Raw genomic sequence first — 44311 nt, 5'->3', positions numbered from 1 at the left:
CGAGACCCTGCTCCGGGTCGACAACATCACGCTCTCCTTCGGCGGCGTCAAAGCCCTGACCGACATCTCCTTCGAGATCCGCGAGCACGAGATCCTGGCGATCATCGGGCCGAACGGTGCCGGCAAGACGTCCATGCTGAACGTCATCAACGGCTTCTATCATCCCCAGCAGGGCCGCATCATGTACCAGGGCGCCGAGCGGCGGGCCATGCGCCCGCATCTGGCCGCCCGCCAGGGCATCGCCCGCACCTTCCAGAACGTCGCGCTGTTCAAGGGCATGTCGACCCTGGACAACATCATGACCGGGCGCGTGCTGAAGATGAAATCCAACATCTTCCAGCAGGCGCTCTACTGGGGCGCCAACCAGCGCGAGGAGATCGCCCACCGCGAGGTTGTGGAGAAGATCATCGACTTCCTGGAGATCGAGGCGATCCGCAAGACCCCGGTGGGGCGTCTGCCCTACGGCCTGCAGAAGCGCGTCGAACTGGCGCGGGCGCTGGCCATGGAGCCGACGCTGCTGCTGCTGGACGAACCCATGGCCGGCATGAACGTCGAGGAGAAGGAGGACATGTGCCGCTTCGTCCTGGACGTGAACGACGAGTTCGGCACCACCATCGCCCTCATCGAACACGACATGGGCGTGGTCATGGACATCTCCGACCGCGTCGTGGTTCTGGACTACGGCCGCAAGCTGGCCGACGGCACGCCGGACGAGGTGCGCGCCAACCAGGACGTCATCGATGCCTATCTCGGCGTCAGTCACTAGGAGGCGGCAGGTATGAGGAGGCGTCTGGCATGAGGAAGCGTCTGGCATGAACCCCACGGCTCTCCGCTTTGGCCTCTGGCTGCTGGTCACGCCGCTTCTGATCGCGGCCCTCGGTCTCGGCTTCAAGGGTCTCGCTGCGGTCGACTCTTCGCTGTTCTTCGCCTGGGGTTACTTTATCGAGGTGCTGATCGCCGGGCTGCTGCAGGGGGTGATGTACTCCCTGGTCGCGCTCGGCTTCGTGCTGATCTTCAAGGCTTCGGGCATCTTCAACTTCGCCCAGGGCTCCATGGTGCTCTTCGCGGCGCTGACCATGGTCGGCTTCATCGAGATGGGCCTGCACTGGACTCTGGCCTTCGTCGTGACCGCCGCGGTGATGGTGCTGCTGGCGCTGGCCATCGAGCGCGTCGTTCTGCGGCCGCTGGTGAACCAGCCGCACATCATCCTCTTCATGGCCACCATCGGCATCTTCTACTTCCTCGACGGCTTCGGGCAGACCCTCTGGGGTTCGGACGTGAAGGTGCTGGATATCGGCATCTCGAAAGCGCCGATCATCGTTGCCGAGGGGGTCTTCGAAAACGGCCTGCTGATCAACTCCTTCGATCTGGTGGCCGCCCTGGTGGGCGCGGTGCTGGTGGCGGGCCTCGCCGTCTTTTTCCAGTACACCCGGGTCGGGCGCGCGCTGCGTGCCGTGGCCGACGACCATCAGGCCGCGCTTTCGGTCGGCATCCCCCTGAAGACCATCTGGGCGATCGTCTGGTCGGTGGCCGGCATCGTCGCCCTGGTCGCCGGCATCATGTGGGGCTCCAAGGCCGGGGTGCAGTTCTCCCTCGCGCTGATCGCGCTGAAGGCGCTGCCGGTGCTGATCCTCGGCGGCTTCACCTCGATCCCCGGCGCCATCGTCGGCGGCCTCATCATCGGCGCCGGCGAGCAGCTTGCGGAGGTCTTCCTGGGGCCGATCTTCGGCGGCGCCATCCAGGACTGGTTCGCCTACATGCTGGCCCTGGTCTTCCTGCTGTTCCGGCCCCAGGGGCTGTTCGGCGAGAAGATCATCGAGCGCATATAGGAAGGGGCCGGATCGATGCTTTACCGCGAAGCCGGACAGTTCAAGACCAGCTATGCCGCCGACCAGGCGATCTTCCCGATCCGCCAGGACCAGATCGCCATCGCGCTGATGGCCGCCATTGCCGTGCTCGGCGTGCCGGCGCTGGCCAACGAGTATTTCCTGGAAACCATCTTCGTGCCCTTCCTGGTCTTCGCCATGGCGGCGCTGGGCCTCAACATCCTGACCGGCTACTGCGGGCAGCTCTCGCTCGGCACCGGCGGCTTCATGGCCTGCGGCGCCTTCTTCTCCTACAAGCTGGCCACCGCCTTTCCGGAGCTGCACATCGTCATCGTGTTCCTGCTGGCCGGGCTCGGCACCGCGGGCGTCGGCGTGCTCTTCGGCCTGCCGTCCCTGCGCATCAAGGGATTCTATCTGGCGGTGGCGACCCTGGCGGCGCAGTTCTTCCTGGTCTGGATGTTCAACAAGTTCGACTGGTGGACCAACTACTCCTCCTCCGGCGTCATCTCGGCGCCGCCGCGCGAGCTCTTCCCCGGCCTCTTCATCACCGGGACCCAGGCCGGGCCGGTCACCAAGTATCTCTTCCTGCTGGTCTTCGTCGCGGTGCTGGCGCTGGTCGCCAAGAACCTGGTGCGCAGCCGCATCGGGCGGACCTGGATGGCGATCCGCGACATGGACATCGCCGCGGAGATCATCGGCATCCGCCCGCTCTGGGCGAAGCTTTCGGCTTTCGCCGTCAGCTCCTTCTACATCGGCATCGCCGGCGCGCTCTGGGCCTTCGTCTATACCGGCTCGGTCGAGGCCCTGGCCTTTGAGATCAACCGCTCCTTCCAGGTGCTGTTCATGATCATCATCGGCGGGCTGGGCTCGATCCTCGGCTCTTTCCTGGGCGCCGCCTTCATCGTGCTGCTGCCGATCCTGCTGAACAACGGCATGCTGGCGATCGACCCGACGATCTCCACGGCGCTGGTGTCGCACATCGAGTTCATGATTTTCGGGGCGCTCATCGTCTTCTTCCTGATCGTCGAGCCGCACGGCCTTGCCCGGCTGTGGCAGATCGCCAAGGAGAAGCTGCGCCTCTGGCCATTCCCCTATTAGCAAACAGGGGGCAATCGGGTGATCGTGCCGGGGTCTTGGCGGGGCCGCGGCGGGAGACAAAACAAGATCCGCCGGGGCGGGAGACCATCGCCCGCTGAAAGGATAACCAAGGGAGGTTTAGACGGATGAAACTCAAGGCTCTCGGTCTGGCCGCGCTGGGCGCGGCCGCCATGGTCACGGCAACGGCCTTCACCGCCACTGCCGCCGACAAGCAGTTCGTGCCCGGGCTGATGTACCGCTCGGGTCCCTATGCGCCCAACGGCATTCCCTTTGCCAACGGCTTCAGCGACTACTTCAAGATGCGCAACGCCAAGGGCGGCATCAACGGTGTCGAGATCGAATACGAGGAATGCGACACCGCCTACAACAACGACCGCGGCGTCGAATGCTACGAGCGTCTGAAGCGCCCGGGTGCGGCAGCCATCACGCCGCTGTCGACCGGCATCACCTATGCGCTGATCGACCGCGCCACCGCCGACAAGATCCCGGTGCTCTCCATGGGCTACGGGCGCACCGCGGCCTCCGACGGCACGGTCTTCCCCTACGTCTTCACGCTGCCGGCGACCTACTGGTCGGGTGCCGACATCATCGTGAATTACATCGCGAAGAACGAGGGCGGCTACGAGAACCTCAAGGGCAAGAAGATCGCCCTGGTCTATCACGACTCGGCCTACGGCAAGGAGCCGATCGCGACCCTGGAGGCCCTGGCCGAGAAGCACGGCTTCAGCTTCCATCCCTTCCCCGTCGCCCACCCGGGCCTGGAGCAAAAGGCGACCTGGCTGCAGATCGGCCGCCAGGTGCGTCCGGACTGGACGGCGATGTGGGGCTGGGGCGTGATGAACTCCCCCGCCATCAAGGAAGCCGCGGCCGTGGGCTATCCCATGGACCGTTTCATCGGCATCTGGTGGTCCGGCTCCGAGCAGGACGTGACGCCCGCGGGCGCCCAGGCGGTCGGCTACAAGTCGCTGAACTTCCACGGCACCGGCACGGAATATCCGGCGATCCAGGACATCCTGACGCTGGTTCACGATGCCGGCAACGGCACCGGCCCGCGTGAGGAGGTCGGCACCGTGCTCTACAACCGCGGCGTCATGAACGCGGCGGTGATTGCCGAGGCGATTCACACCGCCCAGGGCATGCACGGCCAGACGCCGCTCACCGGCGAGCAGATCCGCGACGGCTTCGAGGCGCTCAACATCGACGAGGCGCGGCTCGAATCCATGGGCCTGGCCGGCTTCATGGAGTCCATCCAGATCACCTGCGCCGATCACGAGGGCACGGGCCGTGCCTTCGTGCAGCAGTGGGACGGGTCCAACTGGACCCCGGTCTCCGACTGGGTCGAGCCGAACCGCTCCGGCCTGCTGCGGCCGATGATCGAGCAGGCGGCGGCCGACTATGCGGCTGAGAAGGGGATCACCCCCCGTGCCTGCAACTAGGGGCCTGCAACCAAAAGCCGGCGGCCGAGGAGCCGGCACCTGATCCTTGCGCCTGAAGGCGGAGGGCCTGGAAGATGAGCGGGGGCGGCCGTCGTTGGCTGTCCCCCGCCAGCTTCTCCCGGCATGGCGGCGCGAAGGCCCGCGACCGTGATACCAATGGCGTAAAGCAGGAGGTCTCTGACAGCACCATGAGCGAAGCCCTGGACCTGCAGACCGCGGCCGCCCCGGAAACGGCGCAGGCGGTTCTGACGGTGAACAACATCGAGGTCATCTACGACCACGTGATCCTGGTGCTGAAGGGGGTCTCGCTGGAGGTGCCGCGCGGCGGCATCGTCGCCCTGCTCGGCGCCAACGGCGCCGGCAAGACCACCACCCTGAAGGCGATCTCCAACCTGCTGCGCGCCGAGCGCGGCGAGGTCACCAAGGGCTCCATCGAGTTCGAGGGTGCGCGGGTCGACGCGCTGACGCCCAATGACCTGGTGAAGTCCGGCGTCGTCCAGGTGATGGAGGGGCGCCATTGCTTCGAGCACCTGACCATCGAAGAAAATCTCATGACCGGCGCTTACACCCGCAGCGACGGGCGCGCCGCGGTCGCCGAGGACCTGGAGATGGTCTACAGCTATTTTCCGCGCCTGAAGGAGCGGCGCGGCTCCATGGCCGGCTACACCTCCGGCGGCGAGCAGCAGATGTGCGCCATCGGCCGTGCGCTGATGAGCCGGCCCAAGATGATCCTGCTGGACGAACCTTCCATGGGTCTCGCCCCGCAGCTTGTCGAGGGCATCTTCGAAACGGTGAAGCGGCTGAACGAGGAGGAAGGCGTCTCTTTCCTGCTGGCCGAGCAGAACACCAACGTGGCGCTCAAGTACGCACGCTACGGCTACATTCTGGAGAGCGGCCGCGTCGTGCTGGACGGCGATGCCGCAAAGCTGCGCGAGAACGAGGACGTGAAGGAATTCTACCTCGGCCTCTCCGCCTCCGGCCGCAAGTCCTACCGCGACGTCAAGCACTACAAGCGCCGCAAGCGCTGGCTGTAGAATCGTGAGAAGGATAAGCGGCGCGCGCCGAAGTCACCCTTCGAGACGCGGCCCTGCGGACCGCTCCTCAGGGTGAGGCGAGGTTTTCGTGCAATTGACCTCATGCTGAGGAGCACAGCGTCTCGAAGCACGAGGTCAATTGTTGATTCGATGTACCCCATGGTTTGCTAGAGCACGGAAATGGAGCACTTCGACGATCTCGAAACCCGCAGTGCGGAGGGCCGCGAGGCGGCTCTGATGGCGGCGCTGCCCGGCGTGGTGGCGCGGGCCCAGGAGAAGACAAGCGGCTTCGGCGCGATCCTGACCGGGGTGGATGCGGCTGAGATCATCGACCGGGCCGCGCTGGCGGCGCTGCCGGTCACCCGCAAGGCCGACCTGATCGAGCGGCAGAAGGCGGCACCGCCTTTCGGCGGGCTGGCCGCCCTGGCCCCGGGAGAGGCGGCGCACCTCTTCGCCTCGCCCGGACCGATCTACGAGTTCGAAGGGCCGCGTCAGGGTTTCTGGCGCCTGGAGCGGGCGCTCTTCGCCGCCGGCTTCCGCCCCGGGGACATCGTCCACAACTGCTTTTCCTATCACCTGACGCCGGGCGGCTGGATGCTGGACGGGGCCGCCCGCGGTCTTGGCTGTGCGGTCATTCCCGGTGGGGTCGGCAACAGCGAGCACCAGGTCCAGGCCATCGCTCACCTGCGCCCCGGCGGCTACATCGGCACGCCGGACTTCCTGAAGGTGCTGTTGGACAAGGGCCAGGAGATGGGTCTGGACTGCAGCTCCATCACCCGCGCGCTGGTTTCCGGCGGCGCCCTCTTCCCGGAACTGCGCCAGGCCTATGCGGAGCGCGGCGTCGCCGTGCTGCAGTGCTATGCCACGGCGGACCTGGGGCTCATCGCCTACGAGTCCGAAGCGCGGGAGGGCATGATCCTCGACGAGGAAATCATCGTCGAGATCCTGCGCCCCGGCACCGGCGACCCGCTGCCGGAAGGCGAGGTGGGCGAGGTGGTGGTCACCACCCTCAATCCCGACTATCCGCTGGTGCGCTTCGCCACCGGCGATCTCTCGGCGATCCTGCCGGGCCAGAGCCCCTGCGGGCGCACGGCGCCGCGCATCAAGGGCTGGATGGGCCGCGCCGACCAGGCGACCAAGGTGAAGGGCATGTTCGTGCAGCCGGCCCAGGTGGCGGCGGTGCTGAAGCGCCATGGCGAGATCGCCCGCGCCCGCCTGGTGGTGACCCGCGACGGCGATGCCGATGCCATGACCCTGCACTGCGAGGTGCAGACCGGCGCCGATGCTGCCCTGGTGGCCGCCATCACCGAGAGCCTGAAGGCCTGTTGCAAGGTGACCGGCGCGGTGGAGGCGGTGGCCCCCGGCAGTCTGCCCAACGACGGCAAGGTCATCGACGACCAGCGCAGCTACGGCTGAGGCGGGGGCAGGCGGACTCAGGCCGTCCCCCTCACCCAGCTTCACCTAGGCTCGACCTTCGGTCTTGCCAAGGCTGCGCAACCCTCTCCCCGCGGGGGAGAGGGAGGGGCCCGCGTCAGCGGGAGGGTGAGGGGGGTGCGCCGCCGGCCGGTTGATTGCCCGCCGCGGCCCATTCGGGACAGAAATCACAATCTCGCCGCATTTGCGGCCAGATCAAACCGCAATCGCTGCCTAGCTTTCTAGTCACGGAGACTTCCCCTCTCTGTGTCGAGGAGGCCAGCGATCCTCGAGATATTGCCCCAAAACGCTGGTGACTAAGAGGGGCGGCCATGTGCCCCGACCACGCGTGGCCGCCCCGCACTTTTCCGAAAGCTCCACTTACGGGCGGTCTCGTACCCCACGTAGGGGCCCCAAGCCAGCGGGACCGCCCGCTTTTCCAAAGACTTTCTGATTTCCAGGACGTTCTGTCCGCTCTAGCCGGCTGCAGCCTGCTGCAGGGTCTCTGCATCGTCTTCCGGCGATTCTTCGGAAGGCGACGGGTCAACGATGCGGTAGGCGGGCAGGCGCAGCGTGACCGTGGTGCCCCGGCCGAGTTCGCTCTGCAGGTCGAGGGTGCCGCCGTGCAATTCCGCCAGTGCCTTGGCGAGCGGCAGGCCGAGGCCGGTGCCCTGCTGTTCGCAGTCGTTCTCCACCTGACCGAAGACCGAGAGCGCCAGGGGAATGTCTTCCCGCGCGATGCCGATGCCGCTGTCGATGGACTGGAAGACCACGCCGCTGCCCGGGGTGGCCCAACAGCGCAGAGTGACATCGCCGCTGGCCGGGGTGAACTTCACCGCATTGGACAGCAGGTTCACCAGGATCTGGGTCAGGCGGCGCTTGTCGGCGCGCATGGCGGGCAGGTCTTCGGGCACGTCGAAGGTCAGTGTCACGCCGGCGTCCTGGGCGCGGACCGCGAGAAGCGCGCGCACGCCGTCAAACAGTTCTTCCGGCGCGATGGTCTGCTCCTGCAGGGTCTCGCGGCCGGACTCCACCTTGGAGAGGTCGAGGATGTCGTTGATGATCCCCAGCAGGTGCTGGCCGGACTGGCGGATGTCGGTCGCGTAGTCGCGGTACTTGGTGTTGCCCACCGGGCCGATGGCCTGCTGCTCGATCATCTCGGCAAAGCCGATGATGGCGCTCAGCGGCGTGCGCAGCTCGTGGCTCATCATGGCGAGGAAGGCGGACTTGGCCTGGCTGGCCCGGTCCGCCCGGCTGGCCTTGTCGCGCGCCTGGCGCAGGTTTTCCAGCGCCTCATCCAGCCGGCGCTGCTGGGCGGCGACGGAGTCTTGGGTGGCGGCGCCCGGCTCCCGCGCCTCGATCCGGTCCTGACGGGCGGCCAGTGCGCGCAGGGCATCGGTCTGCCTCAGGAAGAGAACGGCCTGCGCGGCGATGAGAAGAAACAGCAGAGCGCCAAGGCCGGCAATCCACGGCCAGGCGGTGTCGAGCGCCATGACGGCGCCGGTCATGAGGAAACAGGCTCCTGGTCCGCTCCTGTACCTGGGCGGGGTGCATCGGGAACGCCGATGGTTACGGCGACGTCCTGGCCATGCTTCCAGCCTTGCTGGAACTGAGCCTGACTGACGATACGCTCGTAGTTGTCCAGCATCGCGTCGATCTCCTTCCGATCGACGAAGCCGGTGCGGTAGACCAGATTGCGCACCACGCGCCCGAAGCGGCGGTCCTGGGCGCTGTTGGTCTTCAGATAGGTGCTGACCAGGCTCACCAGGTAGCCGAAGCGGTAGAAGGTATCGACCTTCTCGTTAAAGGCTTCGTCGGTCTCTTCGATGAAAGCGGCGATCAGCTCGACGGCGGCGCTTTCCTGGGCGATTTCGTCAGCGGCGCCGGCGCTGCCCAAGCCGTCCTGCTCCGTCGCCAGGGATTCCAGCTCCTTGATCGCCTTCTTGCGGCGCTCGGCCCCCTCTTCCGAGGATCCCTTGCGCGCCCAATACTGAACCCGCTCCACCAGTTCGGCCATGGGGGCGGACTTCACGACGTAGTCGTCGCCGCCGGCGTTGAGGCATTCCAGGATCGTCTCGGGGCTGTCCAGGGCGGTCAGGAACAGGATCGGGCAGGGGCGCAGGCCCTGCATCTTGCGGATCCTCGCGCAGGTCTGGATGCCGTCGAGACGCGGCATCATCACGTCCAGGATGATGAGCTGGGGATTGACGATCTTGTGCAGCAGGCTGATGGCCTTTTCGCCATCGCTGGCATGCATCACCTTGAATCCGGCGGCCTCCAGCATCTCTGAATAGAGGCGCCGCAGTTTGTCGTTGTCCTCGGCAATGATGATCGGTCTGACAGACACGGATGAACGGTCCCGGCGATGACGGCGTCTGGCTGGTCTTTGGACCCTTCGAATCTGCATCAGGCATCCTTAATATTCCGTTTCATCTATAAGGTTTGATTAGGAATTCCGCGGTTGTGCGACCCCTTGGTCACCCCCGGCCATGACCCCCTCTGGTGGCGCGCGCGGACAATCTGCTATACCAGCCGCCGCAGCCGGCACCGCTCGCGGCAAGGCTTGCTCTCTGCCGGGGTGTGATTTCCGAGACATGACACTGTTTGAAGGTCGAAACCTCGATTGCCGGCGCGGGGGCCGCGACGTCTTTGCCGGGCTGTCTTTCGAACTGCCTGCCGGCGGTGCGCTGCTGCTGACCGGGGCCAACGGCAGCGGCAAGTCGAGTCTGCTGCGCATGCTGGCGGGGCTGCTGCGCCCGGCCGGCGGTGCAATCCTCTGGGACGGCCAGCCGGTCGGCGAGGACCCGGGCGCCCATGCCGCCAGACTGCACTACCTCGGCCATCTCGACGCGGTGAAACCGGTGCTGAGCGTGCGCGAAAACCTGCGGTTCTGGGCCAGCCTGCGGGAGGGAGCAGAGGGCCAGGGAGCGGAGGGCGACGGGGCCACCGCGGAGGATGCGGGCGGTGGTGAGGCCGTCCCGGACGACTCCGTCTTGGGTGAATCCGGCCGCCTGGAAGCGGCGCTGGATCACTTCGCGCTCGGCGATCTGGCCGATGTGGCCGGGCGGCTGCTGTCCGCCGGCCAGCGCCGCCGCCTGGCCCTGGCGCGCCTGCTGGCGCAGCCGGCGGCACTCTGGCTCCTGGACGAGCCCTCGGTGGGCCTCGATCATGCCTCGGTCGGCCGACTGGCGGCCGCCATCGCCGGCCACCGGGCGCGCGGCGGGTCCGTGATCGTCGCCACCCACACCGCGCTGGACCTGCCGGATGCTCTGCCGCTGTCGCTCGATGCGCTGGCGCCGCCACCCCTGCCGGAGATGATCTGGTGAAGGGCCTGGTCATCGTCATCGGGCGCGACCTGCGCCTCGCCCTGCGCCAGAGCGCCGATGCCTGGCTCGCGGTGTTGTTCTTCGTGCTGACGGCGACGCTTTTTCCCTTTGGCGTCGGGCCGGAGGCGGCCACCCTGCGGCAGATCGCCCCCGGGGTCATCTGGGTGGTCGCTTTGCTGGCTGTCCTGCTCTCGTTGGAACGGCTGTTTCTGGCCGATTTCGAGGACGGCAGCCTGGAGCAGTTGCTGCTTTCGCCGTTGCCGCTGGAGGTGGCGGTGCTCGGCAAGGTCGCCGCGCACTGGCTGACCACCGGCCTGCCGCTGATCGCGGCGGCGCCGCTCCTGGCCCTGCTGTTCCACATGGAACCAGCCGGGCTCCTCACCCTGCTGCTGGCCATGCTGCTGGGCACCCCGGTGCTGAGCCTGATCGGCGCCGTGGGGGCGGCGCTGACCCTGGGCGCGCGGCGCGGCGGCGTGCTGATCCCGCTGCTGGTGCTGCCGCTCTACATCCCGCCCCTGATTTTCGGGGTCGGGGCCACGGAATCCGCCCTCAGCGGCCTCTCGGCGCGCCCCGACCTGCTCTTGCTGGGGGCGCTCTTGCTCGTCATGCTGCTGGTGGCGCCGTTGGCCGCCGCTGCCGCGCTCAGACAGGCGCTGGAATGATCTCAGTCAACGCACTAACTATTGGGAAAGCCTAGGACAGGGAAATGCACCGCTTCGCCAATCCGGCCCGTTTCACGCGCATCGCCGACCGCGTGCTGCCCTTTGTGGCGGTCGCGACGGCGGCGGCGCTCGGCGTCGGCTTCTACATGGCGCTTTTCGTGGCCCCGCCGGACTACCAGCAGGGCGAGAGCGTGCGGATCATGTACGTCCACGTGCCCTCGGCCTGGATGGCCATGTTCATCTATGTCGCCATCGCCGTGGCCAGCGCCGTGGCGCTGATCTGGCGCCATCCCCTGGCGGATCTGGCGGCCAAGGCCTCCTCGCCCATCGGCGCCGGCTTCGCCTTCCTGACCCTGGTGACCGGCTCGCTCTGGGGGCGGCCGATGTGGGGCACCTGGTGGGAGTGGGACGGCCGGCTGACCTCGATGCTGATCCTGTTTTTCCTCTATCTCGGCCATATGGCCCTGATGCACGCCTTCGACGACCAGCAGCGCGGCTACCGCGCCGCAGCGATCCTGGCTCTGGTGGGCGTCATCAACATCCCGATCATCAAGTTTTCGGTGGACTGGTGGGCAACCCTGCATCAACCGGCTTCCGTGTTTCGCCTCGACGGGCCGACCATCCACCCCTCGATGCTTTGGCCGCTTTTGATCACCGCCGTGGGCTTCAAGCTCTACTATGTGACCGTTGTCCTATTGAGGATCAAAAGCGAGCTGATCGCGGCACGGCTGCGGGCGCTGGACCTGGCGCGCCTGAAGGCGAGCTAGGCGGGAGAAGGAAAGGGATGTCGGCTGGTGTGGGCTTCTGCGCCCTTCGGTCGCACTCACGCAAATGTAACTGACGCAAATGGGCGGAGGTCATAGATTTTCCTGACGTCGGGTCGGCTCTGCGGACGGCCCGACGCGAAAAACAAGCCAGAGGAGCGGCGGCCCGCCCCAAAGGACCCAAAGGAAAGGAAGAGAGAGATCGCAGCGTTTTTTCAGATGGGCGGCTATGCGGCCTTCGTTTGGCCCTCGCTCGGCCTGACCCTGGTGGTCATGCTGGGGCTTCTGCTCTCGACCCTGCGGCAGCTCAGGGCCCGACAGCGGCGTCTGGCCGCGCTGGAGGCCGAAGGGGCCACGCGGCGGCCGCGCGGCGGCAGTCTTGCCGCCGCTGCGCCCGGCGACGCCCCCACGGTGACGCGGAGCAGAGAGAACGAGCGATCGGAGGAGGCGGCCTCTTGAGCCCTGGACGTATGACACGCAAGCGCCGGCGTCTGACCATCGTCTTTACGGCGCTGGTGGTTTTCGGCGCGGCGACGGCCCTGGTCCTGGCGGCGCTGGACGAGAACCTGGACCATTTCCGCAGCCCCAGCCAATTGATCGCCGAGCCGCCGGCGCCGGACCGCGGCATCCGCCTCGGCGGACTGGTGGAGGAGGGCTCGGTCGAGCGCGCCGCCGACGGTCTTTCGGTGACCTTCCGCATCACCGATCTTGCCGAATCCGTGCCGGTCTCCTACGTCGGCATCCTGCCGGACCTGTTCCGCGAGGGGCAGGGCGTTGTGACCACCGGCAGCATGCAGGGCGATGGCACCTTCGCGGCCCGCGAGGTGCTGGCCAAGCACGATGAGAACTACATGCCGCGCGAGGTGGTGGATGCGCTGAAGGCCTCCGGGCAGTGGCGCCACGGCGAGGAGATCCCGCAGTGATCGCAGAGCTCGGACACTTCGCACTGATCCTGGCGCTGCTGACCGCGGTGGTGCAGGGCAGCCTGCCCATGGTCGGTGCGGCGCGCGGCTATATGCCCTGGATGTCCCTGGCCGCCCCGGCGGCGCTGATGCAGCTGGTGCTGGTGGCGCTTTCCTTCGCCGCGCTGACCTACGTCTACGTGGTCTCCGACTTCACCGTGGTGAACGTGGCGGAGAACTCCCACTCCGCCAAACCGATGCTCTACAAAGTCACCGGCGTGTGGGGGAATCACGAAGGCTCCATGGTGCTGTGGATCCTGATCCTGGCGCTCTTCGGCTCCATGGTCGCCTTCTTCGGCGGCAACCTGCCGCCCAGCCTCAAGGCACGGGTGCTGGGCGTGCAGGCCTGGATCGGCATCGGCTTTCTGCTGTTCACGCTGCTGACCTCCAATCCTTTCCTGCGAGTCTTCCCGGCACCGGCAGACGGCCGCGACCTCAACCCGTTGCTGCAGGACCCCGGTCTCGCGTTTCATCCGCCGCTGCTTTATGCCGGCTACGTCGGCTTCTCCATGGCCTTTTCCTTCGCCATCGCCGCGCTGATCGAGGGCAAGCTGGACGCTGCCTGGGCGCGCTGGGTGCGGCCCTGGACGCTGCTGGCCTGGGCCTTCCTGACCGCCGGCATCGCGCTCGGGTCCTGGTGGGCCTACTACGAACTGGGCTGGGGCGGCTGGTGGTTCTGGGACCCGGTGGAAAACGTTTCCTTCATGCCCTGGCTGCTCGGCACGGCGCTGCTGCATTCCGCCATCGTGGTGGAGAAGCGCGACGCCCTGAAGATCTGGACCGTCCTGCTGGCGATCCTCACCTTCTCGCTCTCCTTGATGGGCACCTTCATCGTCCGCTCGGGCCTGTTGACCTCGGTCCATGCCTTCGCCACCGATCCGGAGCGCGGTTTCTTCATCCTCGTCCTGCTGCTCATCACTGTCGGCGGTTCGCTGTTGCTCTTTGCGCTGCGTGCGCCGGTGCTGAAGCCCGGCGGCCTCTTCGCGCCGATCAGCCGCGAGGGCGGCATGGTGCTGAACAACCTCTTCCTGGCCGCGGCCTGCGCGACGGTCTTTCTTGGCACGCTCTATCCGCTGTTCCTGGAGGCCATCGACGGCAGCAAGGTCTCCGTCGGCCCGCCCTTCTACAACGTCACATTCGTGCCGCTGATGGTGCCGCTGCTCTTCGTCATGGCCCTAGGGCCGCTGATGCCCTGGAAGCGTGCCGACCTGGCGGGCGTATTCGCGCGCCTGAAGCTGGCCGCCCTGGGTGCCCTGGCGGGGGCCGCCATCACGCTCTACCTGCGCGAAGGCTGGCCCGTCCTGCCGGCGGCCGCCATGGGGCTGGTGGCCTGGCTGTTCGTCGCCAGCCTTGTGGAGTGGTGCGAGCGCATCAAGCTGTTCCGCGCGCCGCTGGGCGACAGCTGGCGCCGGGCGCGCAACCTGCCGCGGGCGGCCCACGGCATGACCCTGGCCCATGCCGGCATGGCCATCGCCGCAGCCGGTATGATCGGCGCCTCGGTCTGGAACCTGGAAGAGGTGCGCAATCTGCGCCCCGGCGAATCCATGCAGGTTGCCGGCTACGACTATCGCTTCGACGGCGTCGAGCAGATCCAGGGCCCGAACTATCTGGCCGACCGGGCCCAGATCACCGTCACCCGCGACGGCAGGCCGGTGGCGGTCCTGACCCCGGAGAAGCGTCTCTATCCCGTGCAGAACATGCCGACCACCGAGGCGGCGATCCATACCACCTGGGTCGTCGATCTCTACGCCGTGATCGGCGATTCCGACGGGCGCGGCGGCTGGGCGGTACGCATCTTCCATGAGCCGCTGGTGCCCTGGATCTGGATCGGCTGCATCGTCATGGTCCTCGGCAGTTTCGTCTCCCTGAGCGACCGGCGCCTGCGTATCGGCGCCCCCAGCCGCAAGGCCAAGGCGGTCCCCGCCGGCGGCCATCCTGCGCCTGCGGAGTAGGAGGCGGTGATGATCCAACGGCTTCTGCTTCTGCTGCCCCTGCTGCTCTTCTTCGTGGTGGCCGGCTATTTCCTCTGGGGGCTGTCGCCCGACCGCGATCCCCAGGCGCTGCCTTCGGCGATGGTCGACAAGCCGACGCCCAGTTTCGACCTGCCGCCGGTGCCGGGGCTTGAGCAGCCGGGCTTTGCCAGCGCCGATCTCGGCAAGGGCGAAGTGGTGATGGTGAACTTTTTCGCCTCCTGGTGCGTGCCCTGCCGGGCCGAACATCCCTATCTCACCGACCTGGCGGCGCGCACCGGCGTGCCGCTCTACGGCATCAATCACCGCGATAAGCCCGAAGCCGCTGTGGCCTGGCTCGAAGAGTTGGGCAACCCCTACAGCCGCATCGGCGCCGACAGTGGCCGCGGCGCGGTAGAGTGGGGTGTTTCCGGGGTGCCGGAGACCTTCATCCTCGATGGCGAGGGGCGCATCCGCTACCACCACCGCGGGCCGATCCTCGGCCAGTTGATCGAGGACGAAGTCGAACCCATGTTGCGCGCGCTCAGACAATGAAACGTCTCATTGCCGCGCTTGCGTTTGTCGTCGCAGCGTCGCTCGGGCTGCCGGCTGCTGCCGTCGAGCCCGACGAGGTGCTTGCCGATGCGGCGCTGGAACAGCGCGCGCGCGACCTCTCCCACGAGATCCGCTGCGTCGTCTGTCAGAACGAGTCCATCGACTCCTCCAACGCCGAGCTCGCAAAGGAAATGCGCATTCTGGTGCGCGAGCGCCTGGTCGCCGGCGACAGCGATCAGCAGGTGCTCGACTATCTGGTGGCGCGCTACGGCGATTTCGTCCTGTTGCGCCCGCCGGTGAAGCCCGGCACCTACGTCCTCTGGTTCGGCCCGGCGGTGATCACGGTGTTGGGCATTCTCGGCGTCTTTTTCTTCCTGCGCCGCCAGCGCCGCCCGGCCTCAGCCGTTCAGCCGCTCAGCGCCGAAGAGGAGGCGCGGCTGGCGCGGCTCCTGGACTCGGCTGATGCATCGGATGCGGGGGCTCCGGCTCACGCTCAGCCGGGCCAGTCTCAGAAGGACACGGCGGAGCGCTCATGATCTTCTGGCTCCTTGCCGCCGCGCTGACCGCGCTGGTCGTCGCGGTGCTCGTCCTTCCGCTGCTGCGGCGGCCCGCAGATCCCGACGCAGAGGGCTATGACGCGCGTTCAGCCTATGACCAGACGGTCTACCGCGATCAGCTCCGCGAGCTTCAGGAAGACCAGCGCCGCGGTCTGCTGCCCGCGGAGGAGGCCGATGCGGCCAAACGCGAAGTCGAACGCCGTCTGCTGCGCAGCGATGCGGAGGCACAGGCCGGCGGCAGCACGGCGTCTTCGGCGCCTTTGTTCCGGCGTCTCGGCGCAGCCTTCATCGTCCTGCTGATGCCGCTGGCCGGGGTTGGGATCTATCTCGGCTACGGTACCCCCGGCCTGCCGGGTCTGCCCTTCGCCGAGCGCCAGGGGGGCAGCAGCCAGGAGGCGGAGATGCTGGTCGCCCAGTTGGAGGCGCGGCTGGCCGGCAATCCCGAGGACGCCGAGGGCTGGCTCGTGCTGGCCCGGGTCTACGAGCGCATGGCCCGCTACGGGCAGGCGGCTGAGGCCTACCGCCGGATCATCGAACTCGGGCGCGGCGGCGCCGAGGTGCATGCCTCCCTGGGCGAGGTCCTGGTGGCCGAGGCCGGCGGCCAGGTCGGCCGCGATGCGCGCCTCGCCTTTGCCCGGGCCATCGAGATGGATCCCGCCAACCCGCGGGCGCGCTACTACGCCGGCATGGCGATGGCCCAGGACGACCGCCTGGCCGACGCGCTGGCGGTGTGGCGCGGGCTGGAGGCCGACTCGCCGCCCGACGCCCCCTGGCGTCCGCTGCTCGAACGCCAGATCGCCAATGCTGCCGCCAGCCTCGGCGAAGCGACCCCCGAGACGATCCCCGAGACAGCCCCTGGGGCCGGCAATGAGGCGCCGCGGGGGCCCAGCGCCGCCGATATCGAGGCGATGCAGGCGCTCTCTCCGGAAGAACGCGACCAGTTTATTCGCTCCATGGTCGAGGGCCTTGCCGCCCGGCTGGAAGAACAGCCTGACAACCCGGAAGGCTGGCTGCAGCTGGCCCGCTCCTACACCGTTCTCGGCGACGTCGAGGCGGCGGGCCGCGCCCTGGAACGCGCGGCACCGCTGGTTGAGGCAATGCCCGCCGATACGCCCGGGCGCGCCGCGCTCCAGCAGCGGCTGGAGGCCCTGCGCGCCACCCTGCCTTAACCATTCCGCACGCAGCGGCGCTGTCCACTGCGCCCCGGAGACCCTGCGCAGGCAAAGGTTTTGCTTGGCACGGACCACCCGCCTGCCTTACCGTCGACACCAAAGCGTCACGCAAGAGGCGCGTCGGGACAGGGAGCTAGAACCAGCGTGGCATTGGCGGATACGGGCCCCGTAGCAGCCGCCGCACCGGCGGCTTTGGAGGCCGAAGACGTCCACAAGTCGTTCGGCAATCTGGAGGTGCTGAAGGGCGTATCGATCACGGCGCGCGAAGGCGACGTGATTGCCATGCTTGGGTCGAGCGGCTCCGGCAAGAGCACTTTCCTGCGCTGCGTGAATCTTCTGGAAAATCCGAATGCCGGCCGCATCACGGTCGGCGGAGAGACGCTGCGCCTGGTTCCCGGCAAGCACGGTGAGGGTCTGGTGGCCGAGGACGCGGAGCAGATCCGGCGCATCCGCGCGCGCCTTGCCATGGTGTTTCAGAGCTTCAACCTGTGGTCTCACATGACGGTGCTGGAGAACGTGATCGAGGCGCCGATCCACGTGCTGAAGCGTCCGAAGGCTGAGGCCGTTTCCTACGGCGAGGAGATCCTGCAGAGGGTCGGACTCTACGACCGCCGCGACTACTACCCCGCCCACCTGTCCGGCGGCCAGCAGCAGCGCGTGGCCATCGCCCGGGCGCTGGCCATGGACCCCTCGGTAATGCTCTTCGACGAGCCGACCTCGGCCCTCGATCCCGAGTTGGTGGGCGAAGTGCTGCGGGTCATCCGCAGCCTGGCCGAGGAGGGGCGCACCATGATCGTGGTCACCCACGAAATGGGTTTCGCCCGCGAGGTCTCGACGGAAACCATCTTCCTGCACCAGGGCCGCATCGAAGAGGCCGGGCCGCCGCAGGAGGTCTTCAACAATCCGCGCTCGGAGCGCTTTCGACAGTTTCTCGAAGGAACCCTGAAGTAACGGGTTTCCGCCGCGAACACATGAAGGTCAAAACCAGAATGCATAATGGAGGCAAGTTGTGAAAAAACTCATCGCTGCGGTCTTTGCGACCGCCGTGGCAGTCGGTGCGGTCGGCGCCGAAGCCAAAGACTGGAAAAAGGTCCGCATCGGCGTTGAAGGCGCCTATCCGCCGTTCAGCCAGGTAACCGCGGACGGCAAGCTGGTCGGCTTCGACATCGACATCGCCAATGCGCTCTGCGATCAGATGAAGGTGGAGTGCGAGTTGGTCACGCAGGACTGGGACGGCATCATTCCGGCGCTGAACGCGCGCAAGTACGATGCCATCATCGCGTCGATGTCGATCACGCCGGAGCGCAAGGAGAAGGTCGACTTCACCAACAAGTACTACCAGACCCCGGCCAAGTTCGTGCGCAAGAAGGGCTCGGGCATCGAGATCACCCAGGACGGCCTGAAGGGCAAGTCCGTCGGCGTGCAGCGCGCCACCATCCACGACAACTTCGTCACCGAGGTCTACGGCGACGAGGTCGAGGTGAAGCGCTACGGCACACAGGACGAAGCTTACCTCGACATGGTCGCCGGGCGCGTCGATCTGCTGCTCGCCGACTCCATTGCGCTGGAAGACGGCTTCCTGAAGACCGACAGCGGCAAGGACTACGAGTTCGTCGGTCCCGACTTCACCGATCCGCAGTACTTCGGTGAGGGCGCGGGAATCGCCATCCGCAAGGGCGAGGACGAGCTTCGGGAGATGCTGAACGCGGCTATCGATGCGATCCGCGCCAACGGCGTCTACAAGTCCATCCAGGACAAGTACTTCGACTTCAACGTCTACGGCAGCTAAGGCGGTCTTAGGCAATGTGAACCGGAAGCGCCACCGTCGGTCTCTCGACGGTGGCGCTCGGTTTTTTGACAGGACGACCCTTGACGCTTCGATGCTCAAGACCCACGGCAGCAGGCTGATCTCGGGCCATGGATGAGCTTTTCCAGAGGCTGCCCTTCATTCTCGAAGGATCGCTGATCACCATCTCGGTGTCGCTGGTCTCGGCGGCCGTGGCGATCGTTCTGGGGCTGATCACGGCCACCGCGAAGCTGTCCCGCTCGCGCCTGGCCAAGGGTATCGCCGGCGTCTACACCACGGTGATCCGCGGCGTGCCCGATCTCGTTCTGATGCTGCTGATTTTTTTCGGCGGCCAGTTGCTGGTGAACTACATCGCGCTGGAGTGGTTCGGCTACGAGGACTACATCGACGTCAACGCCTTCATCGCGGGCACGCTCACCATCGGCTTCATCTTCGGCGCCTACATGGGCGAGACCTTCCGCGGTGCGATTCTGGCCGTGCCGGTCGGCCTGCTGGAGGCCGGCTACGCCTACGGTATGTCCAGGCAGCAGGTCTTCTTCCGCATCCTCATTCCGCAGATGATGCGCCATGCCCTGCCGGGCATCGGCAACAACTGGCTGGTGCTGATGAAGACGACCGCCCTGGTCGCGGTCATCGGGCTCAACGAGATGGTCTTCCGCGCCGGTCAGGCCGGCGGCTCCACCCGCGAGCCTTTCGTGTACTACCTCGTGGTGGCGCTGCTCTTCCTGCTGTTCACCACGGTCTCCATCTGGGGTCTGCGCTGGGCGGAGAAGCGCTACAGCGTCGGCGTGAGGACGGCCTAGGCCATGGATTTCACGCCGGTCATCGACAACTTCGACCTCTATCTCGAGGGACTCTGGACCACCGTCCGCCTGGTGTTCTTCGCACTGGTGTTCGGCTTTGTCCTGGCCGTGCCCTTCGCCATCATGCGCACCTCCAAGAACCCGGCGGTCAACGGACCGGTCTGGGCCTTCACCTATTTCTTCCGCGGCACGCCGCTGCTGGTCCAGATGTTCCTGGTCTACTACGGCCTCGGCCAGATGCAGTTCATGATCGAACTCAGCCAGCAACCGGCCTTCGAGTTTCTGCAGGACGCCTACTGGTACGCGCTCTTCGCTTTCACCCTGAACACCGCCGCCTACACCACCGAGATCTTCCGCGGCGCCATTCTGGGCACGCCCTACGGCGAGGTGGAGGCGGCGCGGGCCTGCGGCATGTCGAAGGTGCAGATCTATCGCCGTGTCATCCTGCCGAGCGCCTTCCGTCGCGCCCTGCCGGCCTACTCCAACGAGGTGATCTTCATGCTGCATGGTTCGGCCATCGCCAGCGTGATCACCATCGTCGATCTGCTGGGCGCAGCGCGCATCATCAACTCGCGCTACTTCACGCCCTATGAGGCCTTCATTTCCGTCGGCGTGCTCTACTTCTGCATCACCTTTGCGCTGATCGGCGGCTTCAAGCTGCTGGAGAACCGCTGGTTCGCCCACCTGCGACCGCGCGAGGAAACCACCGCCAAGCGCAAGACAAAGGTGAGCCAGGCGGCCTGAAGGGATTGGCGGGCCGGCGCCCGCCCGGACCGGCAAGTCTTAGGGATAGGGTGGTGGACCTGAGAAACTTAGGTTTGCACCGGTCCTCCTACGCCAAGGCTACGGAGGACGGTCCTTCGTCTAACGGACTCCGGCGTCTAACGGACTCTGGCGTCTAACGACCTCCGGGTGGCCTGCCACCCGAAGCTCGAAGAGCAAAGGGTGGTGGAGCTGAGGGGAATCGAACCCCTGACCTTCGCATTGCGAACGCGACGCTCTCCCATCTGAGCTACAGCCCCTTGAACCCGGGCGCCGCAGGCCGATTTCCCGGCCCCGGCATGGGAAGCGCCCACAGGCCCGGAAAGGCCCGCAAGCGGCCGGATAATGTGGATAAGGCCGGAAGCTGTCAAGCACCGCCTTGCGATGGCGGGTGCCGCGCCCGGGGATCGCACCCCCCCCTGTCAATCCCTTGTTTACGGTCAGTCCCGGCGATAGGGTAGCGCCGGCTGTTGTCCGAATTCATTCCTTTGTCTTGGAAAAGGATGCAAGTAAGGGTCAATGATCATCCTGAATCCCCTCTTCAATGTCATCCAGATCGCCCTGTGGCTCTATCTTTGGGCGATCATTTTCTCGGCTATTCTCAGCTGGCTCGTCCATTTCGGGGTGATCAACACGCGCAACCAGTTCGTCAGTATGATCGGCGAATTCCTGTGGCGCATTACCGAGCCGGCTCTGCGGCCGATTCGCCGCTTCATGCCGAACCTGGGCGGCATCGATATCTCGCCGATTGTCCTCATCCTCATCATCTATTTCGCGCGCGATCTGCTGGGCAACGTCCAATACAGCCTCAACGCCGGTGGACTCTGACGGCGGCCCCGTCCGTGCGACCGACCGGGGCCTGCTCATCGATGTCCGTCTCCAGCCCGGCGCCCGTCATACGCGGGTCGACGGGCTCGCCGTGGTGGATGACGGCACCGGGGGTCTGGCAAGGGTCCTGAAGGTCCGGGTGTCCGCGCTGCCGGCCGAGGGCCGGGCCAATGCCGCTCTTCTCGCGCTCCTGGCGAAGACCTGGAAGCTTCCGAAATCCTCTCTCAGTCTCGCAGCCGGCCGGCAGGCCCGGCGCAAGACGGTGCTGGTCGCGGAGCCGCCGGCGGCCCTGCGGCAGCGGCTGACCGACTGGCTGGCCGAGCTGCCGTCGGCGTAAGAGGGCGCCGGGATGGGCCCGCATCCTGGCCCCATAGACGTCGGATCTGAGGCCCTGGACGGCGGTTCTGGACGGGTCTAGAAAGCGCGCGTCGGCTGGTATGGCCGGGCCGATCTTAAAGCAGGGCCGATCTCGCAGCAGGGAGTGTCAGCAGTGAGCGATACAGCAGTTTCCGCCGCCGCAACGGTGATCGACGGCAAGGCTTTTGCCCAGGGGCTGCGCGGCCGCGTGGCGGCTGCCGTCGAGACCCTGAAACGCGACCATGGCCTGACCCCGGGTTTGGCCGTCGTGCTGGTGGGCGAGGATCCGGCAAGCCAGGTCTACGTGCGCTCCAAGGGCAAGCAGACGGTCGAGGCGGGCATGAACTCCTACGAGCACCGCCTGCCGGAGACCACGAGCCAGGACGCGCTGCTCGCCAAGGTCGCCGAACTGAATGCCGATCCTGCCGTGCATGGCATCCTGGTTCAACTGCCGCTGCCCGCCCAGATCGACGCCCAGACCGTCATCGCCGCGATCGATCCCAACAAGGACGTCGACGGCTTTCATGTGATCAATGCCGGACGCCTGATGACCGGCGCGACCGGGGCCGCGGCGCCGCTGGTGCCCTGCACGCCGCTGGGCTGCCTCATGCTGTTGAAGCACCATCTGGGCAACCTTTCCGGGCTGGATGCCGTGGTGGTGGGCCGCTCCAACATCGTCGGCAAGCCGATGGGCCAGCTGCTGCTGGCGGAGAGCTGCACGGTGACGACCGCCCACAGCCGGACCCGCGACCTGCCGGCGGTCTGCCGGCGCGCCGACATCCTGGTGGCTGCCGTCGGACGGCCGGAGATGATCCGCGGCGACTGGGTGAAGCCCGGCGCCACGGTCATCGATGTCGGCATCAACCGCATTGACCCAGCCGGTGACGCTTCAGGGGGCGGCAAGAGCCGCCTGGTGGGCGACGTCGCCTACGATGAGGCGGTTGCCGTGGCCGGCGCGATCACCCCGGTGCCGGGCGGCGTCGGGCCTATGACCATCGCCTGCCTGCTGGCCAACACGGTGACCGCCGCCTGCCGCGCGCAGGGGCTGACCCCGCCCGACCTTGGCGCGGGCTGAGCCCTTCTCCCGTGGTCGTGCGGGCCTTCTCTAGGCCAGGGGCGGGAGCGCCAGGCGTACGACCCCTTTGATGGGGGCATTGGGGTCCTGAGGCTGGCCTCGGCGCAGGATGACGATGCGCCCGCTGCGCGCCAGATAGAGCGCCTGCTGGCGCACTGCACTCAGGTAGCGGCGCCAGAGGTCCGGCGGGTCGTTGCGCCGCCGCCGCGGCTCGGCGAAGGCCTTGGCGACCTGGGCCGGCGTCAGGCTGACACCCGGCGCTGCGGCCAGCAGGTCCAGGATCAGCCGTGCAACGGGATCGAGGGCGACGCCCTGGGCAGCTTGCGTGTCTTGATGGTCAGTCATCGGCGCTGTGTAACACGGCTGCCCCTTTGGGTCCCGCCTGAATGCTGCCGGTCCGTGACGTGAGGCCCGAAAAGGCGCGCGCGAGGGCGGATGCACGGGCGGCGCGAATCGCTGGACGCCTTGCGTTTCTCTCCCCATATTGCAGCCATGTTGGGCTCAATGAACGCGCTGATTGCCGCCGCGGCCCTCTTCGTCGGGGGCCATTTCCTGCTATCCAGTGCGCCGCTGCGGGCGGCCCTGATCGCCCGTTTTGGCGAGAGGATGTTTCGCGGGTTCTACTCTCTGGTCATGCTGGCATCCTTGACCTGGATGCTCTTCGCCTATGGTGCCGCCCCCTATGTTGCGCTTTGGGTGACCCCGCTGGGCCTCTATTGGCTGCCCGTGATCGTGATGCCCTTGGCCGCAATCCTGATCGTCGCCGGCCTGACCACGCCCAACCCGACCATGGTCGGGGGCGAGCGCTTGTTGGCGGAGGGCACGGGCTCGCCCGCCGTCGGCATCTTCTCGATCACCCGGCATCCCTTTCTCTGGGGAACCGGCCTCTGGGCGGTCTCCCATCTGCTGGTCAACGGCGATCTGCCCTCGATCATTCTGATGGGGGGGATTGCGGTGCTGAGCTTCGCAGGCATGGCCCATATCGACCGCCGCCGGGAAGCTGCCCTGGGGGCCGCCTGGGGGCCGATGAAGCTGACCACCAGCCTGCTGCCTTTCGGTGCCGTGCTCGCCGGGCGCGGCAAGGTCGATTGGCGCGGCATCGGCTGGTGGCGCCCTTTGCTGGGTGTGACACTCTACCTGGGCCTGATGCACGTCCATCTCATGGCCTTCGGCGTCTCGCCGTTGCCCTAGACGGCGCCGCAGGCGGTTCCGCGGACGGTTCTGCAGAGGGGGCCAACTGGCCCCGTTCCGCCTCGTTTTCCCCCTGGGATACTGCGTCGGAATGACGTTCTTGGACCCGCTCCGGGGCTTCCCACATCTAAAGACAGAAGCCGGGAGGGTATGCCCCCGAACCGCAGGCCCGCAGCGTTCTTTTGGGCGCTTCGATGGGCCGGCCAGAGGAAATCCTGGAAGGCGGCCCTCCCCTGTCAGGAGCCGTTCCATGAGCAGAACCACAGACCTCCAAAGCCACTACCGCCCGCGCGGTCTGTCCGACCGTCTTGCGCTGTTCACCGTGAAGGTGCTCCGCGCCGTTATGGACCTCTTCTTCCGCAAGCGCTACGGGCACCGTGCCGTGATGCTGGAAACCGTGGCCGCCGTGCCCGGCATGGTGGGTGGCGCCCTGCAGCACCTGAAGGCGCTGCGCAAGATCCAGGACGACCGGGGCTGGATCCGGACGCTGCTGGACGAGGCGGAAAACGAGCGCATGCACCTGATGACCTTCGTCCATGTCGCCCGCCCGTCGCGCTTTGAGCGGCTGCTGATCCTGGTGGCGCAGGGGCTGTTCTACAACGCCTACTTCCTGCTCTATCTCTTTGCGCCGAAGACCGCCCACCGCGTCGTCGGCTATCTCGAGGAGGAGGCCGTGGTGTCCTACACCCGCTACCTCGAGGAAATCGATGCCGGGCGCCTGCCGAACGGGCCGGCGCCGCAGATCGCCATCGACTACTGGGGCCTGCCGGCCGACGCCGACCTGCGTGCCGTGGTGGTGGCGGTCCGTGCCGACGAGGCCGGCCACCGCGACGCCAACCACGGTTTCGCAGACGATCTGGCGGGTTTGAAGCCCACCGGGAAGCCGGCTGGAGCGGCTCTCGGCACACCGCCCGACTGGCCGGAGGCCGCCTGACCCTGCCTAAGGGGAGCGGCAGTCCGGATGGACGGAAGAGAGCAATTTCGTACAAGGGTTCCGGGGCCGTCTGCGCTAGACTTCGGCTATGGGGATCGATCAGCAGACGGCCTATGCCCAGTCCCGTGACGGGGCACCCCGAGGCCGGGCTGGCAGGCGGCCGGAGGACAAGGTGCGCTTCTGGCGGGAGCGGCGCTACGACGATCTCGAGTGCCTGAAGGCGCGCTACTACCGGCACAGCTATGCCCCCCACACTCACGATACCTTCGCGGTGGGGGTGATCCTCGCCGGAGCGGATGCGTTCCGCTGCGGCGGCGTACGCCACATTGCCCCTGCGGGCAGCCTGGTGACGGTCAATCCCCATGAACTGCACGACGGTCAGCCGCACGGCGACAGCTTTGCCTACCGCATGTTTTACCCTTCGGTCAGCCTGATTCAGCGCCTGGCCGATGACGTGACCGGCGACCTGAGCGAGGACCGCGGCACGCGGGACGGCGCGCTTCCCATGTTCCGCCAGGCTGTTGTTCACGCGCCGGATCTGGCGGCCCGCTTCATTCACCTGCACAGCCTTCTCGAACACCGTGCTCCGAAGCTGGCGGTCGACGAGGCCTTTACCGGCGCCATGACGGAGATGGTGCGGCGCTATACCGTGCTCGATCCCAAAGGCCGGCGGCTCGGGCGGGAAAGCCGCGCCGTGGGCCGCGTGCGGGCGCTCATAGATGCCGAGTATATGCAAGACCTGACCCTTTCCGAGCTGGCGAATGAGGCTGGCTTCAGCCGGTTCCACCTGCTGCGGGCCTTCCGGCGCGAGGTGGGGATCACGCCCCATGCCTACATGACCGGGCGGCGCATCGCCGCTGCCAAGGGTCTTCTGGCCGGCCCCGACCCGCTCAGCGCCGTTGCCGTTACCTGCGGGTTCTACGACCAGAGCCACTTCAATCGTGCTTTCAAAAGCTGGATCGGTCTGACCCCCGGCCAGTACCGCAGCGGCGTGGTCCGAGACGCCGCCTAAGGGACTGAGGGGCACGGCCTAAGAGGCGGCATCCCGTCGTCCCCGCTCAATCGTGCTCCGCCGGCGGTTTTGCCACCGGGGTCGGGGGTGACGTCACCATAAGGCCGTCACCGCTGCCGTCGTCGTGCATGGGGACGTTGCAGACCAGGAAGCGGCGGACCTCCCCGTCGCGCCCCAAGGGCAGGATCAGCCGGTGCCAGTGGCTGACAGTGATGGAGGGCGGCGCCTGGTGCACGGTGTAGAGGGGTCGCCGCAAGGTGACCGCCGCCTCGTAGCAGGCCACAAAGAACCTCTGGATTGCGCTGGTGGTGGCCACCTCCCAGACGCTCTTTCCCGTCATGTCGAACCCGGATACCTCGGCAATCTTGGTGCCGTAGAGGGCATAGCGGAAGTCGCCGGGATCGGCGAGGACGTCGACAAGCATCAGATAGCCCAATGCCGGGCGCAGGTCTTCCGGGGCCACCTTGATACGGTCCGGGATTCCATTGACCATCGGAAGGGAGCGCCAGTGTCGCAACACCTGGCGGATCATCTCGGTGGGAAGGTCGTCCTCTTCAGGATCCAGCTTCAGCCGCAGGTCCTCGATATCCACGTGCAGGGCAAACGCCGCATCGCCGCCGCTCCACACCGCGGAACGGGGCGCCTTCAAATGGCGGACGATGCGATCGGCCAAGGCCTGAACGGATTCAACACCCATAAGCGATTGAACTATCTCATCTGAAGAGGTTTCAAGCGAAGCCTGCTTCGCCGCCTCCAGGGATGGTCGTTGTCGCGGTTGTATGGTGTGCAGAAATTCTTCCATAAGTCGATGCTCCCGTGCCCGCGCCACGGCAAAATCCTACAAGACCACGGCGGGCAGCCTGGGGCACCTTGGCCGCGCATATGCAATCAAACACCGCCGGATTCTCGAGACATCCAATGAAGACCCAGACAGCAAAGCCTCACCGTCGGCACGTCCGCTGGCTGCGCGGAGCCGATGGCGGCGATTTCATGGCCGGTCTGATTGCCATCGCGCCGCTCCTGATTCCGGCGGCCGTTTTCGGTCTGCTCCTGGGCAGCCTGGGGGCGCAGAAGGGCCTCTCCCCCCTGGAGATGGCAGTGATGAGCGCGACGGTGTTCGCCGGGGCCTCGCAGCTGGTCGCCGTGGAGATCTGGACGTCGCCGCCGGCCATTGCGCTCCTGGGGCTGACGGCGTTGACGGTCAATCTGCGCCATGTGCTCATGGGCGCCACCATCGTTCCCTCTCTGACGGGCTGGTCGCGCGGACAGGTTTACGGCGGCCTGTTTTTTCTGGCGGACGAGATCTGGGCTCTGGCCCTGAAGCGCAGCGGTGAGGCGGCGTTGACGCCGTCCTATTACGCCGGTTTGTTCCTGATCTTCTATCTCTGCTGGGTCGCCAGCACGACTCTGGGCGCGATTTTCGGAGGCCTCCTGGAAGACCCGCAGCGCTACGGCCTCGACTTTGCCTTCACCGCCGTGTTTCTGACGCTCCTGGTGGGCATGTGGAAGGGCAGGCGCAGCCTTCCTCCCTGGCTGGCCGCTGCGCTGGCTGCCGTCGCCGCCTACTTCCTGCTGCCGGGCGTCTGGTACATCGCTCTCGGCGGCATCGCGGGTGCTGTGGCCGGGGCCCTGCAGGGCCCGGCGCAAGGACCCAATCGCGCGCCGGAGCCTGGCGCCTTAAAGCCCGGCCCCTCAATGCCTGGCCCCTCAAAGCCTGGCCCCGGGGAGGCGGACAGTGCAGCTTGATCCCCTCGTGCTTGCGGCCATCGCGGTGATGGCGGTTGCCACCTATGCGACCCGGATCTTCGGTGGCTGGCTGGTGCGCCGCGCGACCATCAGCGGTCGTCTGGCCGGCGCCCTGGAGGCGGTGCCGGGTGCCGTTCTGATCGCCATCATCGCCCCCAAGGTCTTTGCCACCGGGCCGGCGGAAAGCCTCGCGGCTGTCATCACCGTTCTGTTGGCCCTGCGCCTGCCGCTGATCGCCGCCGTGTCCGGCGGCTGCCTGGCGGTGGTGGCTCTGCGGATGGTGCTGGGTTAAAGGCCGGCGACCCGGCGGTAAGGAAGAGGGCGCCGGGAGGAAGAGGGCGACAGCCTCGGCGGGGCCGTGTTAGGCTCCGCTCCTGCCTTTCTCCTTCCTTTCCATTGCAACTGACTTGATTGGGGCAAGCATGGCTACCAATGCAGAAATTGCTGCGCGCCTGTTGCGCGACGCGGCAGGCTTCTTCCGCACCGTGGGGGAGCAGAACGCGCCTCTGAAGGAGCACATGGACAAGAATGCCCAGGCCTTCGAGGTGATGGCCGAGCGGGTCGAAGCCGATCCCCTGGGCGAAGCCTCTTTCGGTCAGCCGCCGGCGGAGGGATCGCCGCCGGAGTGATCTGCCAGCCCTGCGACCAGCCCGTCTTTTAGCGGCGCTGGCGGTTCAGCAGCCTGAGGCGCAGGGCATTCAGCTTGATGAAGCCGGCGGCGTCGCGCTGGTCGTAGACCGAATCCTCTTCGAACGTGACGTGCTCCATGGAGTAGAGCGAGTCGTCAGACTGGCGGCCCTCGACGATGACGTTGCCCTTGTAGAGCTTCAGGCGTACCTGGCCGTTGACCGCATCCTGGCTCTTGTCGATCAGCGCCTGCAGCATCTCGCGCTCCGGCGACCACCAGAACCCGTTGTAGATGAGTTCCGCGTAGCGCGGCATCAGTTCGTCCTTCAGATGGGCGGCGCCGCGGTCGAGGGTGATCGATTCCATGGCCCGGTGCGCGGTCAGCAGAATGGTGCCGCCCGGCGTTTCGTAGACGCCGCGGCTTTTCATACCGACAAAGCGGTTCTCCACCAGATCCAGGCGGCCGATGCCGTTGGCGCCGGCCAGTTCGTTCAGCCGGGTCAGCAGGGCGGCGGGGGAGAGCCGCGCGCCGTCGACCGCCACCGGATCGCCTTTCTCGAAGTCGATGGTGATGACCGTCGCTTTGTCGGGGGCGTCTTCCGGCGAGACGGAGCGGGAGTAGACGTATTCCTCCGGCGCGTCCCAGGGATCCTCCAGCACCTTTCCCTCGGCGGAGATGTGCAGCAGGTTGGCGTCGACCGAAAACGGCGCTTCGCCGCGCTTGTCCTTGGCGATGGGGATCTGGTGCTTCTCGGCGAAGTCGATCAGCTTGGTACGGCTGTTCAGCTCCCACTCGCGCCAGGGGGCGATTACCTTGATGTCCGGGTTGAGGGCATAGTACCCGAGCTCGAAGCGGACCTGGTCGTTGCCTTTGCCGGTGGCGCCGTGACAGACGGCGTCGGCTCCGGTCTCGGCGGCGATTTCGATCTGGCGCTTGGCGATCAGCGGGCGCGCGATGGAGGTGCCCAGCAGGTAGACGCCCTCGTAGAGCGCATTGGCGCGGAACATGGGGAAGACGTAGTCGCGCACGAAGTCTTCGCGCAGGTCCTCGATGAAGATGTTCTCCGGGCGGATGCCCAGCATCTCGGCCTTCTTGCGGGCCGGCTCCAGCTCCTCGCCCTGGCCCAGGTCGGCGGTGAAGGTCACCACTTCGCAGTCGTAGGTGCTCTGCAGCCATTTCAGGATGACGGAGGTGTCGAGGCCGCCGGAATAGGCGAGCACGACTTTCTTGATCTCGGACATGATGGATGAACGCCCCAAACGGAAAAACCGCGCGAGTATAGGCAACCCGGGGCCCCAGGCAAGAGGGGGGCAAGAGGCGGTTGGAGGCGCGGCGGCCGGGTTTCAAGGGTTCCCGTTCGCTGCTTGCCGCGGTCAGCCTATTCGAAGATCTCGGGGATGGCCTTGCTGGTTTTCAGCGCCGGCCAGTCGGTGAAGGCGAAGACCCAGATGAGGACGACGTTCACCCCGGGCAGCAGCATGGCCAGGGACCAGAGACGGGAGTGGCCGGCCCGGCGCAGGATGCGCGCGTGCAGCCAGACATAGATGGCGGCCAAAACGATCAGCACCGGCCAGAAGACAAGCAGGAAAAGCGTCATGGTCGTTCCTCCCGTCTCAGCGCGTCGGTGGCAGGGCGTTGGGTCCCCGTGTATGGGATCCCCGCGCGCTGGGCCACTCCGCGAAAGCCAGGATCATCGGCGCAACGAAGCCACCCAGCGGCAGGAACACCATCAGCGAAAGGGCCGGCGGCAGGCCGGCGCGGGCAAAGATGCGCCAAAGGGGATAGATGCAGAGGATCGCAAAGACGAAACCGCCAAGCAGGATGACCACCATGTCGGCCAGGCTCCCATGGGTTCAGGTTCAGGTCATCGGCGGCTGCGGCAACCCTAAAGCCAAAGCGGCGTTGATCCAAGAGGGGCAGGGGTGCCCGATGACCGGGGAAGCGTATGAGGAGGCGGTCAGAGGTCGGCGCCTGCGCGCTCGCTTTTCTTCCGGCGCTCGGACTCCGACTTGAGTTGGCCGCAGGCGGCCAGGATGTCGTCGCCGCGGGTGGCGCGCACCGGGCTGGAGATGTGGGCGGCCGAGAGGATGTCGGCGAAACGCTTGATGGTCGCCGCATCGGAGCACTCGAAAAAAGACCCCGGCCAGGGATTGAAGGGAATCAGGTTCACCTTGGCCGGGATGCCCTTCAGCAGCGCGATCAGGCGACGCGCGTCTTCCTCGCTGTCATTGACGCCCTTCAGCATGACGTATTCGAAGGTGATGCGCCGGGCGTTGTGGGTGCCCGGATAGCTGCGGCAGGCGTCGAGAAGCATCTTCAGCGGATACTTCTTGTTGATCGGCATGATCCAGTCGCGGGTCTCGTCGGAGGTGGCGTGCAGGGAGACCGCGAGGTTCACGTCCAGCTCGCGCCCGCAGCGTTCCATCTCCGGCACCACGCCCGAGGTCGAGAGGGTGATCTTGCGCTTGGAGATCGACAGCCCCTCCGGGTCCATGGCGATCTTCATCGCCGCGGCGACATTGTCGTAGTTGTAGAGCGGCTCGCCCATGCCCATGAGGACGATGTTGGTGACTTGGCGGCCCTCAGCGGGACCCCCGGAGCCGTCTCCCGGCCATTCGCCCAGGCCGTCCCGCGCCACCATGATCTGGCCGACGATCTCGGCGGGCGCGAGGTTGCGCACGAGGCGCTGGGTGCCGGTGTGGCAGAACTTGCAGGTCAGCGTGCAGCCGACCTGGCTGGAGACGCAGAGCGTGCCGCGGTCCTCTTCGGGGATATAGACCGTCTCAACCTGCTGGCCGTCCGGCAGGTTCAGCAGCCACTTGCGGGTACCGTCGCGCGAGACCAGCGCCTCGGCCACCGCCGGGCGGGCGACCGTAAAGCGTTCGCCAAGCCGGGCGCGGAAATCCTTCGACAGGGTAGTCATGGCGGCGAAATCGGTCTCGCCGCGATGATAGATCCAGTGCCAGAGCTGCTTGGCGCGGAACGGCTTCTCCCCCAGCTCGGCCATAGCCGCCGCCAGCTCGGCGCGCGACAGCCCGACCAGATTGCGGCGCTCGGCGGCGCTCTCCGGCGGCGGGGCAAAGGCTTGGGCGTGGCTTCGGCTCATGGCGCCCTAGATACGATCTCGGCCGGCCCGCGACAAGAGGCCGCGGACAGCCATCGGATACGAGACCGACCGGGGCGGCTTGCCGGGTTCGGTCGCGGCTAAAGGCCGCAGGCTCTCTGGGCCGCCTGATAGGCCTTGGTGAAACCGGAAAGCGAATAGGTGTCGACCGTGTCGGTGCCGCGCTCCGAGGTGCCGCGCACCACCATGGTGTTGCCGCGGATCATGGCTTGCACCAGCTTCTGGTCGGTCGGTTTGTCGACGGCCCAGGCGGACGCGCCCTGGGTAAACAGCTTGACCGTCATGGCGCCGACTTCGATCTCCACGGCGGAGTTTTCCTGGTAGGTATAGCCGGCCTGGATGCTGACCTCATCCACCCGGTCTTCCGCCGGACGGTGCGTAACCATCGCGTGTATGTCGCCGCGAATGCTGTAGTTGCCTTCCGCCTTGGTCGGCTCGCTGGCGATGAAACATGTGGGTGTGTCGTTCTCGGTGAACCTGAACGCACTCCAGTCTGAGAAATCGCCAATCCGTTCAACCCCCTGCGCCTCTGCGGTGCCGGCCGGAAGGTTCGCGCTAAGGGCGAAAATCGATAGGATAAAGATCTTCCTGAGTGACATGAGCGAAGACACGAGCGCCGTTGATGGGATGTTATTCTCCGACATGGCCGCTATTATAGGGCTGGCCAGCAAGCCTGCCACCCCTCTGCGACTGTCGGCAGTCTGGCTTGCCTTATAACAAAAGCACGAGCCTTCCAAAAACAATAGTTTAACGGGCTTCGGACGGGTCTAACGGCAATTGGAGGGTGGGGTTGCGCCCCGGTGCGGGGCAATCCACAGTTTGTCTATGATAATTCGGAATATCGCCGGCGCTTCCACTGATCCAAAGGCGGCTTTGGGCCGTACACACAGATGTAACGGAACAGGTGGCAAGCGTGGCGGTACGGAGAGAAGCGGTCCTGCCTGTCGGATTCACCCTGGGTGGGCCTGCTAGAATGGCGGCTATGCCCAAGGTCTCCAACGGCAAGGCCGACCCGGGATACCTGGCCGATCTGCTCGTCTCCGTCGGGCGGGATCGGGACCGGATCGCCTTTGCCGAACTGTTCAGTTATTTCGGCCCCAGGGTGAAAGCCTATCTGATGCGCCAGGGGGCCGGCGAAGCACAGGCCGAAGAGCTGGTGCAGGAAGCGATGATCATGGTGTGGCGCCGCGCCGAAAGCTTCGATATGTCGAAGTCCGGTGCCAGCACATGGATCTTCACCATCGCCCGTAACAAGCGGATCGATGCCCTGCGCCGCGAAAAGCGGCCCGAGTACGACCCCGACGACCCGGCCCTGGTGCCGGCGGCGGCGGAAGATGCAGACAGTTTGGTGGAGGCCGCCCAGCAGTCGGAGCGGCTTTCGGTGGCAATGAAGTCTTTGTCGAGTGAGCAAGCGGAACTGATCAGAATGGCGTATTTCGAGGACAAGGCGCATGGCGCCATCGCAGAGGAGACGGAGTTGCCGCTCGGCACCGTGAAGTCCCGTCTGCGCCTCGCCCTCGGTCACCTCCGCAAGGCGCTCAAGGAGTACCAGTGATGCCGAAGCATCATCCTTCTGAAGAAATCCTCATGGCCTACGCGGCCGGCAGCCTTCCCGAGGCGTTGTCCCTCGTGGTCGCCAGTCATTTGACGCTGTGCCCGGCCTGCCGCGCCGAGGTGGAGGCCTACGAAGCCCTGGGCGGGTCGCTGATGGACGCGCTCGATCCCGCCAGCCTGGACGAGTCGGCCTTCAGCAGCATCATGGCCGAGATCGACATGCTCGACAGCGAGACCGAAGAAAGCGCGCCCTGGGGCGGTGCCATGCCTTTGCCGCGCAAGCCGGATATGGAGGACCCCTCCCTGCCGCGCCCGCTGCGGGATTATCTGCAGGTCGACCTCACGGCGCTGCAGTGGCGCAAGGTGATGCGCGGGGTGGAGGACACCGAGATCGAACTGGGCCCCGATGGGGCGAAGACACGCCTGATGCGCATCCAGCCGGGCGTGGCCGTGCCAAAGCACACCCATCATGGCCAGGAAGTGACCCTGGTGCTGGAAGGCGGCTACAGCGACGCTGACGGGCATTACGAGCGGGGCGACGTGCAGATCGCCGATCCCTCCGTCGACCATCAGCCGGTCGCCGACGTGGGCGAGCCCTGCATCTGCCTGGTCGTCAGCGACGCGCCGATGAAGATGACCGGAACCTTCGGCCGCCTGCTGAACCCCTTCGTCACTTACTGATCGGCGCCGACAGCGTCGAAAGAGGATCGGACCGGCCTTCCGCCGGTCCGTTTTCTTTTTTGAGGCTGCGATAGCGCCGCGTCATGCTGCGGCGATCACTTCGATCTCGACCAGCCAATCGGGCGTCAGGGTCTCGACGACGATTGCTGTGGTCGGCACCCGCCGCCGGCCCAGGGCGGTCAGGCGGGCCTGCTGGTTCTTCTCCGCATAGCCGGCATCGCGCAGATAGCTGGTGACACGCATGATGTTGTCGGTCGTCATCCCGGCTTCGGCCAGGATGCGGCGGATGTTCGACCAGACCAGGTCGAGCTGCGCCTCCAGGGTCTCCGCGGCCTGGCCGCCGCCGTCGAGGCCCATGGTGCCGCTCACGAACAGCAGCCGCTCGCTGCCGCGCAGTTCCAGCGCGTGCACGTAGTCCGGCGTGGCCGGATAGACCCCGGTCACCGGGTTTACCGTTCTCTCTTCCATGATGAATATCCTTTCTGGCCCAGGCATAATGTCCGAATGGACTGGGCATCAAGGAACGATTGAGTTTATGGAATCAGAAACGAAGGATCTGCCGCAGAAGAGAGGGCCTCAACGCCCTCTCGATACCTTTGACCGAAAGATCTTAGCCGCCATGACCGCCGACGCGCGCCAGACCTATGCCGAGATGGGGCGGGCGGCAGGGCTTTCCGCCCCGGCGGTGCACGAGCGGGTTAAGCGCCTGAAGGCGTCCGGCGCCCTTGCCGGGACGACAGCGCGGATTGACGGCGCCGCCGTCGGCAAGCCCTTTCTGGCGTTCGTCCACGTCGATGCGGAAGGCTGGGGCAAAAGCCAGCGCATGATGCGGCTGAATGCTTTCCCTGAGGTCGAGGAGATGCACTCGGTGGCTGGGGACACCTGCGTCATCGTCAAGGTCCGGACGGCCAGCGCCCAAGCGCTTGAACAGTTCCTGTCCCAGGTCTTTGTGCTGCCCGGCGTCCGCGGGACAAAGAGCTTCGTCGTGCTCTCGACCTACCTTGAGCGGCCGGTCCAGGCAGAGGTGACAGGGGAATGGCCGGCGGTTCCCTTGCCGCCGGAGTGATTGACGCAACCCCACCACCTTCAGAGCCCAGCCCATTCAGAGCCCAGCCCATTCAGAGGACGAAGCCCATGAGCCTGCAGCACCTGATCGCGCCCGACGCCGCCCCGCCACCGCCCACGGCCCGCTACAGCCACGCGGTGAAGGCCGGCCCCTTCCTCTATGTGACCGGCCAGCTGCCGGTCGACCCGGACGATCCGCAGGCGCCCCTGCCCGACGGTATTGCGGCCCAGACCCACATGTCCTTCCGGAACCTCGCGCGCATTGTCGATCATGCCGACTACGTCTTGGCCGACACCGTCTTCGCGCGAATCTATCTGACGCAGTTCGAGCGCGACTACCCGGAGATGAACCGGGTCTACGGCGAGTACTTTCCCGATGCGCAGCGCCTGCCCGGGCGCACCACCGTCGGTGTTTCGGCGCTGGCGCGCGATGCGCTCGTGGAGATCGATCTGGTGCTCTGGAAAGGTTAGCTGCGTGCCGCCTGGCTGCGTTGGTAGTGGCGGCGTGCCTTCGCGCGGTTGCCGCAGGTCTCCATCGAGCACCAGCGCCGGCGGCCGTTGCGGGTCTCGTCGACGAACAGCCATCCGCAGTTGTCCGCCGGGCAGATCTTGATCCGGACGCGCTCGCGCGGGTCGGCCAGCAGGGCGGCGGCGGAGATCGCCAACACTGCCTGAAGGCGTCCGGCGGCGGAGACCGCTGCGGGTCCGCCGGCTTCTGCCAGAGCGTCGTTCCGGATGCCGCGCAGGGCCGTGTTGACGGCCCGGACACCGTCCCGGGCTCCGTCCTTCCCGCCGGCCACCTTCAGCACCGTTGCGCGCAGCGCAGCACGGAAGGCCTTGAGGCGGGCAAGCTCCCGGGCGGTCTTGGGGCCGGCGACGCCGTCCAGGCCGGCCGCCGCCATCCAGCGGTCCACGTCGGCCGGCGTCGCCAGCTTCTCATGCACCACCTCGCCGTCCGCCGCCCAGTCGGCGGTGTTCAGGAAGTCGAGGATCAGCCGCTCTCCGCAGAGCCGGACCGGATGGCTGGCATAGCTCATCCCCATACCTAACCGCTACAACGGTTGACGCGCAAGCCGCCGGCTGCTTTATAACCTCTATGATGGTTAGAAATGGACAAGACCCTCAGGCCCCGCAGGCCCGCCCGGCAACCGTGCTCGATGGGCGCGGTGTCCGTGCGGGCTTCCTGCGTCTGGCGCCCGTCGGTGTCTTCGCCGCCCCTTTCGGCCTCGCCTTCGGCGCGGCGGCGGTCGAGCACGGCCTGCTGCCGCTCGAGACCCTGATCATGAGCGCGACGGTCTTTGCCGGCGCGGCGCAGTTCGCCGTGCTGGATCTCTGGAGCCATCCGCTCCCGCTGCTCTCCATCGCGCTCACCGTTCTGGCGGTCAATGCCCGCCACCTGCTGCTCGGGGCGGCGCTGTCGCCCTGGGTCAACGCGCTGCCCTGGCCGCGACGCCTGCTGGCCCTGCCGCTGCTGAGCGATGCCAACTTCGCCGACAGCTACCGTAGCCTGCGCGAAGGAGGCGGTGACGGTGTGGCCAACCTCGGCGTTCTGGTCGGCGGCGGCCTCGCGCTCTGGCTGGCCTGGACCGCCGGCACGGCGCTGGGGGCTTACGCAGGCTCCGGCCTCGGCGATCTCGGCCGCTTCGGGATCGATCTCGTGATGGCCTGTTTCTTTGCCGCCGTCGCTGCAGGAGATCTGAAAACCCCATCGTCCCTGCTGCCCGCTGCGGTGGCCGCCGCGGTTGCCGTCCTTGCGCTGGAAGCCGTGCCTGCGGGATGGAACATCATTCTCGCCGCCCTGGCCGGCGCCTCCGTGGGCGCCCTTACGGGGAGACTGCGCCCTGGCCGATAGTGTTGCGACAATACTGGCCATTGCGGTGATGGCCCTGACCACCCTGGCGACCCGCGTTCTCGGACCGGCGATCATGAGCCGCTTTTCGGTGACCCCGGTCCTGGAGGGTTTCCTCAACGCGCTCTCCAGTTCGGTCATCGTCGCCATCGTCGCGACCGTGGTCGCCCAGGGTGGCTGGCGGGAGGCTGCGGCGGTCGCGCTGGCGGCGGGCGTGATGCTCGCAGCCCGCAGCGCCGTCTGGGCGATGCTGGCCGGTGCAACCTGCGCGGCGCTGTGGCGCGTTGCCCTGGGCTGAAGGGCGCCGACCTAGGCCCGGCTCGGACGGCGCCTAATTCTGCTGCCCTTGTTTTGGCCGCACCTCCTTGGGCCGCACTTACTTGGGACGCACTTTTTGGGCACCGGAGATGTGCTCGGGCAGGGCCTCCGGTTCGGCCCGGGGGTTCACCGCGCGGCGGGCGAAGCGTCCCTGGGCGATCATGCGGTCGTACATCACCAGCGCCCCGGCCAGCCCGACATTGATGCAGAACCGGGTCGGGATCTTCACCATGTGGTCGCAGCGCGCCTGCAGCGCCGGCGACAGGCTGCCCCGCTCCGGCCCCAGCACATAGGCGGCCGCGCGGGGATGAAAGAACGACGGCAACTCGACCGCATCCTCGGTCAGCTCGATGCCGACCAGGGCACAGCCGCGCGGAAGCTGCAGTTCGTCGACCGAAGGATAGGTGTAGAGCGGCAGGTTCTTCGCCGCATCGGAGGTGTCGGAGAGCTTCACCTCCTTGGGATTGAAGTCCGGTTCGATGGTGAAGAAGAAGCTGGCCCCGAAGGCATGGGCGGAGCGCAGCAGACTGCCCAGGTTCATGGGCTTGCTGATGCGCTCGGCCCCGATGGCAAAGTATCCTCGCATGGCGCGAAAACTTGCATGGCCGGGCCGCGGGAGGCAAGCTGCATGGCCGCCGGGTCAGCCGGGTCAGGCCGTTCCCGTTCCCCTCCGCGATCCAGCCTCATGCCGTCCAAAGTCCAAGTATCACTGCCTGCATCCGCCGCCGCTGGATTGTCCTCTGGGGCCGTGAACCCGCTGCTGGTGGAGGTCACCCGCGGCGCCATGGTGGAAAGCCGTCACCGTGCTGCGCTGGCGGTGGTGGACCGCGATGGCAAGGTGGTGCTTTCCGCCGGCGACGTCGAGCGACCGGTCTATGCCCGCTCGGCGATCAAGTCGCTGCAGGCCCTGGCGCTGGTGGAAAGCGGTGCGGCCGATGCCTTTGCGGTCAGCGACGCCGAACTGGCCATGGCCTGCGCCAGCCACTCCGGCGAGCCGCGCCACGTCGAAACGGCGGAGGCCTGGCTGGCGCGCATCGGCTGCGAAGTGGGCGATCTGGAATGCGGGCCGCAGCTCCCGGTGCACGAACCCTCGATGATCGCGCTTCTCGCCGGCGGCAGGTTGCCGACGCCGGCCCACAACAACTGCTCGGGCAAGCACAGCGGTTTTCTGACCCTGGCCCGCCACATGGACGTGGCGACCCGTGGCTACGTCAAGATCGAACACCCCGTGCAGCAACGCATCCTCGGGGTCCTTGAAGGCATGACCGGCCTCGACCTCGGCGCCGCGCCGCGCGGCGTCGACGGCTGCGGCATTCCGGTGCTCGGCATTCCCCTCGGCAACATCGCGCTGGCAATGGCGCGCCTCGGCCGGCCCGACGACCAGCCGGAAACGCGGCAGGCGGCTTGCCGCCAGGTCCGCCGCGCGGTGGCGGCGGAACCCTTCATGGTCGCCGGCAGCGGCCGCTTCGATACCCTGGTCATGGAGAAGACCGGCGAGAAGGCACTGATCAAGACCGGGGCCGAAGGGGTCTACTGCGCCAGCTTCCCGGAACTGGGCCTGGGCGCCGCCGTGAAGGTCGACGACGGCGCCGGCCGCGCGGCGGAGATCGTCATGGGCCGACTGCTGCGCCGCCTCGACATTCTGAGCGAGGACGAGGCGGCGGCGCTCGGCGGCGTGTTGAGCGCCACGGTGCGCAACCGCGCCGGGCTTGCGGTGGGCGAGGTGCGCCCCGCCGAACAGATTCCTTTCTAGAAGCCATCCGAAGTCTCAAGGAGAGGACGCTGATGCGTGCTGTGGTATGCCGTGCCTGGGGCAAGCCTGAGGAGCTGGAACTGGAAGACATCCCGGCCCCGGCGCCCGGCCCTGGCGAGGTTCTGCTGGAGGTCGCGGCCGCCGGTGTGAACTTCGCCGATACCCTGATGATCGCCGGGCGCTACCAGGAGCGGCCCGAGTTCCCTTTCTCCCCGGGCCTGGAAGTGGCCGGGCGTATCACGGCGCTGGGCGCCGGGGTGACGGATCTTGCCGAGGGACAGCGGGTGCTGGCCCTGACCGACGGCGGCGGCTACGCCGAAGCGGCCCTGGCGCGGGCCGCCGACGTCTTTCCCATTCCCGACAGCCTCGGCTGGGCCGAGGCCGCGGGTTTTCCCATCACCTACGGCACCGCCCACGGGGCGCTGCGCTGGCATGCGGACCTGCAGGCCGGCGAGACCTTGCTGGTGCATGGCGCTGCCGGGGGCGTCGGCCTGGCGGCGGTGGAGATCGGCAAGGCCCTGGGCGCCCGGGTCATCGCCACGGCCGGCGGCGCCGGGAAGCTGGCGATCGCCAGGGACCACGGCGCCGATTCGGTGATCGACTACCGCGAGGAAGATATTCGCGAAAGGGTGAAGGCGCTGACAGACGGGCGCGGCGCGGATGTGGTCTTCGACCCGGTCGGCGGCGACGTCTTCGACGCCTCCCTGCGCTGCATCGCCTGGTCGGGCCGGCTCCTCATTATCGGCTTTGCCGCCGGCCGGGTGCCGGAGATTCCGGCCAACATCCTGCTGGTGAAAAATGTCGCTGCCATGGGGGTCTACTGGGGGTCCTACCGCCGCCACGCGCCGGAGCGCCTGGCCGAGGAATTCCGCGAGCTCTTCGCCTGGTATGAAGAGGGCCGGCTGCGGCCACACGTTTCACACAAGCACGATCTCTCGGAAGCCGCGGAAGCCATGGGGTTGCTGCTGAACCGCCGCTCCACCGGCAAGGTGGTGCTGACCACGGGCGCGGCCTAGAGTCTTTCCTGTCATGCCCGCATCCTCACTCTGCATCCCCGGTTAGGCGGCCCCGCCATGAGCGAGCGCGTCCGCGACCAGTACGAGGCCTATCCCTATCCCTCCCGCGACCCGGCCGAGGAGGCGCGGCGCCTCGTGGTCGGCTCGCCCAGCAACCTGATGGAGGTGAATCACTACCTCTACGCCGGGCGGCGCGATTTCAGCCGGCCGTTCCGGGCCCTGGTGGCGGGCGGCGGCACCGGCGATGCCGCCATCATGCTGGCCCAGCAGCTCTCGGATGCTGGCCAGGCTGGCGGCAGGGAGTCAGGTGGCGGGGCTGCAGGCGGCGGCGAGGTGGTCTACCTCGACCTCTCCCAGTCGTCACGTGCCATCGCCGAGGCTCGGGCCGTGGCGCGCGGCCTCACCAATCTGCGCTTCGTCACCGGCTCCCTGCTGGAGGCCGAGAGCCTCGACCTCGGCGTCTTCGACTACATCGACTGTTGCGGCGTGCTGCATCATCTGGCCGATCCGGCGGCCGGGCTGGCCGCCCTGAGCGGGCTCCTGAAGCACGACGGCGGCATGGGGCTGATGGTCTACGGCACGCTGGGGCGCAACGGCGTCTATCCCTTGCAGGAAATGCTGCGCAGCCTGGCGGGCGACCGCTCCCTGGCGGATCAGGTGGCGCTGGCCAGGCGGCTTCTGAAGACGCTGCCGAGCAGCAATCTCTTCGCCCGCAATCCGGTGCTGCGCGACCATAGCGGCAGCGACGCCGAACTGGTGGACCTGCTGCTGCACAGCCAGGACCGGGCCTATTTGGTGGAGGAAGTTGCGGCCCTGGTGGAGGGGGCGGGCCTGCGGCTGGTCAGCTTCATCGAGCCGATCCGTTACGACCCGGCGACCTATGTGAAGGACCCGGTCATCCTGAAGGAGCTGTCGTCCCTCGCGCCGCTGGAGCGTGCCGCCTTTGCGGAGAAGCTGGCCGGCAACATCAAGACCCATATCTTCTACGCCTCCAAGAACCAGATCGAGGACACGGTGGCGGCGCCGGTGGGGCGCGATGCCATCCCCTGCCTGCGGGTGCTCGAGGGTCCGCAGCTCGCCAAGGCGGTGCAGCGCGACCTGACCCTGAAGGGGGAGTTCGACGGCCTCTCCCTGCAGTTCGCCCTGCCGCGGCTGGCCCCGGCGATCCTGCCCTGGGTTGACGGCCAGACCTCTCTGGGGCGGATCCAGGAGACCCTGCAGGACCTCGACCCGCGCCACGACTGGGCGTCCTTCAAGGTCCAGTTCGATCAGCTCTACGGCGTGCTCAACGGGCTCAACCATCTCTTCATCCGCTATCCGCTGCCTTGAACGTCGGCAATCCGGCCAGTGGCGGCGGCACAGCCTGTGGTCCATCCTTCGAGGCTCCGCTGCGCTCCGCACCTCAGGATGAGGTCCCTGGGATGAGGCCCCTGGGATGAGACCGGTGCCTGCGGCCTACCCACACCCTCATGCTGAGGAGGGCCGGCAGGCCCGTCTCGAAGCATGCCGCACCGTCGTCGGGATCGGGTCTTGGAGGTGGCCAAAGCAAAAGGGCGGTCCCCCCGGACCGCCCTTTGTAACTTCTCTCAGCGGCCCTCGGCCGCCAAGCCTTAGCTGGCGCTGTGGTCCAGCCCGATGTCACGCAGCAGGTGCTGGTCGAGATCGCGGGTGGCATAGGCCAGACGTCGCTCGCGGCGCTCGGCCTCATAGACCTCGCGCAGTCGGGCGAAGCCGTCGGCGAGGGCGGTGAAAAAGCCGCTCTGCAGGCCCATGGCCGGACGGCCGGGCGCGAAAGGGCGGGCGGAATAGGTCATGTGGGCCATGGTCCTGTCTCCTGTCTGTCTTAGCGGCCCGCCTGCGTCTTGCAGAGCCGGCGCCGCCGGTTGATCCCAATCTCTTAGGCCGACAGATAAGCCGCTTTTTGCGTTGCGACAAATGCTGGGAATTCAGAACGTCTATGCTGTGGCAGCATAGCTCTAATTCATTTTATCTTAATAATGTCAATGGCTTGTCGCATTCAGAACATAAACTGTCTGATCCACTCCAAGCGCCCCGGACGTGGCTCCCGAACCATCGCCGAAGGCCTCCCCACAGTGCCGCCGCGCACAGTCCTCCAAGGCGGCAGGAGGCGGCTTGCGCCGTGCCCGCGATACAGCCTTGCGAATCACATAAGTCTGTGCTTATCTAATTTTCATGATCGAGAACGACGTCTTCAAGGCCCTGGCCGATCCGACCCGCCGCTCCATCTTCGAGAAGCTGGCGGACGGCGGCAGGAACGCCAGCGCGTTGCGCGAGGGGATGCGGATCAGCCAGCCGGCCATGTCCCAGCACCTCTCGGTGCTGCGCAAGGCGAGACTGGTGCGCGAGGAGCGGCAGGGACGCTTCGTCAACTATGAGGTCGATCCGGAGGGCCTGGCGCTGATCGCCGGATGGCTCGCCAGGTATCGCGCCTACTGGCCGGCGCGGATCGATGCATTGAAAGCCTTGCTGAAGGACATGGACTCATGAAAGACCGGAAGACCCAGCGCCGGGAGACTGAAGAGCAGGTGGCCGATCTGGAGTTGGAGGTCGAGCTCGATGCACCGCCTCAGAAGGTCTGGCGCGCAATCAGCATGCCGGAGTTTCGTGACCGGTGGCTGCCGGAAGCAAACCTGACCGATGCGGAGCCGGTCTCTTCCGAAGAAGGCAAGGAAGTCCGCTACGGCATGAAGGACGACGCGCCGCCCTTCCTCGAAAGCGTGGTGACGTTCCAGATCAGGCCCAACGGCGAGGGCGGCACCATCCTGCGCATCGTGCATGAGCTGGCGGACGAACGCCTGCTGCAGCAACCCCAGGCCGCCAACACCAACCGCCCCGTCCTCATGCGCGCTGCCTGACGCGGCGGATTGCCGGCGGCCCGCGGGTCGGAGTTGGGCGGGTCGGCGTCGGATAGTTCAGAAAACAGGAGTTCGCCCATGCGCGAAACCATGCAGCTCGTCCCCATGGTTGTCGAACAGTCCAGCCGGGGGGAACGCTCCTTCGACATCTACTCCCGCCTCCTGCGCGAGCGGGTCGTCTTCCTGAACGGCGAGGTCAACGACACGGTCTCCGCCTTGGTCTGCGCGCAGCTCCTATTCCTGGAGGCCGAAAACCCGAAGAAGCCGATCTACTTCTACATCAACTCGCCCGGCGGTGTGGTGACCAGCGGCCTCGCCATGTACGACACCATGCAGTACATCCGCCCGCCCGTGCATACGCTCTGCATGGGAACGGCGCGCTCCATGGGGTCCTTTCTGCTGATGGCCGGGGAGCCGGGCGAGCGGGCGGCGCTGCCCAATGCCAGCCTTCATGTCCACCAGCCCCTGGGCGGCTTCCAGGGCCAGGCATCGGACGTCCTGATCCATGCCGAGGAAATGCAGAAAACCAAACGTCGCATGATCCGGCTCTATGCCCAGCACTGCGGGCGCAGCGAGGAAGAGGTCGAGCGCACCCTCGACCGGGACCACTTCATGACCGCCGAAGAGGCCCTGGAATGGGGGCTGATCGACCGCATCCTTCAGGAGCGCGACGTCAAGGACGCGCCGGAGAACCCCTAGGCCAAATCCGGCGGTGCCGTCAGGTGCGGGAGGACGGCAGGCTGACGTCCTTGAAGGCCAGCAGCGCGGCGGCCACGACGATCAGGGTCCCCGAAAGGCGGTTCACCCACTGCGGACTGCGTCCGCTGAAGCGCCTGAGCAGACCTTGAGCCGTCGCCCCCCAGACGGTGAGTAGCACGCCGTCGATCGCGATGTAGGTGAGGCCGAGGATGACAAGCTGCGGCCAGATCGCCTTGGCGGGGTCGATGAACTGCGGGAACAGCGCAGCGAAGAAAAAGATCGCCGTCGGGTTCGTGGCAGAGGTGATGAAGCCCTGGCGATACAAGTCTGGACGAAAGAGGCCGGGGCGGAACGGGCCGTTTCTCCGGCCAGCCGGATGAGACGGCGTCGTGAGGTTCGATGACGGCGAACGGAACAGGCGGATGCCGATCCAGGCGAGATAGGCGACGCCGAGCCACTTGATCACGGTGAGCGAGGCCGGGACGGTCGCGATCAGGGTTGCCAGTCCGAAGCCCGCGGCGATCATCTGCAGCATGTTCGCCGTCAGGTCGCCGGCCACCGTGTTCATGCTCGGCCTGACGCCGTAGCGCAGGCTGTTCGTGATCATCAGAAGCTGGCTCGGTCCGGGCGGCGAGGCGAAGAACACCGCAACCGTCGCCAGATAGGCCAGGTATACCTCCAGCGGCACCGGCACCTCCTCATGGATGCCACCCCGTCATGAAAGGGCAGGGCGGGCTTTGTCGTTCTCGCGCGTATTGTGATCTTGCCGGCTTCGCTGCGAAACCGGTCGCCAGTCAAAGCCTGTCGAGAAACGGACAATCCGTGCTCTAGCAGGCTGCTGAACAATGAGGATGGAGCCCTTGATCATCCTTCGAGACAGCCCCTTGCGGGCTTCCTCAGGATGAGGCTTGGGCCAATGCCAGCGCGCTGACCTTATGCTGCGGAGGCGCCCCTTAACTTATGGGGGCGCCGTCTCATCTCTGTGGGCGATTTCGGCGCTATCCGCCGGGCGCTGTTGCTCTGCGCTGCCGAGGAGGGATATCCCGAGGCGCGGGCAGTGAATGAAAATCTGACAGAAAAATGACCGATTATCGTCCGAAGTCCCGACGGTACCAGGGCCATAAGACATATACAATCAAAGGTCGCTGTTACCGCGCCCTGAGCAACAAGCAGACCTGGGCCAAGCTTAGGGATGGGCCAAGCTTAGGGATGGGCCAAGCTTAGGGATGGGCCAAGCTTAGGGATGGCGCAAGCTTAGAGATCGATTTCGACGCGTTGACCGACAGACAGGCAACGCGGTCGATCCAGAGATCTGCGTGGCGCGCCTAGCAATTCAGGAGACTGCAAGTCATGTCGCGAATTGACCACGTCAATGGGGTGTTGAAAGAGTTCGGCGCAGAAATGGGGCTGCCTCTCGAACTCGGCGCCGGGGACCGCACCAGCCTGCGGTTCGACGACCTGCTGGTCACCTTCGTCTAC

54 protein-coding genes and 1 tRNA gene are annotated in these 44311 nt (G+C 66.6%); 40 read left to right on the top strand and 15 right to left on the bottom strand.

What is annotated here, in order from left to right:
* Positions 1 to 7 precede the first annotated feature (7 nt).
* The 6 genes from Q0982_RS14180 to Q0982_RS14155 all read left to right on the top strand — a co-directional run bounded on the left by Q0982_RS14180 (position 8) and on the right by Q0982_RS14155 (position 6810).
* Complete coding sequence (locus Q0982_RS14180; protein ID WP_299396632.1) at positions 8 to 766, top strand: ABC transporter ATP-binding protein; 759 nt, start codon at positions 8 to 10, stop codon at positions 764 to 766.
* Between the two features lie 46 nt (positions 767 to 812).
* A complete protein-coding gene (locus Q0982_RS14175; RefSeq protein ID WP_299396624.1) occupies positions 813 to 1829 on the top strand; it encodes a branched-chain amino acid ABC transporter permease in 1017 nt (338 codons plus the stop codon).
* Positions 1830 to 1844: 15 nt separating this feature from the next.
* Entirely contained in the window at positions 1845 to 2924 is a 1080-nt protein-coding gene (locus Q0982_RS14170; RefSeq protein WP_299396622.1) for a branched-chain amino acid ABC transporter permease, read from the top strand.
* A gap of 125 nt (positions 2925 to 3049) precedes the next feature.
* Entirely contained in the window at positions 3050 to 4360 is a 1311-nt protein-coding gene (locus tag Q0982_RS14165) for an ABC transporter substrate-binding protein (RefSeq protein ID WP_299396621.1), read from the top strand.
* Positions 4361 to 4548: 188 nt separating this feature from the next.
* Positions 4549 to 5394 carry an ABC transporter ATP-binding protein gene (locus tag Q0982_RS14160; protein WP_299396619.1) on the top strand — a complete coding sequence of 282 codons (846 nt, stop codon included), beginning with the start codon at positions 4549 to 4551 and terminating at the stop codon, positions 5392 to 5394.
* A gap of 180 nt (positions 5395 to 5574) precedes the next feature.
* Complete coding sequence (locus Q0982_RS14155; RefSeq protein WP_299396618.1) at positions 5575 to 6810, top strand: phenylacetate--CoA ligase family protein; 1236 nt, start codon at positions 5575 to 5577, stop codon at positions 6808 to 6810.
* Between the two features lie 473 nt (positions 6811 to 7283).
* Here the strand turns inward: Q0982_RS14155 and Q0982_RS14150 are convergent, their stop codons facing one another.
* A complete protein-coding gene (locus tag Q0982_RS14150; protein ID WP_299396616.1) occupies positions 7284 to 8315 on the bottom strand; it encodes a HAMP domain-containing sensor histidine kinase in 1032 nt (343 codons plus the stop codon).
* Positions 8312 to 9154: a PleD family two-component system response regulator gene (locus Q0982_RS14145; RefSeq protein ID WP_299396615.1), complete on the bottom strand. Its 843-nt coding sequence runs from the start codon at positions 9152 to 9154 to the stop codon at positions 8312 to 8314. Before Q0982_RS14145 ends, Q0982_RS14150 begins: the two co-directional genes overlap by 4 nt.
* Positions 9155 to 9401: 247 nt before the next feature.
* Between Q0982_RS14145 and Q0982_RS14140 the strand changes: the two genes are divergently transcribed.
* The 13 genes from Q0982_RS14140 (at position 9402) to Q0982_RS14080 (ending at position 20108) form a co-directional block, all read left to right on the top strand.
* On the top strand, positions 9402 to 10133 hold the full coding sequence (locus Q0982_RS14140) for a heme ABC exporter ATP-binding protein CcmA (protein ID WP_299396613.1): 732 nt from the start codon (positions 9402 to 9404) through the stop codon (positions 10131 to 10133).
* Positions 10130 to 10795, top strand: a complete 666-nt coding sequence (ccmB, locus tag Q0982_RS14135; RefSeq protein WP_322097031.1) for a heme exporter protein CcmB — start codon at positions 10130 to 10132, stop codon at positions 10793 to 10795. The genes Q0982_RS14140 and ccmB overlap by 4 nt, the downstream gene beginning before the upstream one ends.
* A gap of 44 nt (positions 10796 to 10839) precedes the next feature.
* Positions 10840 to 11562, top strand: a complete 723-nt coding sequence (locus Q0982_RS14130) for a heme ABC transporter permease (RefSeq protein WP_299396612.1) — start codon at positions 10840 to 10842, stop codon at positions 11560 to 11562.
* Between the two features lie 216 nt (positions 11563 to 11778).
* Complete coding sequence (ccmD, locus tag Q0982_RS14125; protein ID WP_299396610.1) at positions 11779 to 12018, top strand: heme exporter protein CcmD; 240 nt, start codon at positions 11779 to 11781, stop codon at positions 12016 to 12018.
* Complete coding sequence (gene ccmE, locus Q0982_RS14120; protein WP_322097030.1) at positions 12015 to 12482, top strand: cytochrome c maturation protein CcmE; 468 nt, start codon at positions 12015 to 12017, stop codon at positions 12480 to 12482. The genes ccmD and ccmE overlap by 4 nt, the downstream gene beginning before the upstream one ends.
* Positions 12479 to 14473, top strand: a complete 1995-nt coding sequence (locus tag Q0982_RS14115; protein WP_299396609.1) for a heme lyase CcmF/NrfE family subunit — start codon at positions 12479 to 12481, stop codon at positions 14471 to 14473. Before ccmE ends, Q0982_RS14115 begins: the two co-directional genes overlap by 4 nt.
* 9 nt (positions 14474 to 14482) lie before the next feature.
* Positions 14483 to 15025 carry a DsbE family thiol:disulfide interchange protein gene (locus tag Q0982_RS14110; protein WP_299396607.1) on the top strand — a complete coding sequence of 181 codons (543 nt, stop codon included), beginning with the start codon at positions 14483 to 14485 and terminating at the stop codon, positions 15023 to 15025.
* Positions 15022 to 15561 carry a cytochrome c-type biogenesis protein gene (locus Q0982_RS14105; RefSeq protein ID WP_299396606.1) on the top strand — a complete coding sequence of 180 codons (540 nt, stop codon included), beginning with the start codon at positions 15022 to 15024 and terminating at the stop codon, positions 15559 to 15561. The genes Q0982_RS14110 and Q0982_RS14105 overlap by 4 nt, the downstream gene beginning before the upstream one ends.
* Positions 15558 to 16751, top strand: a complete 1194-nt coding sequence (gene ccmI / locus Q0982_RS14100) for a c-type cytochrome biogenesis protein CcmI (RefSeq protein WP_299396604.1) — start codon at positions 15558 to 15560, stop codon at positions 16749 to 16751. The genes Q0982_RS14105 and ccmI overlap by 4 nt, the downstream gene beginning before the upstream one ends.
* A gap of 195 nt (positions 16752 to 16946) precedes the next feature.
* Positions 16947 to 17705 (top strand): ABC transporter ATP-binding protein, encoded by a 759-nt coding sequence (locus tag Q0982_RS14095; RefSeq protein ID WP_367575449.1) that lies wholly within the window; start codon positions 16947 to 16949, stop codon positions 17703 to 17705.
* Positions 17706 to 17763: 58 nt separating this feature from the next.
* Positions 17764 to 18543 carry an ABC transporter substrate-binding protein gene (locus tag Q0982_RS14090; RefSeq protein ID WP_299396600.1) on the top strand — a complete coding sequence of 260 codons (780 nt, stop codon included), beginning with the start codon at positions 17764 to 17766 and terminating at the stop codon, positions 18541 to 18543.
* Between the two features lie 128 nt (positions 18544 to 18671).
* Positions 18672 to 19364 carry an ABC transporter permease gene (locus tag Q0982_RS14085; protein ID WP_299396599.1) on the top strand — a complete coding sequence of 231 codons (693 nt, stop codon included), beginning with the start codon at positions 18672 to 18674 and terminating at the stop codon, positions 19362 to 19364.
* A gap of 3 nt (positions 19365 to 19367) precedes the next feature.
* The gene (locus tag Q0982_RS14080; protein WP_299396597.1) at positions 19368 to 20108 is read left to right on the top strand and encodes an ABC transporter permease; all 741 of its coding nucleotides are present in this window, start codon (positions 19368 to 19370) and stop codon (positions 20106 to 20108) included.
* A gap of 202 nt (positions 20109 to 20310) precedes the next feature.
* Here Q0982_RS14080 and Q0982_RS14075 read toward each other — a convergent pair.
* A tRNA-Ala gene (locus tag Q0982_RS14075) sits at positions 20311 to 20386 on the bottom strand.
* 259 nt (positions 20387 to 20645) lie between these two features.
* Between Q0982_RS14075 and Q0982_RS14070 the strand changes: the two genes are divergently transcribed.
* From Q0982_RS14070 to folD, 3 genes are all read left to right on the top strand, one after another.
* A complete protein-coding gene (locus Q0982_RS14070; protein ID WP_322097029.1) occupies positions 20646 to 20954 on the top strand; it encodes a YggT family protein in 309 nt (102 codons plus the stop codon).
* Positions 20944 to 21291 (top strand): DUF167 domain-containing protein, encoded by a 348-nt coding sequence (locus tag Q0982_RS14065; RefSeq protein WP_299396595.1) that lies wholly within the window; start codon positions 20944 to 20946, stop codon positions 21289 to 21291. The genes Q0982_RS14070 and Q0982_RS14065 overlap by 11 nt, the downstream gene beginning before the upstream one ends.
* A gap of 153 nt (positions 21292 to 21444) precedes the next feature.
* A complete protein-coding gene (folD, locus tag Q0982_RS14060; RefSeq protein ID WP_322097028.1) occupies positions 21445 to 22386 on the top strand; it encodes a bifunctional methylenetetrahydrofolate dehydrogenase/methenyltetrahydrofolate cyclohydrolase FolD in 942 nt (313 codons plus the stop codon).
* Positions 22387 to 22416: 30 nt separating this feature from the next.
* Here folD and Q0982_RS14055 read toward each other — a convergent pair whose 3' ends face one another.
* Entirely contained in the window at positions 22417 to 22731 is a 315-nt protein-coding gene (locus tag Q0982_RS14055) for a DUF3253 domain-containing protein (protein ID WP_299396592.1), read from the bottom strand.
* 159 nt (positions 22732 to 22890) lie between these two features.
* On the opposite strand from Q0982_RS14055, the gene Q0982_RS14050 reads away from it, so the two are divergent.
* The 3 genes from Q0982_RS14050 to Q0982_RS14040 all read left to right on the top strand — a co-directional run bounded on the left by Q0982_RS14050 (position 22891) and on the right by Q0982_RS14040 (position 25523).
* A complete protein-coding gene (locus tag Q0982_RS14050; protein WP_299396591.1) occupies positions 22891 to 23577 on the top strand; it encodes an NnrU family protein in 687 nt (228 codons plus the stop codon).
* Positions 23578 to 23827: 250 nt separating this feature from the next.
* The gene (locus tag Q0982_RS14045) at positions 23828 to 24511 is read left to right on the top strand and encodes an alternative oxidase (protein ID WP_299396589.1); all 684 of its coding nucleotides are present in this window, start codon (positions 23828 to 23830) and stop codon (positions 24509 to 24511) included.
* A gap of 172 nt (positions 24512 to 24683) precedes the next feature.
* Entirely contained in the window at positions 24684 to 25523 is an 840-nt protein-coding gene (locus Q0982_RS14040) for an AraC family transcriptional regulator (RefSeq protein ID WP_299396588.1), read from the top strand.
* Between the two features lie 46 nt (positions 25524 to 25569).
* On the opposite strand, the gene Q0982_RS14035 is transcribed toward Q0982_RS14040, so the two are convergent.
* Positions 25570 to 26220 carry a PAS domain-containing protein gene (locus Q0982_RS14035; RefSeq protein WP_299396586.1) on the bottom strand — a complete coding sequence of 217 codons (651 nt, stop codon included), beginning with the start codon at positions 26218 to 26220 and terminating at the stop codon, positions 25570 to 25572.
* Positions 26221 to 26441: 221 nt separating this feature from the next.
* Here Q0982_RS14035 and Q0982_RS14030 point away from each other — a divergent pair, with 221 nt between their 5' ends.
* The 3 genes from Q0982_RS14030 to Q0982_RS14020 all read left to right on the top strand — a co-directional run bounded on the left by Q0982_RS14030 (position 26442) and on the right by Q0982_RS14020 (position 27898).
* On the top strand, positions 26442 to 27269 hold the full coding sequence (locus Q0982_RS14030) for an AzlC family ABC transporter permease (RefSeq protein WP_322097027.1): 828 nt from the start codon (positions 26442 to 26444) through the stop codon (positions 27267 to 27269).
* Positions 27259 to 27561 carry an AzlD family protein gene (locus Q0982_RS14025; RefSeq protein ID WP_299396584.1) on the top strand — a complete coding sequence of 101 codons (303 nt, stop codon included), beginning with the start codon at positions 27259 to 27261 and terminating at the stop codon, positions 27559 to 27561. The genes Q0982_RS14030 and Q0982_RS14025 overlap by 11 nt, the downstream gene beginning before the upstream one ends.
* A gap of 130 nt (positions 27562 to 27691) precedes the next feature.
* Entirely contained in the window at positions 27692 to 27898 is a 207-nt protein-coding gene (locus tag Q0982_RS14020; protein ID WP_299396583.1) for a hypothetical protein, read from the top strand.
* 28 nt (positions 27899 to 27926) lie between these two features.
* Here Q0982_RS14020 and Q0982_RS14015 read toward each other — a convergent pair whose 3' ends face one another.
* The 5 genes from Q0982_RS14015 to Q0982_RS13995 form a co-directional block, all read right to left on the bottom strand.
* Positions 27927 to 29138, bottom strand: coding sequence for an argininosuccinate synthase (locus Q0982_RS14015; protein ID WP_299396581.1), 1212 nt, complete (start codon positions 29136 to 29138; stop codon positions 27927 to 27929).
* 137 nt (positions 29139 to 29275) lie between these two features.
* A complete protein-coding gene (locus Q0982_RS14010) occupies positions 29276 to 29494 on the bottom strand; it encodes a hypothetical protein (RefSeq protein WP_299396579.1) in 219 nt (72 codons plus the stop codon).
* Between the two features lie 16 nt (positions 29495 to 29510).
* Complete coding sequence (locus tag Q0982_RS14005) at positions 29511 to 29729, bottom strand: hypothetical protein (protein WP_299396578.1); 219 nt, start codon at positions 29727 to 29729, stop codon at positions 29511 to 29513.
* A gap of 125 nt (positions 29730 to 29854) precedes the next feature.
* Positions 29855 to 31003 (bottom strand): 23S rRNA (adenine(2503)-C(2))-methyltransferase RlmN, encoded by a 1149-nt coding sequence (gene rlmN / locus Q0982_RS14000; protein WP_299396576.1) that lies wholly within the window; start codon positions 31001 to 31003, stop codon positions 29855 to 29857.
* Positions 31004 to 31101: 98 nt separating this feature from the next.
* Positions 31102 to 31692: an invasion associated locus B family protein gene (locus tag Q0982_RS13995; protein ID WP_299396574.1), complete on the bottom strand. Its 591-nt coding sequence runs from the start codon at positions 31690 to 31692 to the stop codon at positions 31102 to 31104.
* A 311-nt stretch (positions 31693 to 32003) separates the two neighbouring features.
* Between Q0982_RS13995 and Q0982_RS13990 the strand changes: the two genes are divergently transcribed.
* Together Q0982_RS13990 and Q0982_RS13985 are read left to right on the top strand one after the other, a co-directional pair.
* Positions 32004 to 32576, top strand: a complete 573-nt coding sequence (locus Q0982_RS13990; protein ID WP_299396572.1) for a sigma-70 family RNA polymerase sigma factor — start codon at positions 32004 to 32006, stop codon at positions 32574 to 32576.
* Entirely contained in the window at positions 32576 to 33256 is a 681-nt protein-coding gene (locus tag Q0982_RS13985) for a ChrR family anti-sigma-E factor (protein WP_299396571.1), read from the top strand. The genes Q0982_RS13990 and Q0982_RS13985 overlap by 1 nt, the downstream gene beginning before the upstream one ends.
* Before the next feature lie 81 nt (positions 33257 to 33337).
* On the opposite strand, the gene Q0982_RS13980 is transcribed toward Q0982_RS13985, so the two are convergent.
* Positions 33338 to 33724: a RidA family protein gene (locus Q0982_RS13980; protein WP_299396569.1), complete on the bottom strand. Its 387-nt coding sequence runs from the start codon at positions 33722 to 33724 to the stop codon at positions 33338 to 33340.
* A 28-nt stretch (positions 33725 to 33752) separates the two neighbouring features.
* On the opposite strand from Q0982_RS13980, the gene Q0982_RS13975 reads away from it, so the two are divergent.
* Positions 33753 to 34322, top strand: coding sequence for an Lrp/AsnC family transcriptional regulator (locus Q0982_RS13975; RefSeq protein WP_322097026.1), 570 nt, complete (start codon positions 33753 to 33755; stop codon positions 34320 to 34322).
* A gap of 68 nt (positions 34323 to 34390) precedes the next feature.
* Complete coding sequence (locus Q0982_RS13970) at positions 34391 to 34792, top strand: RidA family protein (protein WP_299396566.1); 402 nt, start codon at positions 34391 to 34393, stop codon at positions 34790 to 34792.
* Here Q0982_RS13970 and Q0982_RS13965 read toward each other — a convergent pair.
* A complete protein-coding gene (locus tag Q0982_RS13965; protein ID WP_299396564.1) occupies positions 34789 to 35358 on the bottom strand; it encodes a CGNR zinc finger domain-containing protein in 570 nt (189 codons plus the stop codon). The genes Q0982_RS13970 and Q0982_RS13965 overlap by 4 nt on opposite strands.
* A 59-nt stretch (positions 35359 to 35417) precedes the next feature.
* Between Q0982_RS13965 and Q0982_RS13960 the strand changes: the two genes are divergently transcribed.
* Entirely contained in the window at positions 35418 to 36173 is a 756-nt protein-coding gene (locus Q0982_RS13960; protein ID WP_299396563.1) for an AzlC family ABC transporter permease, read from the top strand.
* Complete coding sequence (locus tag Q0982_RS13955) at positions 36064 to 36468, top strand: AzlD domain-containing protein (protein ID WP_322097025.1); 405 nt, start codon at positions 36064 to 36066, stop codon at positions 36466 to 36468. The genes Q0982_RS13960 and Q0982_RS13955 overlap by 110 nt, the downstream gene beginning before the upstream one ends.
* Positions 36469 to 36546: 78 nt before the next feature.
* Here the strand turns inward: Q0982_RS13955 and Q0982_RS13950 are convergent, their stop codons facing one another.
* Positions 36547 to 37074, bottom strand: coding sequence for an RNA methyltransferase (locus Q0982_RS13950; RefSeq protein ID WP_299396559.1), 528 nt, complete (start codon positions 37072 to 37074; stop codon positions 36547 to 36549).
* Positions 37075 to 37236: 162 nt separating this feature from the next.
* Between Q0982_RS13950 and Q0982_RS13945 the strand changes: the two genes are divergently transcribed.
* From Q0982_RS13945 to Q0982_RS13935, 3 genes are read left to right on the top strand one after another with little or no spacing between them, the layout of a single operon-like run.
* Positions 37237 to 38241, top strand: a complete 1005-nt coding sequence (locus Q0982_RS13945) for an asparaginase (protein ID WP_299396558.1) — start codon at positions 37237 to 37239, stop codon at positions 38239 to 38241.
* Between the two features lie 32 nt (positions 38242 to 38273).
* A complete protein-coding gene (locus Q0982_RS13940) occupies positions 38274 to 39257 on the top strand; it encodes an NADPH:quinone oxidoreductase family protein (protein WP_299396556.1) in 984 nt (327 codons plus the stop codon).
* A 57-nt stretch (positions 39258 to 39314) separates the two neighbouring features.
* Positions 39315 to 40586, top strand: a complete 1272-nt coding sequence (locus Q0982_RS13935) for a bifunctional 2-polyprenyl-6-hydroxyphenol methylase/3-demethylubiquinol 3-O-methyltransferase UbiG (protein ID WP_299396555.1) — start codon at positions 39315 to 39317, stop codon at positions 40584 to 40586.
* Between the two features lie 281 nt (positions 40587 to 40867).
* On the opposite strand, the gene Q0982_RS13930 is transcribed toward Q0982_RS13935, so the two are convergent.
* Positions 40868 to 41080: a hypothetical protein gene (locus Q0982_RS13930; protein WP_299396553.1), complete on the bottom strand. Its 213-nt coding sequence runs from the start codon at positions 41078 to 41080 to the stop codon at positions 40868 to 40870.
* Between the two features lie 370 nt (positions 41081 to 41450).
* On the opposite strand from Q0982_RS13930, the gene Q0982_RS13925 reads away from it, so the two are divergent.
* The 3 genes from Q0982_RS13925 (at position 41451) to Q0982_RS13915 (ending at position 42832) form a co-directional block, all read left to right on the top strand.
* Positions 41451 to 41765 (top strand): helix-turn-helix transcriptional regulator, encoded by a 315-nt coding sequence (locus Q0982_RS13925; RefSeq protein WP_299396551.1) that lies wholly within the window; start codon positions 41451 to 41453, stop codon positions 41763 to 41765.
* Positions 41762 to 42133 carry an SRPBCC domain-containing protein gene (locus tag Q0982_RS13920; protein WP_299396549.1) on the top strand — a complete coding sequence of 124 codons (372 nt, stop codon included), beginning with the start codon at positions 41762 to 41764 and terminating at the stop codon, positions 42131 to 42133. Before Q0982_RS13925 ends, Q0982_RS13920 begins: the two co-directional genes overlap by 4 nt.
* A gap of 78 nt (positions 42134 to 42211) precedes the next feature.
* Positions 42212 to 42832: an ATP-dependent Clp protease proteolytic subunit gene (locus Q0982_RS13915; protein ID WP_299396548.1), complete on the top strand. Its 621-nt coding sequence runs from the start codon at positions 42212 to 42214 to the stop codon at positions 42830 to 42832.
* Positions 42833 to 42851: 19 nt separating this feature from the next.
* On the opposite strand, the gene Q0982_RS13910 is transcribed toward Q0982_RS13915, so the two are convergent.
* Complete coding sequence (locus tag Q0982_RS13910) at positions 42852 to 43520, bottom strand: LysE family translocator (RefSeq protein WP_299396546.1); 669 nt, start codon at positions 43518 to 43520, stop codon at positions 42852 to 42854.
* Between the last annotated feature and the right edge of the window lie 791 nt (positions 43521 to 44311).

Origin of the sequence: Pelagibius sp. (assembly GCF_028281305.1) — a bacterium.
Lineage (GTDB): Bacteria > Pseudomonadota > Alphaproteobacteria > Kiloniellales > Kiloniellaceae > Pelagibius.
The sequence above is the reverse complement of the archived record's forward strand: the minus strand, read 5'-3'. Positions and strand labels throughout refer to the sequence as shown.

What these genes read in the sequence shown, in the direction of transcription:
- Q0982_RS14175 (WP_299396624.1), top strand. Translation starts at nt 813, where the DNA reads ATGAACCCCACGGCTCTCCGCTTTGGCCTCTGGCTGCTGGTCACGCCG.
- Q0982_RS14170 (WP_299396622.1), top strand. Translation starts at nt 1,845, where the DNA reads ATGCTTTACCGCGAAGCCGGACAGTTCAAGACCAGCTATGCCGCCGAC.
- Q0982_RS14165 (WP_299396621.1), top strand. Translation starts at nt 3,050, where the DNA reads ATGAAACTCAAGGCTCTCGGTCTGGCCGCGCTGGGCGCGGCCGCCATG.
- Q0982_RS14160 (WP_299396619.1), top strand. Translation starts at nt 4,549, where the DNA reads ATGAGCGAAGCCCTGGACCTGCAGACCGCGGCCGCCCCGGAAACGGCG.
- Q0982_RS14155 (WP_299396618.1), top strand. Translation starts at nt 5,575, where the DNA reads ATGGAGCACTTCGACGATCTCGAAACCCGCAGTGCGGAGGGCCGCGAG.
- Q0982_RS14150 (WP_299396616.1), bottom strand. Translation starts at nt 8,315, where the DNA reads ATGACCGGCGCCGTCATGGCGCTCGACACCGCCTGGCCGTGGATTGCC.
- Q0982_RS14140 (WP_299396613.1), top strand. Translation starts at nt 9,402, where the DNA reads ATGACACTGTTTGAAGGTCGAAACCTCGATTGCCGGCGCGGGGGCCGC.
- Q0982_RS14130 (WP_299396612.1), top strand. Translation starts at nt 10,840, where the DNA reads ATGCACCGCTTCGCCAATCCGGCCCGTTTCACGCGCATCGCCGACCGC.
- ccmD (WP_299396610.1), top strand. Translation starts at nt 11,779, where the DNA reads ATGGGCGGCTATGCGGCCTTCGTTTGGCCCTCGCTCGGCCTGACCCTG.
- Q0982_RS14110 (WP_299396607.1), top strand. Translation starts at nt 14,483, where the DNA reads ATGATCCAACGGCTTCTGCTTCTGCTGCCCCTGCTGCTCTTCTTCGTG.
- Q0982_RS14105 (WP_299396606.1), top strand. Translation starts at nt 15,022, where the DNA reads ATGAAACGTCTCATTGCCGCGCTTGCGTTTGTCGTCGCAGCGTCGCTC.
- ccmI (WP_299396604.1), top strand. Translation starts at nt 15,558, where the DNA reads ATGATCTTCTGGCTCCTTGCCGCCGCGCTGACCGCGCTGGTCGTCGCG.
- Q0982_RS14085 (WP_299396599.1), top strand. Translation starts at nt 18,672, where the DNA reads ATGGATGAGCTTTTCCAGAGGCTGCCCTTCATTCTCGAAGGATCGCTG.
- Q0982_RS14080 (WP_299396597.1), top strand. Translation starts at nt 19,368, where the DNA reads ATGGATTTCACGCCGGTCATCGACAACTTCGACCTCTATCTCGAGGGA.
- Q0982_RS14070 (WP_322097029.1), top strand. Translation starts at nt 20,646, where the DNA reads ATGATCATCCTGAATCCCCTCTTCAATGTCATCCAGATCGCCCTGTGG.
- Q0982_RS14055 (WP_299396592.1), bottom strand. Translation starts at nt 22,731, where the DNA reads ATGACTGACCATCAAGACACGCAAGCTGCCCAGGGCGTCGCCCTCGAT.
- Q0982_RS14050 (WP_299396591.1), top strand. Translation starts at nt 22,891, where the DNA reads ATGAACGCGCTGATTGCCGCCGCGGCCCTCTTCGTCGGGGGCCATTTC.
- Q0982_RS14045 (WP_299396589.1), top strand. Translation starts at nt 23,828, where the DNA reads ATGAGCAGAACCACAGACCTCCAAAGCCACTACCGCCCGCGCGGTCTG.
- Q0982_RS14035 (WP_299396586.1), bottom strand. Translation starts at nt 26,220, where the DNA reads ATGGGTGTTGAATCCGTTCAGGCCTTGGCCGATCGCATCGTCCGCCAT.
- Q0982_RS14030 (WP_322097027.1), top strand. Translation starts at nt 26,442, where the DNA reads ATGAAGACCCAGACAGCAAAGCCTCACCGTCGGCACGTCCGCTGGCTG.
- Q0982_RS14020 (WP_299396583.1), top strand. Translation starts at nt 27,692, where the DNA reads ATGGCTACCAATGCAGAAATTGCTGCGCGCCTGTTGCGCGACGCGGCA.
- Q0982_RS14015 (WP_299396581.1), bottom strand. Translation starts at nt 29,138, where the DNA reads ATGTCCGAGATCAAGAAAGTCGTGCTCGCCTATTCCGGCGGCCTCGAC.
- Q0982_RS14010 (WP_299396579.1), bottom strand. Translation starts at nt 29,494, where the DNA reads ATGACGCTTTTCCTGCTTGTCTTCTGGCCGGTGCTGATCGTTTTGGCC.
- Q0982_RS14005 (WP_299396578.1), bottom strand. Translation starts at nt 29,729, where the DNA reads ATGGTGGTCATCCTGCTTGGCGGTTTCGTCTTTGCGATCCTCTGCATC.
- rlmN (WP_299396576.1), bottom strand. Translation starts at nt 31,003, where the DNA reads ATGAGCCGAAGCCACGCCCAAGCCTTTGCCCCGCCGCCGGAGAGCGCC.
- Q0982_RS13990 (WP_299396572.1), top strand. Translation starts at nt 32,004, where the DNA reads ATGCCCAAGGTCTCCAACGGCAAGGCCGACCCGGGATACCTGGCCGAT.
- Q0982_RS13985 (WP_299396571.1), top strand. Translation starts at nt 32,576, where the DNA reads ATGCCGAAGCATCATCCTTCTGAAGAAATCCTCATGGCCTACGCGGCC.
- Q0982_RS13980 (WP_299396569.1), bottom strand. Translation starts at nt 33,724, where the DNA reads ATGGAAGAGAGAACGGTAAACCCGGTGACCGGGGTCTATCCGGCCACG.
- Q0982_RS13975 (WP_322097026.1), top strand. Translation starts at nt 33,753, where the DNA reads ATGTCCGAATGGACTGGGCATCAAGGAACGATTGAGTTTATGGAATCA.
- Q0982_RS13970 (WP_299396566.1), top strand. Translation starts at nt 34,391, where the DNA reads ATGAGCCTGCAGCACCTGATCGCGCCCGACGCCGCCCCGCCACCGCCC.
- Q0982_RS13965 (WP_299396564.1), bottom strand. Translation starts at nt 35,358, where the DNA reads ATGAGCTATGCCAGCCATCCGGTCCGGCTCTGCGGAGAGCGGCTGATC.
- Q0982_RS13960 (WP_299396563.1), top strand. Translation starts at nt 35,418, where the DNA reads ATGATGGTTAGAAATGGACAAGACCCTCAGGCCCCGCAGGCCCGCCCG.
- Q0982_RS13950 (WP_299396559.1), bottom strand. Translation starts at nt 37,074, where the DNA reads ATGCGAGGATACTTTGCCATCGGGGCCGAGCGCATCAGCAAGCCCATG.
- Q0982_RS13940 (WP_299396556.1), top strand. Translation starts at nt 38,274, where the DNA reads ATGCGTGCTGTGGTATGCCGTGCCTGGGGCAAGCCTGAGGAGCTGGAA.
- Q0982_RS13935 (WP_299396555.1), top strand. Translation starts at nt 39,315, where the DNA reads ATGAGCGAGCGCGTCCGCGACCAGTACGAGGCCTATCCCTATCCCTCC.
- Q0982_RS13930 (WP_299396553.1), bottom strand. Translation starts at nt 41,080, where the DNA reads ATGGCCCACATGACCTATTCCGCCCGCCCTTTCGCGCCCGGCCGTCCG.
- Q0982_RS13925 (WP_299396551.1), top strand. Translation starts at nt 41,451, where the DNA reads ATGATCGAGAACGACGTCTTCAAGGCCCTGGCCGATCCGACCCGCCGC.
- Q0982_RS13920 (WP_299396549.1), top strand. Translation starts at nt 41,762, where the DNA reads ATGAAAGACCGGAAGACCCAGCGCCGGGAGACTGAAGAGCAGGTGGCC.
- Q0982_RS13915 (WP_299396548.1), top strand. Translation starts at nt 42,212, where the DNA reads ATGCGCGAAACCATGCAGCTCGTCCCCATGGTTGTCGAACAGTCCAGC.